The organism is Streptomyces sp. NPDC024632, assembly GCF_055559175.1.
On record NZ_JBVHLD010000004.1, the window covers coordinates 281160 to 322051 of the forward strand.

Annotated in this window: 29 protein-coding genes and 2 pseudogenes; 18 read left to right on the forward strand and 13 right to left on the reverse strand. The window is 72.4% G+C overall.

The annotated features are described in order from the left end of the window. Positions 1–148: 148 nt before the first annotated feature. From ACZ37P_RS10805 to ACZ37P_RS10815, 3 genes are all read left to right on the forward strand, one after another. The gene (locus ACZ37P_RS10805; protein WP_355341581.1) at positions 149–1363 is read left to right on the forward strand and encodes an MFS transporter; all 1215 of its coding nucleotides are present in this window, start codon (positions 149–151) and stop codon (positions 1361–1363) included. Between the two features lie 265 nt (positions 1364–1628). Beyond that, positions 1629–3098 (forward strand): aldehyde dehydrogenase family protein, encoded by a 1470-nt coding sequence (locus ACZ37P_RS10810; RefSeq protein ID WP_467346059.1) that lies wholly within the window; start codon positions 1629–1631, stop codon positions 3096–3098. A gap of 54 nt (positions 3099–3152) precedes the next feature. Beyond that, positions 3153–3740 (forward strand): short chain dehydrogenase, encoded by a 588-nt coding sequence (locus ACZ37P_RS10815; RefSeq protein WP_355341587.1) that lies wholly within the window; start codon positions 3153–3155, stop codon positions 3738–3740. A gap of 96 nt (positions 3741–3836) precedes the next feature. Here the strand turns inward: ACZ37P_RS10815 and ACZ37P_RS10820 are convergent, their stop codons facing one another. Beyond that, complete coding sequence (locus ACZ37P_RS10820) at positions 3837–4424, reverse strand: TetR/AcrR family transcriptional regulator (protein ID WP_467346061.1); 588 nt, start codon at positions 4422–4424, stop codon at positions 3837–3839. 70 nt (positions 4425–4494) lie between these two features. On the opposite strand from ACZ37P_RS10820, the gene ACZ37P_RS10825 reads away from it, so the two are divergent. Then, positions 4495–5388, forward strand: coding sequence for an NADP-dependent oxidoreductase (locus ACZ37P_RS10825; RefSeq protein ID WP_355341593.1), 894 nt, complete (start codon positions 4495–4497; stop codon positions 5386–5388). Between the two features lie 115 nt (positions 5389–5503). Here the strand turns inward: ACZ37P_RS10825 and ACZ37P_RS10830 are convergent, their stop codons facing one another. Beyond that, a complete protein-coding gene (locus tag ACZ37P_RS10830; RefSeq protein WP_467346063.1) occupies positions 5504–6676 on the reverse strand; it encodes an ROK family protein in 1173 nt (390 codons plus the stop codon). A gap of 491 nt (positions 6677–7167) precedes the next feature. Here ACZ37P_RS10830 and ACZ37P_RS10835 point away from each other — a divergent pair, with 491 nt between their 5' ends. The 3 genes from ACZ37P_RS10835 (at position 7168) to ACZ37P_RS10845 (ending at position 12758) form a co-directional block, all read left to right on the forward strand. Beyond that, positions 7168–10485 (forward strand): GH92 family glycosyl hydrolase, encoded by a 3318-nt coding sequence (locus ACZ37P_RS10835; protein ID WP_467346065.1) that lies wholly within the window; start codon positions 7168–7170, stop codon positions 10483–10485. A 224-nt stretch (positions 10486–10709) separates the two neighbouring features. After that, positions 10710–11555 (forward strand): hypothetical protein, encoded by an 846-nt coding sequence (locus tag ACZ37P_RS10840; RefSeq protein ID WP_467346066.1) that lies wholly within the window; start codon positions 10710–10712, stop codon positions 11553–11555. A gap of 135 nt (positions 11556–11690) precedes the next feature. Then, positions 11691–12758, forward strand: a complete 1068-nt coding sequence (locus ACZ37P_RS10845; RefSeq protein WP_467346068.1) for a chitinase — start codon at positions 11691–11693, stop codon at positions 12756–12758. A 73-nt stretch (positions 12759–12831) separates the two neighbouring features. Here ACZ37P_RS10845 and ACZ37P_RS10850 read toward each other — a convergent pair whose 3' ends face one another. Both ACZ37P_RS10850 and ACZ37P_RS10855 read right to left on the reverse strand, forming a co-directional pair. Beyond that, complete coding sequence (locus ACZ37P_RS10850; protein ID WP_355341608.1) at positions 12832–13716, reverse strand: LLM class F420-dependent oxidoreductase; 885 nt, start codon at positions 13714–13716, stop codon at positions 12832–12834. Positions 13717–13876: 160 nt separating this feature from the next. Then, positions 13877–17887 (reverse strand): family 78 glycoside hydrolase catalytic domain, encoded by a 4011-nt coding sequence (locus tag ACZ37P_RS10855; protein ID WP_467346070.1) that lies wholly within the window; start codon positions 17885–17887, stop codon positions 13877–13879. A 267-nt stretch (positions 17888–18154) separates the two neighbouring features. On the opposite strand from ACZ37P_RS10855, the gene ACZ37P_RS10860 reads away from it, so the two are divergent. Continuing rightward, entirely contained in the window at positions 18155–21301 is a 3147-nt protein-coding gene (locus tag ACZ37P_RS10860) for a glycoside hydrolase family 2 TIM barrel-domain containing protein (RefSeq protein WP_467346072.1), read from the forward strand. A gap of 24 nt (positions 21302–21325) precedes the next feature. After that, positions 21326–22072, forward strand: coding sequence for an ABC transporter permease family protein (locus ACZ37P_RS10865; protein WP_467346074.1), 747 nt, complete (start codon positions 21326–21328; stop codon positions 22070–22072). Between the two features lie 74 nt (positions 22073–22146). Here ACZ37P_RS10865 and ACZ37P_RS10870 read toward each other — a convergent pair whose 3' ends face one another. Beyond that, the gene (locus ACZ37P_RS10870; RefSeq protein WP_391045879.1) at positions 22147–22290 is read right to left on the reverse strand and encodes a hypothetical protein; all 144 of its coding nucleotides are present in this window, start codon (positions 22288–22290) and stop codon (positions 22147–22149) included. A gap of 318 nt (positions 22291–22608) precedes the next feature. Further along, positions 22609–23277 (reverse strand): TetR/AcrR family transcriptional regulator, encoded by a 669-nt coding sequence (locus ACZ37P_RS10875; protein WP_391045877.1) that lies wholly within the window; start codon positions 23275–23277, stop codon positions 22609–22611. Between the two features lie 130 nt (positions 23278–23407). Between ACZ37P_RS10875 and ACZ37P_RS10880 the strand changes: the two are divergent. Then, positions 23408–24146, forward strand: a pseudogene (locus ACZ37P_RS10880) (SDR family oxidoreductase). Between the two features lie 121 nt (positions 24147–24267). On the opposite strand, the gene ACZ37P_RS10885 reads toward ACZ37P_RS10880, so the two are convergent. Next, positions 24268–25257, reverse strand: coding sequence for a L,D-transpeptidase (locus ACZ37P_RS10885; protein WP_355341629.1), 990 nt, complete (start codon positions 25255–25257; stop codon positions 24268–24270). A gap of 338 nt (positions 25258–25595) precedes the next feature. Then, positions 25596–25973 carry a VOC family protein gene (locus ACZ37P_RS10890; RefSeq protein WP_188284292.1) on the reverse strand — a complete coding sequence of 126 codons (378 nt, stop codon included), beginning with the start codon at positions 25971–25973 and terminating at the stop codon, positions 25596–25598. Positions 25974–26096: 123 nt separating this feature from the next. Between ACZ37P_RS10890 and ACZ37P_RS10895 the strand changes: the two genes are divergently transcribed. The 6 genes from ACZ37P_RS10895 (at position 26097) to acs (ending at position 33220) form a co-directional block, all read left to right on the forward strand. Beyond that, complete coding sequence (locus ACZ37P_RS10895; RefSeq protein ID WP_223187657.1) at positions 26097–27287, forward strand: sensor histidine kinase; 1191 nt, start codon at positions 26097–26099, stop codon at positions 27285–27287. Beyond that, the gene (locus tag ACZ37P_RS10900; protein WP_355341632.1) at positions 27284–28039 is read left to right on the forward strand and encodes a LytR/AlgR family response regulator transcription factor; all 756 of its coding nucleotides are present in this window, start codon (positions 27284–27286) and stop codon (positions 28037–28039) included. Before ACZ37P_RS10895 ends, ACZ37P_RS10900 begins: the two co-directional genes overlap by 4 nt. Continuing rightward, positions 28036–28557, forward strand: coding sequence for a DUF485 domain-containing protein (locus ACZ37P_RS10905; RefSeq protein ID WP_467346079.1), 522 nt, complete (start codon positions 28036–28038; stop codon positions 28555–28557). Before ACZ37P_RS10900 ends, ACZ37P_RS10905 begins: the two co-directional genes overlap by 4 nt. Then, on the forward strand, positions 28554–30401 hold the full coding sequence (locus ACZ37P_RS10910; RefSeq protein WP_355341638.1) for a sodium/solute symporter: 1848 nt from the start codon (positions 28554–28556) through the stop codon (positions 30399–30401). Before ACZ37P_RS10905 ends, ACZ37P_RS10910 begins: the two co-directional genes overlap by 4 nt. Positions 30402–30584: 183 nt before the next feature. Then, the gene (locus tag ACZ37P_RS10915; RefSeq protein WP_188284288.1) at positions 30585–31232 is read left to right on the forward strand and encodes an acetate uptake transporter; all 648 of its coding nucleotides are present in this window, start codon (positions 30585–30587) and stop codon (positions 31230–31232) included. Next, entirely contained in the window at positions 31229–33220 is a 1992-nt protein-coding gene (gene acs / locus ACZ37P_RS10920) for an acetate--CoA ligase (protein WP_467346082.1), read from the forward strand. Before ACZ37P_RS10915 ends, acs begins: the two co-directional genes overlap by 4 nt. Before the next feature lie 108 nt (positions 33221–33328). Here the strand turns inward: acs and ACZ37P_RS10925 are convergent, their stop codons facing one another. Both ACZ37P_RS10925 and ACZ37P_RS10930 read right to left on the reverse strand, forming a co-directional pair. Then, positions 33329–35584 carry an alpha-L-rhamnosidase C-terminal domain-containing protein gene (locus tag ACZ37P_RS10925; protein WP_467346084.1) on the reverse strand — a complete coding sequence of 752 codons (2256 nt, stop codon included), beginning with the start codon at positions 35582–35584 and terminating at the stop codon, positions 33329–33331. A gap of 84 nt (positions 35585–35668) precedes the next feature. Beyond that, positions 35669–37876 (reverse strand): alpha-L-rhamnosidase-related protein, encoded by a 2208-nt coding sequence (locus ACZ37P_RS10930; protein ID WP_467346086.1) that lies wholly within the window; start codon positions 37874–37876, stop codon positions 35669–35671. Positions 37877–38153: 277 nt separating this feature from the next. Here ACZ37P_RS10930 and ACZ37P_RS10935 point away from each other — a divergent pair. Continuing rightward, positions 38154–38297 (forward strand): annotated as a pseudogene (locus ACZ37P_RS10935) (transcriptional regulator); the annotation flags it as partial. A 9-nt stretch (positions 38298–38306) separates the two neighbouring features. Here the strand turns inward: ACZ37P_RS10935 and ACZ37P_RS10940 are convergent. The 3 genes from ACZ37P_RS10940 to ACZ37P_RS10950 form a co-directional block, all read right to left on the reverse strand. After that, positions 38307–39209: a class I SAM-dependent methyltransferase gene (locus tag ACZ37P_RS10940; protein ID WP_467346087.1), complete on the reverse strand. Its 903-nt coding sequence runs from the start codon at positions 39207–39209 to the stop codon at positions 38307–38309. 62 nt (positions 39210–39271) lie between these two features. Continuing rightward, positions 39272–39619: a VOC family protein gene (locus ACZ37P_RS10945; RefSeq protein ID WP_355341654.1), complete on the reverse strand. Its 348-nt coding sequence runs from the start codon at positions 39617–39619 to the stop codon at positions 39272–39274. A gap of 1 nt (position 39620) precedes the next feature. Next, on the reverse strand, positions 39621–39809 hold the full coding sequence (locus ACZ37P_RS10950) for a ribbon-helix-helix protein, CopG family (protein ID WP_355341781.1): 189 nt from the start codon (positions 39807–39809) through the stop codon (positions 39621–39623). Between the two features lie 97 nt (positions 39810–39906). On the opposite strand from ACZ37P_RS10950, the gene ACZ37P_RS10955 reads away from it, so the two are divergent. Beyond that, positions 39907–40892, forward strand: a 986-nt coding sequence (locus tag ACZ37P_RS10955) for an EamA family transporter (protein WP_467346216.1), incomplete at its 3' end; no start/stop codon positions are given.

Here is a 40892-nt window from a genome sequence, read left to right on the forward strand (position 1 = left end):
ACCCCTCTCTTCTTTTTTCCCGCCTCGTTCTTCCCCCCCCCCCCCCCCCCCCCCCCCACCCCTACTCCCCCCCCTCCTTCTTCTCTTCCCCCCCCCCCCCCCCCCCCCCCCCCCGGCGGGCGCGGCGGCCGAACGCACCGTTGTCGCCATGGCAACCACCACCCAGATCCGGCCCCGCGCCCTCGTCCGCGCCTTCGGAGGCCCCCGCTACGCCGTCGCCATGACCGTGGACGCGCTCGGCACCGGCCTGCTCCGGCCGTTCCTGCTGCTCTACGGGGTGACGGTGCTGAGCCTGTCCGCGCCCGCCACCGGCATCGCCATGACGGCCGGTGTCGTCGTGGGGCTGGTGTGCGTGCCCGCCGTGGGGCTGTGGCTGGACCGGGGCGCGCGCAGTACGGCCGTGGCGGCGTCGATGCTGGTGCGCGTGCTGGGCGTGGCGCTGCTGCTGGCCACTCCGGCGGGCAACGGCTGGATGTTCGCGGCGGCGGCGCTCTTCCTCGGCATCGGCAACCAGGCGTGGCCCGCCGCCCACGCCGCCGTGGTGGCCACCGTCGCCCACGGCAGGGACCGCGACACCGCGCTCGCGGCGGGCCGCGCCCTGCGCAACGCCGGTATGGGCGCGGGCGCGCTGCTCGCCACCGCGTGCCTGGCGGGCGGCGCCGCCGCGTTGCAGGTCCTGGCGGGCGTCACCGGGCTCGCGTATGTCACCGCCGCCGTCCTGGCGTGGTCGGTCCGGCTGCGCACGGACCCGGTCGCCGCCCCCGCCGAGGGCGGCGACAGCGGTCCCGCGCCCCGGATGCGCGCGCTGCTGGCCGCCAATGTGGTCTACGTCTTCTGCCTCAACGTCCCCGAGATCGCGCTCCCGTTGGTCCTGGTGACCCAACTGCACGCGTCCCCGGTGTGGTCGGCGGCCGTCTTCGTGGCCAACACCGTGCTGGTGGTCACCCTCCAGGTCCCGGTCACCGTCCTGATGTCCCGCTTCTCCCGGCGGTCCGTGCTCGCCCTCGCTGGTGTCGTCCTCACCGCGTCCTACCTCGGCTTCCTCGCGGCCACCGAACTGCGGCACGGCTGGGGCGCCCCGGCCGTGGCCACCGTGTCCGTGGTCTGCACGCTCGGCGAGATCATCTACGCCGGAAGCGCCACCGCGCTGGTCACCGCCCTCGCGCCGGCCCACGTCCTGGGGCGCACCCTCGCCCGCTTCCAACTCTCCACCGGCTTCGGCCTCGCCGTCTCTCCCGCGGCCATCACCGCCCTCGCCCCGTACGGCTCGACCGCTCTGTGGGGCAGCCTCGCCGCCGCGACGCTCCTGTCCTCCGCCGCGGTCGCCACGGAGAAGGACCAGGGGGCACGGCTCAGCGGTTGACGCGGACGGAACGCCTCCTGCCGGACGGCCCTCCTGCCGGACGGCCCTCCTCAAAGCCGGTCTTCGCTGCTACGGTGAGAGTTCGGAAGGTTAACAAACTCAGACGGCCGGACCGGCTGTCGTGCTGCCCGGGCGCGCGCGGACCGCGAGGACACCGCCGCGCGGGCCGCCGTACCGCCGCGCGCCCGTACCCGACCCGCGGCGCCACCGGGACCCGCACCGCAACACCCGTACTTCGACCAGTGCTTCGACACGGAGGCCCGTTATGCCGACCCCATCCACGCCGCGCGCCCGGGACGGCGCTCTCTTCGTCGGCGGGGCCTTCGTCCCGGCCGAGAACGGGCGTACGTCGACGGTCCTCGACAAGGCGCGCCAGGAACCGCTCGGCCGGGCGGGCTGGGCCTCGCCCGCCGACCTGGACCGCGCCGCGCGGGAGGCCGCCGTCGCCGGACGGGCCTGGGCCGCCGCGGACTTCGGCGTCCGCGCCGACGTGCTGCGCGAGGCCGCCGCCCGACTGCGCGCCCGCGCGGGGGAGTTCGCCGACCTCCTCGTCCGCGAGACCGGCTCGATCCGCGGCAAGGCCGAGTACGAGATCGCCGGAGCGGTCGAAGAACTCCACCTGGCCGCCGCGCTCGCCGGTCACATACGGGCCGAGACGCTGCCCACGCGCGCGCCCGGCCGGGAAAGCGTCGCGCAGCGCGTCCCGTTGGGCGTCGTCGGTGTGATCACCCCGTGGAACTTCCCGCTGGTGCTGGCCATGCGCGTCCTCGCGCCCGCCCTCGCCGTCGGCAACGCCGTCGTCCTCAAGCCCTCACCGCACACCCCGCTCAGCGGCGGACTGCTGATCGCCGATGTCTTCGCCGAGGCCGGACTGCCCGCGGGCGTACTCCAGGTCGTGCCCGGCGGGCAGGACACCGGCGAGGCGCTGACCGCGCACCCCGACATCGCCATGGTCCACTTCACCGGATCCAGCGCCGTCGGCCGCACCATCGCGCGGGAGGCGGGCGAGCGCCTGAAGAAGGTCTCCCTCGAACTCGGCGGCAACAACGCCCTGATCGTCCTGGACGACGCCGACCTCGACCAGGCCGGACAGATCGGCGCCTGGTCCGCCTTCCACTACCAGGGCCAGACCTGCATCACCGCGGGCCGGCACATCGTCCAGCGGCCCGTCTTCGACGCCTACGTCGCCGATCTCGCCGCGCGTGCCGCCAGGATCACCGTCGGCGACCCGACCACGGACGGCGTCGGCCTCGGCCCGATGATCAGCGCGGAACAGCGCGAACGGGCCCGCGAACTCCTCGCCGAGGCCGTCGCCGCGGGTGCCACCGTCGTCGAGGGCGGCGACGGCGACGGCCTCTTCCACCGGCCCACCGTCGTCACCGATGTCACCCGCGACATGGCCCTGTGGACCGAGGAGATCTTCGCCCCCATCGCCCCCGTGCTGGCCGTCGACACCGACGCCGAGGCTCTCGCCGTCGCCAACGACACCCCGTACGGCCTGGTCGACGCCGTCCTCACCTCCGACCTCGCGCGCGGTCGCCGCCTCGCCGCGGGGCTCGGCTCCGCCATGGTCCACGTCAACGACTCGACCTGCCTCGACGAGCCCCAGGCGCCCTTCGGCGGACTCGCCGCGTCCGGCCTCGGCGGCCGTTCCGGCGGTGAGTCCAACCTCCACGAATTCACCCAACTGCGGTGGCTCACCGTGCAGTCCACACCGGTCCACTACCCGTACTGACCGGGTCGGGTGGGGCCGTTGAGGGGGAGGGGCCGGTGGGGGATGATCGGGGGCATGAGGGCACTGGTGATCGGAGCTTCCGGAACCGTCGGGAGCGCGGTGGCCGCCGCGCTGACAGCGGCACGGCACGAGGTGGTCGCGGCCTCGCGCCGGGGTCCGCTGAAGGTGGACCTCGAAGTCCCGTCCACGATGGACACGCTCTTCGGTGAGGTCGACGGTCTGGACGCGGTCGTGTGCTGCGCCGCCAACGGCCCGCTGCTGGAGCTGGCGTCGGCCACGGACGAGGACTTCGCGACCGGGGTGCGGGCCAAACTCTGGGGCCAGGTCGCCCTGGTCCAGCGCGCGGCCCGCCATGTGCGCGACGGCGGCTCCATCACCCTGACCGGCGGCACCTTCGCCGCGCCCATGGCGGGCGGCTCGCTGGGCGCGCTCATCAACAGCGGCCTCGAGGGTTTCGTCCGCAACGCCGCGAGCGAACTCCCGCGCGGGCTGCGCCTCAACCTCGTCAGCCCCGGCTGGATCAGTGAGACCCTCCGGGCCATGTCCGCCGATCCCGCCGCGGGCACCCCCGTCCGCGAGGTCGCGGAGGTCTACGTCGGGATCGCGGAGGGGACGGTGCGGGGCCGCACCTTCCGCCCGTGAGCTGCGGGCGGGCTTTCTCTGCCTGAGCCGCGGGTCGCTGCGTCCCGTTCCCGGCGTTCCCGGCGGTCGTCGCGTTCCCCGCGTCCTTCGCGTTCCTCACGCCTGCCGTGAGGGGCGGGCGGCCTCCCAGGCCGCCTCGATCATCGCGAAGACCTCGTCCACCGCGGCCTGCGGATCGGCCGACTCGCGGGCCAGCGAGAAGGCGTCGATCACGAACCTCGCGAGCGTCCGGCAGGCCGTCGCGCTCTGCGGCAGTCCGGGATCGGCGACGAGGGCCGCGGCCACCGACTCCGCGTGCCGCAGCCGCATCGACTCCTCGTACTTCCGCAGCGCGGGCGACCCGTCGATCATCCGCCAGACCGGCGCGGCGCCGTCCGCGGTGCAGTGCCGTACCAGGGCGTGTGTCTCGCGGCGCAGCGCGGGCACGACCGGCTCGTCCGGCGCCCGGTCGGTGACCGCCCGCGTGAGGCGTTCCTCGAAGTCCTCGTCCTGCTCGAACACCAGCGCCTCTTTGGCGGCGAAGTGCGAGAAGAGCGTGGTGACGGCCACGTCGGCCTCGGCCGCCACGTCACGGATTCCCACCGCGTCGTAGCCGCGCTCCAGGAAGAGCCGCAGGGCGGTGTCGGCGATCTTCCGGCGGGTCGCGGCCTTCTTGCGCTCACGGCGCCCGGTCGGCACGGTCATGACCGCACACTATCAGCTACGAAACAGGAACGGTTTCAAAACGCTAACCGTTAGTGTTACGGTCCGTCGCATGAAGAAAGTGAGCTTCGCCGAGTTTGGCGGCCCCGATGTCCTGCGCCTCATCGACGCCGAGGAGCCCCACGCGGGCCCCGGCCTGATACGCGTCGCCGTACGGGCGGCCGGTGTGAACCCCGCCGACTGGCGGGTTCGCGAAGGCCAGATCCTCAAGGCCCATCCGGTCCAACTGCCCGCGGGCGTCGGGTTGGACGCCGCCGGGGTGGTGGACGAGATCGGCGAGGGCGTCGACGGTGTCGAGATCGGCGACCACGTATTCGGTGAAGGGACCAGCACCTACGCCGAGTTCGCGGTCCTCTCGGCCTGGGCCCGGATGCCCGAAGGGCTGACCTTCGAAGAGGCGGCCGGATACCCCTCCGTGGTCGAGACCGCGCTGCGGATCCTCCGCGAGGTCGGCGTCGAGCCGGGACAGACCCTGCTGGTCAGCGGCGCCTCCGGGGGCGTCGGATCAGCGGTCCTCCAGATCGCCCGCGACCGCGGCGTCACCGTCATCGGCACCGCGGGGCCCGCCAACCAGGACTACCTCCGCGAACTCGGCGCCCTCGCCACGACCTACGGCGACGGCTGGACCGACCGGGTCCGCGCCCTCGGCCCCGTCCACGCCGCGCTCGACCTCGCGGGCTCCGGGGTCGTCCCCGAACTCGTCGCCCTCACCGGCGACCCCCGCAAGGTCGTCTCCATCGCCGACCTCACCGCCCCCGACCACGGCGTCCGCTTCTCCGGCACCGCCGGCAGCGTCCCCGCCGCCCTCGCCGAGGCCGCCGCCCTCATCACCCGCCGCGCGCTCCGCATCCCCGTCGACACCTCCTACCCCCTCGCCGAGGCCGCCGCGGCCCACGCCGACAGCCAGGCCGGCCACACCCGCGGCCGCAGAGTCCTGATCGTCTGACCCACCAGCCGGACGAGACCTTGCGGACACGCCTGGGCCTATTCGGATGAGCCCGACAACGCAGCGAGCGTGCGTGCCAGGCGCCGCCAGCCGGACGAGACCTTGCGGACAGGCCCTAGGTCATCGAGTCCAGGGCGCGGGTCAGGGCGACGTGGACGGCGCCGAGGAGGGTGGCGCGGTCGGCGAGGCCGCCGATGGTGATGTCGGTGGGCCAGGCCAGTTCGTGGACGGTGCGGCGGACTTCCAGGAGGACCAGCTGGTTCTGGCCCACGCCGCCGCCGAGGACGACGAGGCCGGGGTCGAGCAGGGCGACGACGGCGGCGACGAGGCGGCCGATGGCGGCGGCGTGTTCGTCGACGACGCGGCGGGCGGCGGCGTGGCCGGAGGCGGCGGACGCGAAGAGGGCCTTGGCGTCCAGCGGCACGGGTCCGCCGCCGGAGGCGGGCCAGGCGGCGCGGCAGCGTTCCATCAGGGCGTCGGAGCCGAGGAACTGCTCGAGCCCGGCGCGCCGGGGCTGTTGGGACTCCGACCAGGGGAAGGGCAGCATGGCGGCCTCACCGGCGGCGCCGTTCGCACCCTGCATCAGGCGTCCGTCGAGCACGATGCCGACGCCGATCTTCACGCCGACCTGGATGTAGGCGAACATCTGCTGGTGGCGGGCGACACCGAAGCGGTGCTCGGCGACGGCGGCGCAGTTGACGTTGTTCTCGACGGTGACCGGCACGCCGTCGGGCACGGCGAGCGCGTCGGTGATCCGTACCGTGCCGTCCGGCTGAAGGCCACCGCCTCCGCGTCCCGCACCGGAAGCCCCCACATTCGGCAGCGTCGGCGCCGCGACCACCACCTCGCGCAGCGGCCCGTACCGCGCCCCGACCTCCTCGCGCACCGTACGCACCACCCCCGCCGCCGCGTCCGCCGCCTCCGGTGTGACCGTCGGTTGGTCGGAGGGCAGCCGCACCTCGGCGGTGCAGATCTCCTGCCCGTCGAGGGTGTACGCCGCCGCCCGGACCACGGTGGCGCCGATCTCGACGCCGAGGACGTGCCCGGCGGTCGGCGCGAGCGAGTAGAGGACGGCGCTGCGCCCGGTGGCGCCGCGTGAACTGCCCTGCCCCTCGACCAGCCCGAGCCGTGACAGCTCCGCCATGGCCACCGACATCGTGGGCCGGGACAGCGCGAGCGCGGTGCTGAGCTGCGGCCGGGTCGCCGGGCCGTCGGCGGCCAGCGCGCGCAGCACGGCGCGGGCGCTGGCGGGCATTTCGAAGCGGTCGACGGCGGCGGTGGTGTCCATCAAGTCCCTTCTCGGACGGTGCCGGAGCGTGCCGACCAGGCCCCGGCGAAAGCCGCCCGGCCTGTGGGAGGGCGGCTCACGATCCCGCCCCGCGGCCCACGCGGCAGGCGCGCAGGGAAAAGTTACCCGATCGACGTCACGGCACCCCGCTGTGTTCACCCGCTTGCCCGAACACCGGCGCCCCCGCGCCCGCCGCGAGCCGTACGTGACACCGCCCCGACGCCGCGACTCCGCCTCCCGCCGAGCCGGCGCTCCACCCCCCGCCGGGCCGCCGCCCCACCCCGCTCCGGGCCGCCGCCCCACCCCGCTCCGGGCCGCCACCCCACCCCGCCCGCGGGTACCTGACAACTCTTGACACCCTCCAACCCCGGGAGGAACATCTACAGTTGATCGTTTGACAACGTTGTCGTAAGCGAGACACACGAAGGGCGGGAACCGTGTCGGACAGATCAGTGCGACCCGTGGACAGCAGGCGGTGGAAGGGTCGCGGCGTGCGCGCCGTGGCCGCGGTGGCGACGGCGGTCCTCGGCATCGGCCTGGGCCTCGGCGCCGGACCCGCCACCGCGAGTCCGGGCGCCTCCGGGGGGCATGACGCCGACCCGGCCTCGTACGTCAACCCCCTGATCGGCTCCTCGAACGCCGGCAACACCTACCCCGGCGCCGTGCTGCCGTTCGGCATGCTGGCGTGGAGCCCGCAGAATTCGACGGGCAACCAGTTCTCGACACCCGCCCCCGGCGGATACCGGTACGACGCGACGAAGATCCGCGGCTTCAGCCTGACCCACCTCAACGGCGTGGGCTGTTCCGGCGCCAACGGCGACATACCGATCATGCCGTACGTGGGCGACGTCGACTCCTCGCCGAGCGCCGACACCAAGGACGCGAAGTACGCCTCGACCTTCTCGCACGCCAACGAGACGGCGCAGGCGGGCTATTACCAGGTCGGCCTGGACAGCGGGGCCAGCGCGCGGCTGACCACCACCGAGCGCACCGGCACCGGCCAGTTCGGCTTCCCGGCCGACAAGCCCGCCAGTGTGCTGTTCCGTACATCCAACTCCGAGAGCGGCAGCGCCGCGGCGGACGTCACCGTGAACGCGGCGGCCCGTACCGTGACCGGCTCGGTCAGCGCGGGCAACTTCTGCGGACCGCAGAGCGCGAACAACCGGCACGACGTCTACACCCTCTACTTCACGGCCCACTTCGACCAGCCCTTCGCCAAGGTCGGCACCTGGACCGACGGCACCCTGACGCCCGGCTCCACATCGGCCAGCGGCGGCACCGGCTACAACTCCAGCGGCAACGCGACCGCGGGCAAGGGCTCGGGCGCGTATGTGACCTTCGCGTCCGGCACCAAGCAGGTGCAGGCCAAGGTCGCGATCTCGTACGTGAGCGCGCGCAACGCCGAGGCCAACCTGACGGCGGAGAACCCGCAGCGCGCCGGCTTCGACGAGATCAGGTCGAAGGCCGCCGCCGCGTGGAACACCGCGCTGCGCAAGATCCAGGTGTCCGGCGGCTCCGCCGACCAGAACACCACCTTCTACACCGCGCTCTACCACTCGATGCTGGAGCCGACCCTCACCAGCGACGTCAACGGCCAGTATCTGGGCGGCGACCGCAAGACCCACTCGCTGGCCAGGGGACAGCACGAGCAGTACGGCACCTTCTCCGGCTGGGACCAGTACCGGGCGCAGGTGCAGTTGCTGACGCTGCTTCAGCCGAGAGTCGGCAGTGACTACGCGCAGTCGCTGTTCAACTACGCCCAGCAGCGCGACGGCGAATGGGACCGCTGGCTGCTGGAGAACGGCAAGACCAGCATCATGTCCGGCGACCCGTCCGACGCGGCGCTCGCGGGCATCTACGCCTTCGGCGGCCGGGACTTCGACGTCAGGGGCGCCCTCGCCTCGCTGGTGAAGGCGGCCACCGTGCCGACCGCCAACGACTCCGACAGCTCCGGCTGCAACGTCGAATGCGTCGGCCAACGACCGGCGTTGGACAAGTACCTGACGCTCGGTTACGTGCCGTCCGACAACTGCCACTGCTGGGGAGGCGCCGCCGAGACCCTGGAGGACGCCGCCGCGGACTTCGGTCTCGCGGAGCTGGCGGGACAGGTCGGCGACCGTAAGAACCAGCGGAAGTTCCTCGACCGCAGCGGCAACTGGACCAACGTCTTCGATCCGAACGCGACCGCGCAGGGCGGCTACATGCGCGACCGCAAGTCCGACGGGTCGTGGGTGGGAGCCACCTTCAACCCCGCCACCGGCAGCGGCTTCGTCGAGGGCAGCAGCGCCCGCTACACGTGGATGGTCTACTCCGACATCGCCGGACTGGCCAAGGCCATGGGCGGCAACGCCACCGCGATCTCCCGCCTCGACGCCTTCTTCCGCAACCCGGACGGCACCTTCGACTTCTCCGCGAAGGACGACACGCGCTACGACGCCACCAACGAGCCCGACATCAACGCGCCGTACGTGTACGACTACCTGGGCGCCCCGTACAAGACCCAGGAGACCGTGCGCGCCGAGACCGACGGCCTGTGGACCAACGCGCCCGGCGGCATCCCCGGCAACGACGACGCGGGCACGATGTCGTCCTGGTACGTCTTCTCCGCGCTCGGCATGTACCCGCAGGTGCCCAGCCGCGCCGACCTGGTGCTCTCCAGCCCGGTCTTCCCGCGCGCGGTGATCCACACCGGGCTCGGGAAGACGATCACGGTCAACGCCCCGCGGGCGTCGGCCGAGAACATCTACATCCAGGGCCTGCGCGTCAACGGCAAGAAGTCCGACCAGCCGTGGGTCCCCGCCTCGTTCGTCACCCGCGGCGGCACCCTGGACTACACCCTGGGCGGCACCGCGAACACCACGTGGGGGAGCGCGGCCAAGAACGCGCCGCCGTCCTTCCGCGACGGTGAGGCCCCGTTCTTCGCCTCGACCGACCCCGGCCAGGTGAAGATCGAGCCCGGCGGCTCCGCGGACGCCGCCGTCAAGCTGTCCACGATCCAGGACAAGAAGGTCGACGTCCGCTGGACCGCGAAGCCGCCCGCGGGGATCACGCTCAAGCCCGCGTCCGGCACGGTGACCGTCCCGAAGGGCGGCGCCACCAGCGCGAAGTTCTCCGTGTCGGTGGCCGCCGACACCAAGGCCGGGGTCTACACGGTCCCGATCACGCTCGGCTCCGCGCACGGCGGCACCGCCCCGGCGGCCTCGCTGTCGGTGACGGTCGGCGTACGCGGCACCCTCACCTGGTACGTCAACAACAACGGCATCTCCGCCGACGACACGAATCCGTCCGCCAACTTCGACGGCGAGGGCTGGAGTTACTCGGCGGCGGCGCTCGCCGCGGCCGGTGCCGCGCCCGGCGGCACGGTGTCCTCCGGGGGCTTCGACTTCACCTGGCCCCAGGTGGCGCCCGGCGCGCCCGACAACATCGTGGTGGGCGGCGGCGACCAGGTGCTCGACGTCTCCAAGTCCGCTGCCGGTGCTACCAAGTTGAGCCTGCTCGGCAGCGCCAGCGAGGGCCAGACCACCGGCACGGTGACGCTGACGTACACCGACGGCACGACTCAGAAGGCCGACATCGGCTTCAGCGACTGGACGCTCGGCGGCGGCTCCCAGCAGCCCTCGTACGGCAACGTCGTGGCGGTGCACACCGCGTACCGCGACGTCCAGGGCGGCGGAAAGGACCCGGTGGGCACCGAGATCTTCTCCACCGCGCCGATCGCGCTCCAGGCGGGCAAGCAACTGGCCAGTGTGACGCTGCCGTCCAGCACGAACGGCGGTGACATGCACATCTTCTCCGTGGCGACCGCCTGACCCCGGCAGCCCACCGCGGAGAGCGCGGGGCGGGCGAGGACCGGCACGACCGGCCCCGCCCGCCCCGCACCCATGTCCGGCGCGAACGAACCGATCGCCGCCCGTTCAGGCCGAGTTGGCCCACGCGCTGTGGTGGCGTCGGCCCGTCAGGCCCTAGGGTCACTGCTGTCACAGGGCTGCCCCGTGCCGCGGGCGGCCCCCCACCGTCCACACCGGGGATTCCGTTGACCGCACGCGCACTCCGTAGCCGCGCCGCCGCCCTGCTGCTCGCCACCGCGGCCCTGACCGCCGTGGGCACCTCCACCGCGCACGCCGACTCGCCCGGCGGGTGGGTGGCCGCCGGCAACACGGTGTACAGCACGCTCACCGCGGGCGAGGGCATCGCCACCCGCGCCGACGGCTCGGTCCTCACCCGCGGCCTCGGCTCGATCCCGCTGCGGCTGCGCATCGCGGGCTGGAACCACGTCGGAGACCCGGACATCGTCAACGGCTACGTCTTCGACGCCTACCAGGGCGGCGACAGCGCCACCTCTAAGATGTTCGAGGTCACCACGCCCGACGGGCACAGCTACGACTACGTGCACCCGCTGGACCAGGGCGAGTTGCTCAACAACTCCTTCGCGACCGTCTCGCCGGACGCGCGGTGGCTGGTCGAGGGGGAGTGGGGCACGGTCAACCGGCTCCAGGTCTTCCCCGCCCCGCTGACCAACCCGGCCACCCCGGCCACCGGCGGCACCCTCGCGCAGGCCGGACAGATCAGCCTCGACAATGCCGTCACGGACGTGCAGGGCTGCGATTTCGTCTCCGCGACCCGGCTGGTCTGCGTCTCCGACAACGACGCCAAGGACGTCTTCCAGGTCGACCTGCCGCACGCGCTCGACGGCACGCCCGTCACCGGCCGGGTCGCCACCCTCTTCCAGGTGCCGCGCGTCAGCGTCTGCTCGGGCGGCTTCGAGACCGAGGGCGTCGACTACGACGCGAACGCGAAGGTGCTGCGGGTCGAGATCATTTCGCCGAGCGTGTGCGCGGTCTCCACCACCGCCTACGCCTACCGTCCGACCACCGGCTGACCCTTCCGTATCCCCCGTCACTGTCGTCGCCGCACCACGGGCTTGGTCCAGACCTATTGACGAGTGGTTCAGACCACTTTACGATCCGGTCCACTACGGCCTGTGAGTGCGCGACGACACCACGAGGAGTACGACATGATCGGTCGGAGGGTGCGTCTGCTGGGAGTCGGCCTCGCCATGGCCTTCCTGGCGCAGATTCCGGTCGCCGCGGCGACCCACGCGGCACAACCGGCGTCGGCCGCGGCCGACACCTGCGCGACCAAGGCACGGCCCTCGGGCAAGGTGCTCCAGGGGTACTGGGAGAACTGGGACGGCGCCGCCAACGGCGTGCACCCCGGCCTCGGTTGGATCCCCATCACCGACAGCCGGATCGCCTCCCACGGCTACAACGTGATCAACGCGGCCTTCCCCGTCATCCAGTCCGACGGCACCGTGCTGTGGCAGGACGGCATGGACACCGGCGTCAAGGTCGCCACCCCGGCCGAGATGTGCCAGGCCAAGGCGGCGGGCGCCACGATCCTGATGTCCATCGGCGGGGCCGCGGCCGGCATCGACCTCAGCTCGAGCGCGGTCGCCGACCGCTTCGTCGCCACCGTCGTGCCGATCCTCCAGAAGTACAACTTCGACGGCATCGACATCGACATCGAGACCGGCCTGGTCGGCAGCGGCAACATCAACACCCTCTCCGCCTCGCAGGCCAACCTGGAGCGGATCATCGACGGCGTCCTGTCCCGGATGCCCGCGGGCTTCGGCCTGACGATGGCCCCCGAGACGGCGTACGTCACCGGCGGCAGCATCACCTACGGCTCGATCTGGGGCGCCTACCTGCCGATCGTGAAGAAGTACGCCGACAACGGCAAGCTCTGGTGGCTCAACATGCAGTACTACAACGGCAGCATGTACGGCTGCTCCGGCGACTCCTACCAGGCCGGTACGGTGGCCGGCTTCACCGCGCAGACCACCTGCCTCAACAAGGGGCTCGTCGTCCAGGGCGCCACCATCCGCGTCCCGTACGACAAGCAGGTTCCCGGCCTTCCCGCCCAACCCGGCGCGGGCGGCGGCTACATGACGACCGGTCTGGTCTCGCAGGCGTGGAACAGCTACAGCGGCGCGCTCAAGGGCCTGATGACCTGGTCGCTCAACTGGGACGGCTCGAAGAACTGGACCTTCGGCAACAACGTCAAGGCGCTGCAAGGCCGTTGATCCCGCGGGAATCCGGGGCGCCCGTCCGCGGCGGGCGGGCGTCCCGGTCAACTCCGTGCGAAGAAGCGGAGACTCAGCCCTCGATCAGCACCGGAGCGAGCCTGCGCCACTCCGCCAGCGGCAACGGCCGCGCCGGATCGCCGGTGACCACCTGGACCGCGAGGTGGTCGGCGCCCGCGGCGAGGAATTCCGCCGCCCGCGCCGCGATGACGCTCTCGTCGCCCACGGCGAAGACCGCGTCCACGAGCCGGTCGCTGCCACCGCCCGCCAGGTCCTCCTCGGTGAAGCCCGAACGCAGCAGATTGCTCGTGTAGTTGGGCAGCGCCAGGTACAGCTTCAGATGGTCCCTGGCCTTGGCACGCCCCGACTCCAGATCCGTGTCCAGCACGACCTTGACCTCGGGCGCGAGCAGCGGCTCCGCACCGAGGACCGCGCGCGCCTTCGCGGTGTGCTCGGGGGTGACCAGATACGGGTGCGCGCCGCCCGCACGGTCACGGGACAGCTCCAGCATCTTCGGGCCGAGCGCCGCCAGCACCCGCCGCCCGGCGGGCACCGGCTCCGGCGCCGCGTCCAGCGCCGCCAGGTAGTCGACCATGGCGGAGTACGGCCGCGCGTAGCGCTTGACCAGCGGGCCGTGGCTGACGCCGAGCCCGAGCAGGAACCGGCCCGGATGCGTACGCTCCACCGCCGCCCACTGCGAGGCGACGTCCGCGGCCTCGTCGTTCCAGATGTTGAGGATGCCGGTCGCCACGGTCAGCCGGGTGGTGGCCTTCAGCAGCGGTTCCGCGACGGCGACGCCGGGACTCCCGCCGAGCCAGACGGCGCCGTACCCCAGCGCCTCGACCTCGGCGGCGGCCTCGTCGTACGCGCCGGTGTACGTCACTCCGGCGCCGTTCACCGCCGCCGTCCAGGCGCCGCTCCAGATCCCGATCCTGCCCAGCCGGTCGTGCTGTCCCATGTGAGCCCTTCCTCGATGCGCGCCGCGCGCCCGCCCGGTCGGCCGGGCGCGGTCCGTCACCCATGCAAGCGGAACGGGCGGCCCGTCTGTTCCGCACCCGGTGAGCCGAATGGGTACGAACAGCCGGGCCGCCCGTGTGAGGCGCCCTGGGACGGCGGCCCTAGGGGGTCAGCTCCACGATCCGGGTGAAGCTGTTCTGCGCCGCTGTCACCACGACGCGGACCCGCGTGGTGGTGACGGAGCCCGCGAAGGGGATCCAGCGGTACTGGTCGGTGTTGCCGGTGAGGTCGGCCTGTGTCACCCACGCCGCGCCGTCCCAGGTCTGGACGGTGAAGGCGGTCGGGACGCCGTCGCTGTGCGAGGCGAAGCCCACGCCGTTCAGCGTGGTCGGGGCGGGCGCGGTGACGGTCAGGGTGTCGGGGTACCGGGAGTCGGTGTCGTCGTTCCAGAAGGTGCTCAGATCACCGTCGACGGCATTGCCCGCGGTGTACGTACGGGTCGCGCCGTCCACGACGTTGGGCGCGTGTTCGCTGGAGGCGGCGGCCGTGGTGCCCTGCGGCCAACTGCCGAGGACCAGCACCTCGAGGGCGGCCTTGGCCGTCGTACCGTCGGACGACCGTACGGTCACGGTGACCGGATACGTACCGCTCCTCGTCCCGCTCGGCGGTGTGACCTCGACGTTCGCCAAGGTCGCGGTGGACGCCGGGGTCAGCGGGACGCGGGCGGGCGTGGACGTCACGGTCCAGCCCGCGGGGACGTCGGCGCCGACCGTGGCCGTGGCGCCGGGCGCGGTCGAGTGGCCCTCGACCACCGCGCCGATCGTCGTACCGCCGTCCCCCTTGACCAGTGCGGGCGCGGGCGCGCCCGCGGAGACCGACACCTGGGTGTACGGGGTCCGCGGCGGGCGGACGGTGAAGGTGTAGTCACCGGACCCGGCGGTCACGGTGAGCGTCGTGCCGTCCGCCGTGCCCACGCTCAGGCCGGGGTCGCCCCGGCCGCGGCGGCCGTCCGCGAAGATCGTCCGGCCGCTCTCGGTCACCGTCGACCGGGCGCCGCCGAGCAGCGGCACCTTGATGGTCGCGGTCGAGCCGACCGGCACCACCGCGTGGTAGGCCAGCGTGGACCCGTCGCGCTGCCAGGCGCTGACGACCGTGCCGCGCGCGGTCCGCTGCCGCGCGGAGACCCGGGTGAGGTCGCCGACCACGCTGGGCGCGAGGGTGAAGGCGCGGTACGCGGCGCCCGCCGGTCCCGTGTCCGGCTGGATGCCGCCGAGCTGCTGGTAGTACCACTGGCCGATCGAACCGGCGAGACCGATGTGGTCCTTGGACGAGGTGCCGTCCGCCGCCGAGGAGTTCGGCCACTTCTCCCAGATCGTGCCGGGGCCGTTGGCCACCATGTAGCCGAAGCTCGGGAAGTCGGTGCGCTCCGCGACGGCCAGCGCCACGTCGTTGCGGCCGGACATGCCGAGCGCCTGGTAGACGAAGGACGTGCCGACGAAGCCGGTCGTCACGTGATTGCCGTGCTTGGCGATGTCCTGGACGAGCCGGTCGACGGTCGCCTTCTGCTGAGCGGCCGGGACCAGACCCAGCACCAGGGGCATGGCGTAGGCCAGTTGGGTGCCGGTGCTCCACACACCGGTGTCGGCGTCGAGGAACCGCTTGGTGAAGCCCGCCCCGATCTGCCGCGCCAGGTCGGTGTAGCGCCTGGCGTCCGCGGTGTCGCCGACGACCGCGGCCATCTTCGCCAGCAGTGTGGCGTCCAGGTAGTAGTAGCCGGTCTGGAAGAAGACGTGCGGGGTGCTGACCGTCGCCACCCAGTCGTCGCCCCAGGAGCCGGGCGCGGCGGTGACGACGTGGTCGCTGTCGCTGATCGTGCCGAGGTAGTCGACCCAGCTCTTGACCTGCGCGTAGTTGGCGCGCACCAGGCCCGCGTCGCCGTACTGCGTGTAGGAGTCCCAGATGATCTGCGGGTAGGCCGAGCCCCACGCGGGGTCGGTGAACCAGTCGGTGGCGCCCTGGGTGGGCGCGACCGAGGGCAGGCTGCCGTCGGGGTGGGCGCTGGTGACGACGGTCTGCGCCCACTGGTCGTAGAACGCCCGCATGTCGAAGTTGCTCATCGCCTCGACGTCGGTGTCGCCCGCGTCGCCGAGCCAGCCGTGCTTCTCACGCGTCGGGCAGTCCAGCGGAATCGACTGGAGGTTGTTCAACTGGGTCTGCACGAGGGCGGTCTGAATGCTGTTCAGCACCTTGTTCGACGTGTCGAACTGTCCGGTCGTGGCGACGTCGGAGTGCACTTCTTGCGCGGTGACGGTGACGGCGGTGCCCGCGGGCACGCCGGTGAGCTGGGCGTACCGGAAGCCGGAGTAGTTGAAGTGCGGGGCGTAGGTCTCGGCGCCCTTGCCCGCGAAGGTGTAATGCTCGGTCTGCCGGACCGGATCGCCGTCGCCGAAGCTGATGTTGGACGTGGTGACCTGGCCGTCCGAGGCGAGGATCTCGCCCTTCTTGATGTCAACGGTGGTGCCGGACGGGGCGCTTGCCCTGATCGTCACCCAGCCGACGATGTTCTGCCCGAAGTCGTACACCTGCGACCCGGCCACCGGGTGCGTGACGGCCACCGGCTTGAGGGTTTTGACGATACGTGTCGGAGGCGTCGTGTCGGCCTGGAGCCGGGTCAGCGCGCTGAACACGGTGGCCGGGTGGGCGCCGTACACGCCGAGTTCGGCGAGCCGGAGATTGCACCCGGAGCCGTTGCAGTACAGCTTGGTGGCCGTGACGCGCACATAACGGGCCGTCACCTCGGCCGGTATCGAAACCGACGCCGTACCGGGGTTGGGCTGGTCGGCGCCGGTACGGTCCACGAGGGTCGTCGCGGTGGCGAAGGTCGGGTCGTCACCGGCCTCGACGCGGTAGCGGACCGGGAATCCGGCGCCGGGCAGGTCGCCCGCCGGGTCGTTGGTCGGCCGGGCGGGGAAGAGTCTGACGCCCGAGAGCGGCTGCGCGGAACCGAGGTCGACCTGCACCCACTTGGCGTCGTCCGCGGTCGTCGCCACGGCCGAGTGGTAGCCCTGGGAGGCGTCCGTCGAGCCGTCGACGCCGTCGCTGAGGGCGGCGGGCGACCAGCCGCAGCAGGAGGTCGTGTCCCGCGAGGTCACCGGCCTGCCCTGCGCGAGGCTCTGCGGGTGCGTCGCGGCGGCGACCGCCACGCCGGGCTTCCACGCGCTGTCGTCGAAGCCCGCGGTGTCCCAGCCGGTCACGGCCCGACGGGCGTCGTACGTCTCGCCGAGGTAGAAGTCGTCGCCGGTCACCGGCCCCGCGGTGGTGCGCCAGGCCGGTCCGGAGCCGAAGGCCGCCGAGGTGCCGTCGGTGTAGGTGACGTTGAGCTGCGCGACGAAGGTCGGCTGCCCGGAGAACTGTCCCTTGCCCGCCATGAAGGCCAACGCGTTGTGTCCGCGCACCAGTTGCCGGGTGACGTCGAAGTCGCGGTAGAGCACGCGCTTGGTGTAGTCGGTCACCGTCGAGTTGAGCACCTGGTCGGGTTCGGCCACGGCGCCGTTGACGTGCGGTTCCACGATGCCCTGCGCGCCGAAGTACAGCCGGGCGCGGGCGACGGACTTGGGGAGGTCGACGCCGCCGCGCACCAGCGCGCCGTCGGCGACCCGCAGCCAGGACGCGGACCAGTCGGACGCGGAGAACAGCGCGGTGTCGAAGTGCGCGGGGGCCGACCAGGGGGAGCGGTCGCCCGCCCGGTCCCAGGTGCGCACCGACCAGGTGTAGGTGGTGTTGCTCGCCAGCGCGGGACCACCATAAGAACGATTCACCGAATCGGCCGAACGAACGCGGCCCGAATCCCACACCTGATGCGCGTGGCCGCCCTTCCCGACGGCCGCCGCCTCGACCACGACCTGATACGCCGTCTGCGCCTCGGCACGCCGCGAGTCGTTCACCACCCACGACAACGTGGGGCGCTGACCGCCGACGACCGCGTCCGAGGACTCCCCGTCCACCTGCAAGGACGTCGGCGCGAGTGCGCCGAGGTGCCCGGACGACGCCTGGGCGGGCGTCACCGAGCCGACGGCGGGAAGCAGGGCCGCGACGGCCGCGGTCACCGCGAGGAGCGCCGAGCGGCGCCGGGGGGCGACGCGAGCGGCGGTCGTCCGGACCGGCCGCTTCACGGTGTTCTCCTGGCATGCGATCGAAACGTTTCAAGATGCATGGATAGATTCATACGGCGTGTGGCGGTGCCACGACAAGGTGTGCGACAGCGATTTCTGGGCCGGCCGAACCGGCGGTGACGCGACCCTTGACCCCCGGCGGTGCGGCCCTGCAAGAATCCGTGTGCGATTGGTTGATTCTGTTCAATGCCGGTTGTTCGCGCGTGAGTTGCCGACGCTCGGTCGAGGGCGCCGGAATGCGCGTACCTCAATGAGGAGGGATCCACCATGCCGGTCGATCGCAGGTCGTTCCTGATCGCGGGGGCGGCGGGGGCCGTCGCCGTACCCTCGCTCCCCGGTCTCACCGCAGTCGCGAGCGCCCGTTCCGGATCAACAGGAACCACCATTCCGCGGACGGTCGACCTCGCCGACGGGTGGCGTTTCGCCCTCGTCAACCCGGGCGGCATCACCGACCCGACCGGCGCCTACGCCGACGCCGCACAGCCCGGCTACGACGACTACCGCTGGCGCACCGTCCGCGTCCCGCACGACTGGAGCATCGAGCAGACCCCGACCACCGCCAACGGCACCTCGGGCGGCACCGGCTATCTGCCCGGCGGACTCGGCTGGTACCGCAAGGCGTTCACCCTGCCGCCCTCGGTCGCGGGACGCCGTGTCTCCGTCGAGTTCGACGGCGTCTACATGGACAGCAACGTCTACTGCAACGGCACACTCGTCGGCAACCACCCCTACGGCTACACGGGGTTCGCCCTCGACCTCACCGACCTGCTGCACACCGACGGCCGCACCCCCAACGTCATCGCCGTCGAGGTCCGCAACCAACTCCCCAGCAGCCGCTGGTACTCCGGCAGCGGCATCTACCGCAACGCCCGCCTGGTCGTCACCGACCCCGTGCATGTCGCGCGCTGGGGCATCCATGTGACGACGCCGGGACTCGCCGACACCCTCGCCGCCTCGCACGGCAAGGGCTACGCCACCGTCCGCGCGCAGGTCTCGGTCGTCAACGAGTCGGGCGCGGCGGCCTCCGCCACCGTCGTCAACACCGTCCTCGACCGGCGTGGCCGCCAGGTGGCGAAGGCCAGTTCACCGCTGACGCTGCCCGGCGCGGGCGGAGCGCCGGACGTCACCGCCGAACTGCGCGTGGACCGCCCCGACCTCTGGTCGTTCGACACCCCGGAACACCGGTACTCCCTGCTGACCGAAGTCCGCGTCAACGGACGGACAGTGGACACGTACACCACCGGCTTCGGCATCCGCCATGTCACGATCGACCCCGACCGCGGGCTGTTCGTTAACGGGCGGTACGCCAAGCTCAAGGGCGTCGACCTGCACCACGACCAGGGCGCGCTCGGCGCCGCCGTCCACATCGACGCGGTGCGCCGCCAGATGACGATCATGCGGTCGATGGGCGCCAACGCCTTCAGGACCTCGCACAATCCGCCGTCGCCGGAGATCGTCCAGGTCTGCGAGGAACTGGGCATCGTCATGATGGTCGAGGCGTTCGACTGCTGGCGCAGCGGCAAGAACACCTACGACTACGGCCGGTTCTTCGACGCCCACAGCGCCGCCGACATCACCGAGATGGTCGACGCGGCCCGCAACTCGCCCGCCGTCATCCTGTGGTCGATCGGCAACGAGATCCCCGACTCCACCAGCACCGCGGGCCTCGGCATGGCCGACGGACTGATCACCGCGGTCCGCGCGCGCGACACCAGCCGTCCGGTCGTCATCGGCTCCGACAAATACCGCGGCCTGCCCGCGGTCGGCTCCGCCGCCGACCTCATGCTCGCCAAACTCGACGGCCTCGGCCTCAACTACAACACCGCGGCCTCCGTGGACGCCCTGCACGCCCGCTACCCGCACCTGTTCCTCTTCGAGTCCGAGTCGTCGTCCGAGACCTCGACCCGCGGCGCCTACCAGGAGCCGGAACACCTCAACACCGGCGAGAACCACACCCCGGGCAAGCGCGCCACCTCCAGTTACGACAACAACCTCGCGTCCTGGACGATGAGCGGCGAGTACGGCCTGAAGAAGGACCGCGACCGCGCCTTCTTCGCCGGCGAATTCCTCTGGTCGGGCACCGACTACATCGGCGAACCCACGCCCTACGGCGTCTTCCCGGTGAAGGCGTCCTTCTTCGGCGCCGTCGACACCGCGGGCTTCCCCAAGGACATGTACCACCTCTTCCGCAGCCAGTGGACGAGCGAGCCGATGGTCCACCTGGTGCCCATGGACTGGACCGACCACACGCCGGGCGAGACCGTCGAGGTCTGGGCGTACGCCAACGTGGACACCGTCGAGCTGTATCTCAACGGCCGCTCGCTCGGGGTGCGGCGCTTCGACACCAAGAAGACCGTCGACGGGCGGACGTATCTGGAGACCACCGAGGCGACCGGCGACGACAAGACGGTCACCGGCGGCCCGTACCCCGGCAGCTACACCAGCCCCAACGGCAGCGCGGGCAAACTCCACCTGACCTGGAAAGTCCCCTTCGCACCCGGTGAGTTGAAGGCCGTCGCCCGGAAGAACGGCAGAACGGTCGCGACCGACGTGCTGCGCACCGCGGGCGAGCCGCGCGGCCTGCGCCTGACGCCGGACCGCGACTCCCTGACCGCCGACGGCGATCGCCTGGCCTTCGTCACCGCCGAGGTGATCGACGCGCACGGCACCGTCGTCCCCGGCGCCGGCCATCTGATCACCTTCAAGGCCACCGGCGGCTCCCTGGCCGGAGTCGACAACGGACAGCAGGAGAGCGCCGAGCGCTACCAGGCCACCACCAGAACCGCCTTCCACGGCAAGGCACTCGCCATCGTCCGCTCGGGCACCGAGGCGGGCCGCCTCACCCTGACCGCGAGCGCGCCGGGGCTGCACCCCGCGTCCACCTCGATACGGACCGGCCGCGCGTCGGGACCCGTCGCCACCACGTCCCCGGTCCGCTTCTCACCCGACCCGGGCCCAGGGCCCGTCAGCTACCCGCTGGCGGACGCCAGTTACTCCGGCGCGGGCAACGCGCTGCCCGCGGCGATGCTCGACGGCAACCCCGCGACCGGCTGGTCCAACGCCTTCAACAAGAGCGCCACCGCCCTGCTGCCCGCCTTCCGCGGCGCCCGCCCCGCCGACTGGGTCTCGGTCGCCTGGGCCGCGCCGCAGCGGATCGACACCCTCTCGGTCACCTTCACCGTCGACGCCACCCACTCGCTGCCCGGCGCCGTCACGCTCTCCTACTGGGACGGCGACCGCTACGTGCCCGTCAAGAACCCGGCGATCACCTGGGCGACGGCGAGCGGCGCGCCGACGGTCATCACCTTCCCCGCCGTCCGCACCCCGCGGCTGCGCCTCGACCTGACCAGCGCCGCCCCCGGCACACCCGACGGCGCCCAGCGCATCACCGACTTCACCGTCAGCGGGAGCTGACCGCGCCGCCGTCACCGTTCGGTCGTGGTCCGTACCCAGTCGCCCCCGCCTCCGGGCGCGGTCGGGGCGCCGGGCCCGGGGCAGACCGGGCAGACCGGGCAGACCGGGAAGGCCGATCCCGCCGCGGTCGGCCGGATTCTGGCCGCCCAGCCGGGCACCCGCTCCTACCTCGGCACCGGGTCGGGCGAGGCGGTGGTCGCCGACCGGTTCCTGAAGGCGGCCGGGGTCCGGGTCGGCGACACCGTCACCCTGGAGCACGACGGCCGCGGCACGCCGGTCCGCATCGTCGGCGAAGCGCTCTCCACGGGCGACTCGGGCATGCGGGTCCTGATGGACGAACGGACGCTCACCCGCGTCGGACTGGCCTTCCGGCCGGACACGTTCTCCGTGCGCCTGACGGCGGGCACCGACCGCGACCGCTACCTCGCGGCCCTCGACACCGCGCTCGGCCCGCTCGGCCTCGCCGTGTTCGAAGCGCTCGGCATGGCGCCGCGGCAGACCGTCGCCATGGTGCTCACCTCGGCGGGCTCGGTCGGCGCGGTCGCGGGACTCGCGGGTGTGCCGCTCGGTATCGCCCTGCACGGCCATGTGCCGCCGATCATGGGCGAAGCGGCCGGTACGGGTATCCCGCACGCCGACCTCGCGGTCTACCACGCCCCGCAGATCGCCCTGCTCGCGGTGGCGGGCCTGGCCATCGCCGCGGGCGGGGCGCTGCTCCCGGCGAGCTGGGCGGCCAGGACGCGGACGGCGGTGGCACTGCGGACCGAATGACGGGGTGACCGAACGACGTGGTGACCGGGTGACCAGGTGACGGGGTGACCGGGTCGGGACGGGGGCGCCGGTCGTTACGAGGCGTCCTCGTCCTCTTCCTCGTGCGGGGCCTCCGGCGGCGCGAGGAACGGGTCGTTGACCGGCGCCGGGTTGGGCACGGTGGCCGGGCGCGGGGCGGTCTGCTCCGGATTGGAGAAGAGCGAAGGCGAAGAGTCCATGAAGATCCCCCAGTGAGTGGTGATGACGGCGGTCGCCGCTGCCTCGGTCCGCCCGCGGCGGTCGTCGCCGTCATTGGTGACGGCTCCGCCCTGGTGCGTGGGAAAACGGCAGGTCGTCCTGGGACGACGGTACGCGCCGCCTATGACGGTACGCCCTGCGGGCCGCAGGACCGAACGTGGCGTTGGCCCTGGCGGGTCGGCGGGGTCCGGAGCGGGGTCGAAGCGGGCCCGGCGCCGGCCCCGGTGCGGCCCGGCTCGGGCCTGTCGTGGCGCTGCGGCGGTCCCGTCGCGGCCCGGTCGCGGCCCGGTCCCGCGCGGTCAGTCGTGCGGGCGGCCGGGGGAGGGCGGGCCGGGGGCGGCGGCTTCGGGCGCGCCCCGCACCAGGGCGCGGCTCGTGGCCACCGCGAGGTCCGCGGTGCCGTCGACCCCCTCCCGCGGGCTCACGCGGCTGAAGAGGCCGCCGGGGTGCAGTGTCGCGTAGCCGTGGGCGGCCGTCACGTGCTGCTCCAGGAGCGTCAGCGCGGCGGCGGGACCCTGACCGAGGGCGTCCTGGGCCAGTTCGAAGAGCAGGTCCACCAGCCGGCGGCCCGCGTCGGCGAGGTCGCGGTCCTGGAGCGCCACCAGGGGCCTGGCGAAGATCACGTCGAAACCGGCGCCGCGCGCGCCGACGTAGCGGACGTACGCCCCCGCGGTCGCCGCGAAGCGCTCGGCCGGGTCCTGGCCCGCGCCGTCGGCCGCCTGCCGGAACCGCTCGGCCAGTTCCTCGGCGGCGCGGGTCGCGACCGCGGCCAGGAGGTGGTCGCGGTCGGCGAAGTGCCGGTAGGGCGCTGCCGTGCTCACCCCGAGCCTGCGGGCGACCCGCGCGACCGAGAAGGCCGCGGGCCCCGCCTCCGCCAGCAGATCGAAGCTCGCCTCGATCAGCGCGGGGCGCAGCTCGCCGTGGTGGTAGCGGCCCCGCTGGGGGCCGCCCTGCGCGTTCCCCGACACGGGCCGCCTCCTCGCGCGCTGGACGTGATAGCCCTCTTACCGTACCGTAGTGATAGACCTCTTACATTCCTCGTGCGCGGAACTCCCCCCGCACACTCGAACCCCTCAATCCCGCAGGGACGGAAAAGTCATGACCGAAATCAAGGACAAGGTCGTCGCGATCACAGGAGCCAGCAGCGGAATCGGCGAGGCGACCGCGCTGCTGCTCGCCGAACGCGGCGCGAAAGTGGTGCTCGGCGCCCGTGGGACGGACCGGCTCGCCGCGGTCGCCGCACGGATCGGGAAAGCGGGCGGCGAGGTCGCCCACCTGCGCACCGACGTGCGCAGCCGCGCCGACGTCGCCGGGCTCGTGGGCCTGGCGACCGAGCGCTACGGGCGGCTCGACGTGCTGGTCAGCAACGCGGGGGCGATGCCGATCTCCCCGCTCGACGAACTGCGCGTCGAGGACTGGGAGGAGATGGTCGACGTCAATCTCAAAGGCGTGCTGTACGGCATCGCCGCCGCGCTTCCGGTATTCCGCGCGCAGGGCTTCGGCCATTTCGTGAACACCGCGTCCACGGCGGCCCACCGAATTGTGCCCAGCCAGTCGGTCTATTCCGGTACGAAAATGGCCGTGCGCGCCGTCTCCGAGGGCCTGCGGCAGGAAGCGGGGGGGCAAACTGCGGGTGACGATCGTCTCGCCCGGCATGACGATGACCGCATTCGCGGGCGGCATGCGGCGCCCCGAAGCGCGCGCCAAGCTGACCGAGATGGTGGAAGGGATCGCGATGCCGCCGGACGCCGTCGCCCGCGCCATCGCCTTCGCGATCGAGCAGCCCGCCGACATCGACGTCGGCGAGATCGTCGTCCGCCCGACCGCGCAGAGCTGACGGCGCGGGACCGGGTCGGCCGGTCCCGCGCCGCCGGTACGCGAACGCCGCGCGTCGGACGGTCAGCGGTCAGGGGTCAGGGGTCAGCGGTCAGGAGGCAGGAGGCAGGAGGCGGCGGGTCTCAGGCGGTCGTGGTCGTCATCTGCCCGGTGCCGCTGTCCTGGAGCCACTGCGACCAGGACAGGTTGAAGTCGGCGTAGCCGTTGTTACCCGGGGCCTTGCCGCGCGGGGAGCCGGTGATGGTGACCGGGTCGCCCTGCTTGACGTAGTTGTAGAACCACTTGGCGTCGGTGAGCGACAGGTGGACGCAGCCGTGCGAACCGAAGCTGTGCCCCGGCTGCGGGTCCCCGGTCGAGTAGTGGATGTACGTGCCCGAATTCGTCAGGTGCACGTCCCACGGCAGGGTCAGGTCGTAGTAGTCCGGATTGCTCTTGTCGCAGGTTATGTGGACGCTACAGGACGTCATGTGGACCTTCTCCGCCTTGTCGATGACGGCCATCGTCCCGTCCCAGGACGGCCACGTGGGGCTGCCCGCGTCGATCGGCAGGGTCTTCACGACCTGTCCGTTGTGCGTGACCTTCATCGTGTGACCCGGCACCGACACGGTCGCCTCGTTGTCGTCGCCGACGGTGAACGCGTGGTGGTAGCCGTGCACCCCGTACCGCCCGTTGCCGTTGGGCACATCGGTCAGATTCGCGTCGACCGTGACCTTCGTGCCCGGCTTCCAGTACGACTGGGGCCGGAAGTCGACCCGGGTGGTGCTGAACCAGTGCCAGGCGCCGGTGGTCGGCACGGACGTGGTGATCTTGAGGTGCTTCTCTATGTTCGCGCGGGCCGAGGCCGCCACCGGGTTGGTGAAGAGCACCGAGACCGGCATCGCGACGCCGACCGTGGTCCCGGTCTGCGGGGTGATCGTGTCGAGCAGCATCGGCGGCCCCTTCGGGGTCGGCTTCGTCGGCGAGGGCGTGGCGCTCGGCTTCGCCGACGCCGACGCCTTCCCGTCGGCAGCGGACGAGGCGGCGTCGTGCCCGCTCCCGCCGCACGCGCTCGTGCCCGCGAGCACCGCTCCGGCCACCAGCGCGATACCCAAGCTGCCCCTGAACCGACTCATGCCCGTGCTCCACTCGTATCACTGCGTCACTTACGTCCGGTACGTACGGTCGTGTCCCGGCGCGTCCGCTACGCCTGATCACCACGGTACGTCTACTACAGACCCCTACCCGATCACGGCGGTTGCAGGGCTCACGTAAAGCGACGGCCAAGCCTGCCGGATCGCCGCGTGGCGTCTGTCACACAGGGTGATGCGGTGTCACCGGGCGTGTGCCCGGCGCCCGGCCGCGCGGAATCGGCGCCCGGACATGCGGAATCCGCCCGGAGACGCGGAATCAGCGGCCGGACACGCGGAATCCGTACTCGGACCCGCGGACGCGGTGTCCGATCAGCCGGGACTCAGTGCTTGATCAGGCAGAAGGGGTGCCCCGCGGGGTCCGCGTAGACGCGCCAGCTCCGGGTCCCGGCGCCGTCGTCGAGCAGGATCGCACCCCTGGCCAGCACTTTCTCCTCGGCCTCGGCCAGATCGGGCACGCCGAAGTCGAGGTGGAACTGCTGCGGGGAGGCGGGCTCCGGCCAGCGCGGCCTGCGGTATTCGGTGACCCGCTGGAAGGCCAGCACCAGCCCGGCCGCGGTGTGCAGTGTCGCCCAGCCGTCGCTCAACGACCAGCGCGGATCGGGCCGGTCGACCGTACCGCCGAGCAACGACTTGTAGAACCTGGCGAGTTCCGCCGGATCGGAACAGTCGAGCACCACGCACTGCAATTCGGCAATCATGAACAGAGCGTAGGGGGCACGGCGGCTCCGGCGCGCGACGGCGGGGCCGAAACCAGCGGTACGGCCCCCGCACGACGGAATCTTGCGAACGGAACCTGTCTCACGCCGTCACACCTGGCGATAATGCGGGGCATGGGGTCAGTGATCACCGTGGTGTCGGTCGCGCTGGTGGTCGCGGGCGCCGCGGCGGCCCTGTTCTGGCTGGTTCGCGGGCGCAGGGGATTCGGTACGCCCGCCGACCGGGCCGCCTTCGCCACCCTGCACTCGGCGTCACTGGCCGCGCCCCCGCTGCGCAACGGCCTCGACCCCGAGTCGGCCCGCAGCGCCGCCCGCCATCTGCGGGCGCTGCTCGGCACACCCGCGCTGGCCGTCATCGGCGACGGCGAACTGCTGGCCTGGGAAGGTCCGGGCCGCAGACACGCGGCGCAGGCCGTGGAACACGCGCGGGAGGCGATGGACGCCGGGCGGCCGTGGGTGGTCCCGGCCGAGGAGATCCACTGCGGCGACGACCGGTGCCCGATCCGCAGCGCCGTCGTCGTACCGCTGGTGGTGGACGGCCTGGTCGTCGGCGCGCTGTCGGTGTACGCGCGCCAGGTGTCGGCGGGCCTGGTCAGAGCCGCGGGCGAGGTCGCGCACTGGGTCATCTCGCAGTTGGAACTCGCCGAGCTGGACCGCTCGCGCACCCGGATGATCGAAGCCGAACTGCGCGCGCTGCGGGCGCAGATCTCCCCGCACTTCGTCTACAACTCGCTGACCGCCATAGCCTCCTTCGTCCGCACCGACCCCGACCAGGCCCGTGAACTGCTCCTCGAATTCGCCGAGCTGACGCGCTACAGCCTGCGCAGGCACGGCCAGTTCTCCACCCTCGCCGAGGAGTTGCGGTCCGTCGACCGCTATCTGCGCCTGGAACGCGCCCGGTTCGGCTCCCGGCTCCGCGTCGATCTGCTCATCGCGCCCGAAGTGCTGCCGGTGGCCGTACCGTTCCTCTGCCTCCAGCCGATCGTTGAGAACGCCGTACGCCACGGACTCGGACCCAAGTCGACGCCGGGGCGCATCACCATCAGGGCCGAGGACGCGGGCGCGGAGTGCCGCATCAGTGTGGAGGACGACGGCGTGGGCATGGACCCCGAGGAGGTCAGGATGCGGCTCGCCGGGGAGGACGACGGCGACTCGCTCGGCCTGGGCAATGTCGACGAGCGGCTGCGTACGGTCTTCGGCGACGAGTACGGCCTGGTGGTGGAGACCGCCCCCGGCGCCGGGACGAAGGTCAACGTCCGGGTGCCCAAGTACCGGAACGGAGTACGCGCATCGTGAAACCGTTGCAGGTCCTGGCCGTCGACGACGAACCGCCCGCCCTGGAGGACCTGACGTATCTGCTGCGCGGCGACCGGCGGGTCGGCCGGGTGCTCAGCGCGGGCAGCAGCGACGAGGCCCTGCGGCTGCTGGAGGACGAGTCGGTCGAGGCCGTCTTCCTCGACATCCGGATGCCGGGCCTCGACGGCCTCGACCTGGTCCGCGTCCTCGGCCGCTTCGCCCGGCCGCCCGCGGTCGTCTTCGTCACCGCCTACGAGGACTTCGCCGTCGACGCCTTCGCCCTCAAGGCCTGCGACTACCTGCTCAAACCGGTCGGCAGGGAACGGCTGGCCGAGGCGGTCCGCCGCGTCGCCGCCGTCATCGAGGGCAACACACCGGGAGCCGCCCCGGCGGGCCGTTCCGACGAGCGCATCCCGGTCGACCTCGGCGGAGTCACCCGCTTCATCCGCCGCGAGGACGTCGCGTACGTCGAGGCGCAGGGGGACTACGTACGCCTGCACGCGGGCGGCCACGCGCCACTGGTCCGGATAGCGCTCGCCGTCCTGGAGGAGCGCTGGGCGCAGCACGGCTTCGTCCGCATCCACCGCGGCTACCTGGTCTCGCTCCGCCACGTGGAGGAGCTGCGCTCGGACGCCGGGCACTGGACGGTACGCGTGGCGGGCGGTGAACTCCCGGTCAGCCGACGCCACTCCAGGGAACTGCGGGACCTGCTGATGCAGTGGTCGCCCGCGCCCGGCGAGGGGCCGTCATGAGCGGTACACAACCGCCACCGCCGCGCCGGGTCGCGGTGACCGCGCCGCGCCGCGACCGTACCGGCGGCTGGTCCGCGCGAGCCGTCGCCGAGGACCTGCACGCGCAGCCGCGCCTCGGCCAGGTCTATGTCCGCTCCCTGGTCAGGGACCAACTGCGGCTCTCGCTCGGCGTGCTGGCCGTCCTCGCGGTCGTCATCGGCGGTCTGCCCGCCGCCTTCGCGCTCGCGCCGGGGCTGCGCACCGTGGACATCCTCGGGGTCCGGCTCGCCTGGCTGCTGCTCGGCGTCGTCGCCTACCCGCTGCTGGTGGGCGCGGCCTGGTTCCACGTACGGCACGCGGAGCGCGTCGAGCGGGACTTCACGGATCTGCTCAACGCCCCGGACGCGCCGCCGGGTTCGGGCCCGGCACCCGCGGCCCCGGCGCCCGGCGCCCCTGACTCGGCGGCGCAGGCCGCGCTCACCGCCCCTGACCCGGTGACGGGACCCGCGCCCAGCGCCCCCGGCCCGGAGGCCGGATGAATCCGGCGCTCGGCTTCACCGCCCTCGTCGTCGTCCTCGTGGCGACCGTCGTGGTCGGCTTCTACGGCCTGCGACTGTCCCGCGCCACCTCGGACTTCTACGTCGCCTCCCGCGAGATCTCACCGCTGTGGAACGCCTCGGCGATCGGCGGCGAGTATCTGTCGGCCGCCTCCTTCCTGGGCGTCGCGGGCCTGTTGATGGCCTACGGCGTCGACATGCTGGCCTACCCGGTGGGTTACACGGCCGGATATCTGGTGCTGTTGCTGCTGGTCGCGGCGCCCCTGCGCCGCTCGGGCGCGTACACGCTGCCGGACTTCGCCGAGGAACGCCTCGGGTCCACCGCCGTGCGCCGGGTGGCGAGCGTCTTCGTCGCCGTCATCGCCTGGCTCTACCTCGTACCGCAGTTGCAGGGCGCGGGCCTGACCCTCCAGACGGTGACGGGCGCGCCGCGCTGGGTCGGCGCGGTGGTCGTGGCGGTGGCCGTCGTCGGCGTCTCGGCGGCGGGCGGCATGCGCAGCGTCACCCTCGTGCAGGGCTTCCACTTCTGGCTGAAGCTCACCGCCATCGCGGTGCCCGCCGTCTTCCTCGTCCTGGCCTGGCGGTCGGCGGGCACCCCCTCGCTGACCGCGCCCGACGTGCCGCGCTTCCCGCACACCACGGTCGTACGGCTCGACAGCCAGGTCCGCTTCGACGTGGCGACACCCGTGACGGTGACGGTCAGCGGCACCCTCGACGGCACGGCCTACGGCGCCAAGGGGGCCTCGCGCGCGGAGCGACACGGCGTGCCCGTACGGCTGGTGCGCGGCGAGCACACGGCGGAAGGCGGCACCGGCCTGACCTTCCCCGAAGGCGTCCCCGTACCGCACAAGGTCGGCCTCGCACCGGCGACCGGCGCCAGGTGGGCGAGCCCGCTGTCCGGCGCGGGCGGCAGATCGCACCCGCTGTACGCCGTCTACTCGATCCTGCTGGCCACCTTCCTCGGCACGATGGGCCTGCCGCATGTCCTCGTCCGCTTCTACACCAACCCCGACGGCCGGGCCGCCCGCCGGACGACGCTGCTCGTCCTGATCCTGCTGAGCGGCTTCTACCTGCTGCCGCCGGTCTACGGGGCGCTCGGCCGGATCTTCGCACCGCAACTGCTGCTCACCGGGCAGACCGACACCGCGGTACTGGTGCTGCCGCAGATCACCCAGGCCGGTGAGGCGGGGCGGCTGCTGGCGGCGCTGGCGACCGCGGGAGCCTTCGCCGCCTTCGTGTCGACCGCGTCGGGACTCACGGTGTCGGTGGCGGGCGTGGTCTCGCAGGATCTGCTGCGCGGCTCGACCCACGGCTTCCGCTGGGCCTCGCTCGCGGCGGCCGTACCGCCGTTGGCGATGACGGTCGCGACCCCCGGCCTGCCGGTGGCCGACGCGATCGGCCTGGCCTTCGCCGTCGCCGCCTCGTCCTTCTGCCCGTTGCTGGTGCTGGGCATCTGGTGGCGCGGACTGACCGACCTGGGCGCGCTGTTCGGCCTGGTGGCCGGGGGCGGACTCGCCGCCGTCGCGGTCGTGCTGACCAGCGTGCGCGGACCCGGCGGCGGCTGGAGCGCCGCGCTGCTCGAAGAACCCGCGGCCTGGACCGTCCCCGTGGCCTTCGCCGTCATGGTCGTCGGGTCGCTGCTGACCCGCGGCCGGATCTCGCGCGCGGACGTCGACCGGGTGATGCTGCGCATGCACCTGCCGGAGGAGGTCGGCGCGCAGCCGGAACCCGGTCAGCCCGGTCGACTCGGCGTCCCCGCGCCGCGGGAGACGCCCGGCGCGCCGGGACCCGCCGGTGAGCGGTCACCGACCGTTCGCCGTATCTGACCGACCGCTCACCGTATCTGACGGACCGTCCGTCGCCCGGACCCGACCGCTGGGCGACGCCCGCTGTGGGGCTGTGGCCCCCCGACGTCGGCGTTCCTAGCGTGGGAGCGGGCCCAGCACGGCCCGCGGCGGCGTACGTACCGCGCTTCGCGCCGCCATTCCTCACCGAGGAGGGAACCGCAGATGAGCACCCCCGTCACGACCGAACGGCCGCCCGTGGACGGCATCGCCGACCCCGGACCGCTCGGCCTCGCCGCGTTCGCCGCCACCACCTTCGTCCTGAGTTCCTTCAACGCCCACCTCATCGACCAGAATCTGCTCACGGTGGTCCTGCCGCTCGCGCTGTTCTACGGCGGACTCATGCAACTGCTCGCCGGAATGTGGGAGTTCAAGAAGGGCAACACCTTCGGCGCCACCGCCTTCGGTTCCTACGGCGCCTTCTGGCTCTCCTACGCGGCCTATGTGAAGTTCGTCGTCGGCGATCTGCCCCCGGACACGGCCAACCAGGCCACCGGCCTCTATCTGCTGATCTGGGCGATCTTCACCGTCTACATGACGGTCGCGGCACTGCGGACCAACGCCGCGCTGTTCGCGGTCTTCGTGGCCCTGTCGGCGACCTTCATCGTGCTGACCGTCGCGGAATTCGACAAGTCCGTCACCATCACCAAGGTCGGCGGCTGGATCGGGCTGGTCACCGCCGTGTTCGCCTGGTACGCCTCCTTCGCCGTCGTCACCAACAGCACCTGGAAGCGCGCCGTCGTCCCCGTGCTCCCGCTGTCAGGACTCCCCGTCGGCCGCCGCGGCGGACCGGTGGAGGAGCCCCACTCATGACCGAGGAGACCCTCTCCAACCTGCTCAGAGAAGACCGGCGCTTCCCCCCGCCGCCCGAACTGGCCGCGCGGGCCAATGTCACCGCGGCCGCGTACGAGGAAGCCGCGGCCGACGTCGAGGCGTTCTGGGCCGCCGCCGCGGCCCGGCTGGACTGGGCCGAGCCCTGGACCCGGGTACGCGACTGGAGCCGGGCGCCCTTCGCCCGCTGGTTCGTCGGCGGGAAGCTCAACGTCGCCGACAACTGCGTCGACCGGCACGTGCGCGCCGGGCTCGGCGACCGGGTCGCCTTCCACTGGGAGGGCGAGCCCGGCGACACCCGCACGCTCACCTACTCCGACCTCCAGGAACAGGTCTGCCGCGCCGCCAACGCCCTGCTCTCGCTGGGCGTGCGGGCCGGCGACCGGGTCGCGCTCTACATGCCGATGATCCCCGAGACGGTCGTGGCGATGCTGGCCTGCGCCCGTATCGGCGCACCGCACACCGTCGTCTTCGGCGGCTTCTCCGCCGACGCGCTGCGCGGCCGGATCCTCGACTGCGACGCGCGGGTGGTGATCACCGCGGACGGCGGCTACCGCAAGGGCGCCGCCTCGGCCCTGAAGCCCGCCGTGGACGAGGCCGTGGAAGGCTGCCCCGACGTCCGCAGCGTCCTGGTCGTGCGCCGTACGGGCCAGGACGTGGCGTGGACCTCGGGCCGGGACGTGTGGTGGCACGACCTGGTGGACGCGCAGTCGGCCGAGCACGAGGCCGAGGCGTTCGACAGCGAGCACCCGCTCTACATCATGTACACCTCGGGCACGACGGCCCGCCCCAAGGGCATCCTGCACACCACCGGCGGCTACCTCACCCAGGCCGCCTGGACGCACTGGGCGGTCTTCGACGTCAAGCCGGAGCGGGACGTGTACTGGACGGCCGCCGACATCGGCTGGGTCACCGGCCACTCCTACATCGTCTACGGCCCCCTCGCCAACGGCGTGACCTCGGTGCTCTACGAGGGCACGCCCGACTCCCCGCACCAGGGCCGGTGGTGGGAGATCGTCGAGAAGTACAAGGTGACGATCCTGTACTGCGCGCCCACCGCGATCCGCACCTTCATGAAGTGGGGCGACACGATCCCGGGCCAGTACGACCTGACGTCGCTGCGACTGCTCGGCTCGGTCGGCGAACCGATCAACCCCGAGGCGTGGATGTGGTACCGGCGCGCCATCGGCGGCGACCGCTGCCCGGTGGTCGACACCTGGTGGCAGACCGAGACCGGCGCGCAGATGATCAGCCCGCTGCCGGGCGTCAGCGTCTGCAAACCCGGCTCGGCGCTGCGGCCGCTGCCCGGCATCTCGGCGGAGGTCGTGGACGACACGGGCCGTCCGGTGCCGAACGGCTCCGGCGGCTACCTCGTGCTGACCGAGCCGTGGCCCGGCATGCTGCGCACCATCTGGGGCGACGAGCAGCGGTACATCGACACGTACTGGTCGCGCTTCCCCGGCTGGTACTTCGCGGGCGACGGCGCGAAGAAGGACGAGGACGGCGACATCTGGCTGCTCGGCCGGGTCGACGACGTGATGAACGTGTCGGGGCACCGGATCTCCACCACCGAGGTGGAGTCCGCGCTGGTGTCCCATCCGCTGGTCGCCGAGGCGGCCGTCGTCGGCGCCACCGACGCCACGACCGGGCAGGGCATCGTCGCCTTCGTGATCCTGCGCGCCGACGGCGAGAAGGCCGCGCGGGAGGCGGGCGGCGACGACGTGGCCAGGCGATTGCGGGCGCACGTCAGCAAGGAGATCGGGCCGATCGCCCGGCCCCGGCAGATCCTCGTCGTCGCCGAACTGCCCAAGACCCGCTCGGGCAAGATCATGCGCCGACTGCTGCGCGACATCGCCGAACACCGCGACCTCGGCGACGTGACGACGCTGACCGACTCCACGGTGATGGACACCATCCGTGAACGGCTGCCCGGCGGCTCGTCCTCCGGCGCCCCGGCGGACGAGGAGTAGCGGGGAGCGGCGTACCGCCCCGGATCCGGTCCCGGCCGGTACGCGACGACGGCCCGCGAGGCGGTCTCCCCACCGCCTGCGGGCCGTCGTCACTCAACTCCCGTGCCGCTAGAGCGCCTTGTGCGAGACCAGCGTGTGGTGCCCGGCGCCGACCGCGTCCACGTACACGTTCACGCCGTCACCGCTCACGCGCGCGCCGCCGACCGCCCGCGTGCCGTCCCAGACGGTCCGCCCGTCCAGGGTGACCCGCACCCTCGCGCCGCCGGTCGGCACCGCGAGCCTGCCGGTGGTGCCGCGCGGCGCGTCGGTGGCCAGCGTGAAGCCGCCGCCGTTCGCGCGCCAGGACGCGCTGATCGCGCCGTGCGGGGTGGGCACCTTGCCCTGCGCCCACGTGAGGTCGCCGGGCGTGGGCACGACCGCGTACGAGGCGAAGCCCGCGCCGGTCGGCCGGATGCCCAGCACCTGGTTGGTGAGGCTGACCGTCGGCCCCGAAGCCCAGCCGTGCGCGAGGCTGGTGAACTGCGAAAGGGCGGGCTGTCCCGCCAGGTCGGCCTTCTCCCAGAAGGTGCCGCCCGGGTCCTGCGAGAGCTGGTAGCCCCAGAAGGTACGGATCAGATCCAGGCCGCCGGTCTGCTGCGCGCCGCTCGCGTCGGCCAGACCCAGCCGCGCGCTCGCCTCGAAACCGCTGGGCAGCGGCTCGTAGATCGGCCCGATCGACGCGTTGGGCGTGCTCGGCGCCATCGTCAGCGCGCCGTAGGGACCCCAACTCGTCCGCCGCAGATAGTCCATCGCGCTGCTCGCCTGCCGCTGGCCGGCGACCCCGGTGAGCGCCGCCGCCGCGTTGGCGTCCTGCGGATAGGCGCCGGGGATCTCCCGCGAGAGCCGGTACGCACCGACGGCCGGGTCCCAGAGCTGGTCGTTGACCGCCTTCTTCACCACGGTCGCGCGGTCCGCGTACACCCCGGACGCGGCCTTGTCGTGCCGGGCGGTGGCCAGCTCCGCCATCTCCTGGAGATTGCGCACATACAGCGCGTTCACATAGGTCTCGTGCCCGCAGTCGCTGTAGCCGTAGTGGCCGCAGGAGTTGACCGCGCCGAAGGCGATCAGCCCCTGCGGGTCCTGGGCGCGCACCGACTCCAGCCACGCGGTGGCCTTCGTCAGCGCGGGCCACCACCTGTCGAGATAGCCGCGGTCACCGGTGTAGAGCCAGTGCTGGTACTGGTTGTAGACGAACCACGTCACGTACTCGCCGTACGTGCGGATCTCGTCCTGATTGTGCGGCCCCACCAGGCTCTCGCCGGGCATGTACCCGTCCGGCAACTGCTGCGCGGCCAGCGAGGACAGCGAATTGTCCACCGCGTCCGTGTCGTTGGTGCTCAGATACGTGACCGGGACCTGCACCGCCAGGTCGCCCTGCCACACGATGCGGTCCCGCTTGGCGCCGTCGAAGATGACCTCCTTGGCGGGATCGGCGTTCGGCACCTGACTGTCCGCGTGATCGCCCTCACCCGTCGCGTACGGCCAGCTCTTGGCCGTGTCCGACATCCAGGTGTCGAGCTGCACGGTGTACGCGCCCGCGTACCAGATCTTGTTCAACTCGTCGTCGCTGGACAGGAACCAGCCCTGGTACGCGGCGGGCGACTTCTGCCGCGGCGCCGCGTCGAACTTCACGGACACCGCGCCGAGGTCCACCCAGCCGGGCCCGTCGAGGAACAGCGTCGCGTAGCGGAAACCGCCGCGCAGCTGAGTGTCCGTCAAGGTCGCGGGCAGCTTCGCCGTGTCCAGGGTGATGGTGTGGCTGTCGGCGTCGTAGGTGTACGGCTGGCCGGGATAGCCGTTCCAGATGTTCGCGGTGTCGCAGCCCGGCGCATGGGCCGCCTCGCCGTTGTTGTCGCCCGGAGCGGTGGCCGCGTACTGCACCGACTCGCTGAAGCACACGTGCAGTCGAGGCGGTGTCTTGGACGCGCCCGCCACCTTGACGCTGATCCGGCCGCCGACGTCCTTGCCGAAGTCCAGTGCCAGCAGCGGGGATTGGGTGCGGTCCCCGGTGCTGACCAGCCGAACGGCCCTGCGGCCGTCGCCCAGCACCGCCTTCGGGTCGCCCTGGATCGCGCCGCCTCTCGCGGTCGCCGACAGCACGCGGACCGGGGCGACCGTGTGGCCGGCCGGCGCCAGGACGTACGGCCGCCAGTCGCCGGGGCGCGGGGTGTAGCCGTCCTGCGTCCAGGGGTCGTGCGCCTTCGCCGCCGCGGTCGTCGTCGGCGCGTCGGCGCCGAAAGCCGAGCCGGGCAGCAGGCCCAGCATGACGGTCCCGGCCGCGACGGCCGCGGCAGCCGCGCGGCTCCTGCGGACATGAATGGGCATACGTCGTTCCCTCTCTGTGTCCCTCTGCGGAAGCGGGTGCGTTCCCGCGCGATCCCTGTGGGGCGCGGGCGGGCGGGCGGCCGGTCAGCGGCGGCGCACGGTCACCTTGCGGGTGCCCGCCGCCACGCCCGCGATCCGCACATAGCCGCCGGAGAAGGTCACCCCGGTGCGCCGCGCCGACCCCTGCCAGACCGTGCGGCCGTCGAGGCGTACGACGCAGGTGCGCGCGTCGGTCACCGGGACCGCGATCTCGTCCACGGCGCCGCCCGGCGCGTTCACCGTCAGGTCGAACTCACCGCCGCCGCGCTGCTGCCACGACGCGCCGATCACCCCCTTCGCGGTGGTCAACTGGCCCTGTGCGAAACGCTGTTCGCCGGGGTGCGGCTCCACGCGGTGCCCCGCGCCCGCGTCGCCGGTGGGGGAGATGCCCAGGAAGCGGTAGGTCAGCGCCGAGGTCGGACCCGTCGACCAGCCGTGCGCTGCGCTCATGTACGAACCGGAGTAGTCCGACGTGCCGTCGGTGCGGTAGCCCTCCCAGAACGTACTGGCCGTCCCCGTGGGGCTGTCGAGCATGAAGCCCCACTCGCGGCGGATCAGGTCGAGCGCGGTCGCGTCCTGCCCCGCGGCGAAGTGCGCGTGCACCTCCATGCCGCCGGGGAACGGGTGCACGGAGGAACCGCTCTTCTCCGGCGACAGCGCGCCGACCGCCGTCCAGCGCCACGCCAGCGAGGCGCTGATGGTCCGCGCGCGGTCCGCGGAGTCCACCAGGCCGAACCACACGGCCAGCGCGTTGCCGTCCTGCGGATACAGCGAGGCGCCGCCGCCGGTCGGCTTGTCGCGGTACAGGCCCACGGCCTCGTCCCAGTAACCGCCGCTCTCCACCGCCGACTTGAGCGCGGCGGCCTTCGCCTTCCACGCGCCCGCCGAGGCCGGGTCGCCGAGCGTCGTGGCGAGCGCGCTCGCGGTCACCAGCGCCCGGTACATGATGGCGTTGGCTTCGAGGTTCTTGCCGTCGGCGTCCGAACGCGCCCAGTCCGCCGCGCTGGTGACGTTCAGCAGCCCGTCACCGTCGATCTTCGCGACGATGTACGTCACGGCCTTCTTGTACGCGTCGTACGCCGTACGCGCCCACGCGGTGTCGCCGCTGAGCTGGACGTAACTCGCCGTGCCGATGAGCGTCCACAGGTGGTAGGCGTCGGAGTTGCCGATGAAGTTCACGGCCGGCCCCGCGTACGGGAGCGCGCCGCCGGCGTCCTGGTGGTTGTAGAGCGTCTGGAGCGAGTCGCGCACGGTCACCAGGTCGCCCAGCGACACATAGTCGGTCAGGACGGAGATGCCGAGGTCGCCCGGCCACACCGTGCGGTCGCGCTTGGCGCCGTCGACCAGCACCGTGCCGCCCGCCTCGCCGACCTTCGCGCTGTTGTCCCAGCCGAGGTCCGGCGGGCCCCAGACCCGGCCCTGGTCGGCGGCGATGATGTTGGTCTGCACGGTGTAGGCGCCCGCGTACCAGACCCGGTTGAGCATGTCGTCGTCGCAGTAGAAGTAGTTGGGGTACGCCGACAGGTCGGCGGCGTTCGGCGCGAAGGTGATCCGTACCGAGACATCGGTCAGGTCCACGGAGCCCGAGGTCTCGTTGACCACCGTCAAGTAGCGGAAGCCGCCGCGCAGTTGGGACGCCGGGTGCGCGGTCGCGGCGGGACCCGCGCCCGCGACCGGGGTGTCCTTGTCGGTGCTGATCCGCCCGCCGGGCGTCACCGCGTAACGCACGGCGGGCTCGTTGTTGCTGCCGCCGTTGGACCCGTCGCTGGACGACGTGCTGACGAAGTTGGACAGCTCGGAGTACGTCAGCCCGACCGTCTGATTCGTTTCACCGCCCGGCCCGAAGCTGAGAGTGACGAATCCGCCGACCTCCTTGCCGAAGTCGAAGGTCACGGAGGAGCCCTTGCCGGTGATCCGGGTGACGGCCTTGGCACCGCGCCCCTTGGTCACCAGCGCCTCGGGCCGCCGCACGACACCGGTGAGCGTGTAGACGGCGACCGGGCGCACCGTACGGCCGGCGGGGGAGAGGTTGAAGGCGTCCCACTTGCCCGAGGGCGCCTTGCCGCCGGGCCGCGAGGCGGGGACCGAGGCGCCCGCGGGCACCGCCGACGCGCCCTGCGGCGCGGCTCCCGCGGCCGGTTCCGCGGCGACGGCCCGGCCCCCGCCCGCCTCCGTCGCCGCGACGAACGCGGCGGCCAGCCCCGTCGTGACGAGTACGCGCCGTGTCGGTCCCTGCACTTCACTGTGCGGCATGTCTCTCCCGGATGAATCGTTTCAAGATCGCGGACGCGGAAACCCTCACTGATCTTCCTGGGCCGCCGAGCACACTACGTCGGTGTTTCGCGGCCCGTCCATACCCGTGCGGGGAGTTGTTGCCCCGGCCGATCGCGGCGGATCCGGGCCGCGGAGCGGCCATGGGGGCTGTGACCAGGGAGGCAGTGGGGGCGGGGGAGGCGTCCCGCCCGGGAGGGAGAAGTGCCCTCTCAGCGGATCAGGCGGATCGAGTGCCGTGGCTCGTCCAGCCGGACCCTGGCACGCGGAGCTGTGGATCGACGACGCGGTGAGCGTAGAGACGTACCCGCGCACCTGGCGCATCCTGCGGGAATCCGCCGTGTACGGCGCCGACGCCCTTCGCGTCATCGGCGCGGCCTGGCGGGACCTGCGGGGGATCTGAGGGAGCCGGTCAGACCGTCGCGACCAGCAGCTCCTCGCCGTTGGAGGTGCGCAGGCCGTCCGGGCGGCCGGCGAAGTAGCGCTCGTTGAGGGCGGCGGCCGAGACGTGGCGGGCGTCGGTGAATCCGGCGGCGCGGGCCAGGGCCAGGATCTCAGCGGGGGCGTAGAAGCTGATGAACGGGGTGCCGGAGCCGCGGGCGCCGTTCTCCGCGGCCTGGCGGACGGCGCGCTCGTCGGGTTCCATCAGATCCAGCGGCGGCATGAACGTCATGACGACGGTGGAGCCGGGCGCGAGCGAGGCGAGGGTGCGCAGGGTGGCGGCGTTGGCCTCCTTCGTGAGGTACATGCTGACCCCGGCGGAGGCCACCACCGCGGGCCGTCCGGCGTCGAATCCGGCCGTCCTCAGCCGATCCCACCAGGAACCGGCGGTCTCGAAGTCGACCGGCACCAGGCGCAGCCCGTCGCCGACGCCGTAGCCGAGTTCGGTCAGCCGCCGCCGCTTCCACTCCTGCGGCTCCGGCCGGTCGACCTCGAAGATCCGCAGCCGGTCGGCGAGATCCGGCCTGCGCTGCGCGAAGGTGTCGAGCCCCGCGCCCAGCAGCACGTACTGCCCGACGCCCTCGTCCAGCCGCTCGACGACCAGGTCCTCCACGAAGCGCGCGCGGGCCACGACACCCGCCCGGAAACGGCTGGTGCCCTCCGGGTGCATGTCCCCGCGCTCCCGCCAGCCCCCCTCGGGGTCGGCCAGCCGCAATCCGATCTCGTCCGCCAGCACATGCGGCGGCGGGTCGTGCAGCACATGGACCGCCCGCCACAGCGCCACCCGTACGGCGGTGCTGTCGGGCTCGGCCGCCGCGCCGTCGGCCTCCGGGACGGCTCGGCCCGCCCTCGATCGCTCGTGCCGCTCGCTCATGTCGCGCTCCCTGTCGGTGCTGCCTGTCGCCTGGTGTGGTGCACGGCCCGCCGCGCGGACGGTCAGCTCTTCGCCGGGGCCTGGAGGCTCCACAGCCGGCCGTCCGGGTCCCGTACGGTCATCTCCCGCGTCCCGAAGTGGGTCTCCTCGAACGGCGTGACGACCTCGACGCCCGGCGCGGCCTCGAAGGCGTCCGCGTCGGCCACGGTCAGCACCATCCGCGGCGCCCGCGGCTCCTGGCTCTCCGGGATCTCGGCGATGAAGAGATACGGTCCTTCGCCGTTGCGCAACTGCCCCGAATTGTGATCGGTCGAGAACTCCAGCTCGTAGCCGAGCCCTTGGAAGAACTTGGCCGCCTTGCCCCAATTGTGCGTTTCCAGGAACACGGCCTCGATGCCCCGCGTCGTCATCTCAACTCTCCTTGTCACTCGCTCGCCGCCGCTGGTCGCGGGGCTCCGCCGCCTCGTCGAGATACGCGCGCAGCGCCTCGGCGACCAGCGCCGACAGCGACTTCTCCGACTCGATGGCGTGGTGCTTGACCTGCTTGATCAGCCCTATCGGCAGATACACGTTGAACTGCTTGACGTCGTCGTCGCCCACATCGCCCATGCTAGCAATCTAGTTCCCTAGGTCAAGCTTCCGGGAAAAACCACGCGACGCGCGGCGCCCGATCGTCGATACTCCGCGCGTGGCCACCATGAACATCGGCAGGACCGAACGCGCCCCGTACCTCCGCTTCTCGCCGGCCGCGCGGGCCCGACGCGGCTTCGGCGCGATCCCGCCGACGGCGCTGGTGCTGCTCGGCACCCTCAGCGTCCAACTGGGCTCGGCGGTGGCCACGCACCTGTTCAGCGCGGTGGGCAGCCTTGGTACGGTCGCGCTCCGGCTGTTCTTCGCCGCGGTCGTGCTGACGGCGCTGTGGCGGCCGTCGCTGCGGATGGACCGCCGGGCGTGGGCCGTGGTGATCGGCTACGGCGTCACGATCGGCGTGATGAACCTCTGCTTCTACCAGGCGCTGACCCGGCTCCCGCTCGGGATCGCGGTGACCACCGAATTCCTCGGACCGCTGACGGTGGCCCTGGCCGGGTCGCGGCGGTGGCTGGACGCCTTCTGGGCGCTGCTCGCGGCGGCCGGTGTGCTCCTGCTGGTCGGAGGACGCGGCGACATCGACCTCGTCGGTTTCCTGTTCGCGCTCGCCGCCGCCGCGTGCTGGGCCGCGTACATCCCGGTCGGCGCGGCGCTGGGCCGGCACACCGCCCACGGCAACGGTCTCGCGCTGGGCATGGTCGTCGCGGCCCTGGTGGCCGTCCCGTTCGGTGTGGCCGGCGGCAGTACGGCGCTGGTCCACCCGTGGGTGCTGGCCGCCGGATTCGGCGTCGCGCTGCTGTCGTCGGTGGTCCCGTTCTCGCTGGAACTGGAGGCGCTGCGCAGGATCCCGCCGCGGGTCTTCGGCATCCTCATGAGCCTCGAACCTGCGATGGCCGCCCTCATCGGCCTGATCGTGCTCCAGGAGGCGCTGCGCTGGACGCAGTGGATCGCGGTGCTGTGCGTGGTGGCGGCCTCGGGGGGGGGGGGGGGGGGGGGGGGGCGGGGGGGGGGGGGAGACCCAGCGGGGATGCCTGGGGGGGGGGTGTGGGGTTGGTCGTGTGGCCCGTGTTTCGCTGGGGGGTTGTTATCTAGGCG

What these genes read in the sequence shown, in the direction of transcription:
- ACZ37P_RS10930 (WP_467346086.1), bottom strand. Translation starts at nt 37,876, where the DNA reads ATGCCGCACAGTGAAGTGCAGGGACCGACACGGCGCGTACTCGTCACG.
- ACZ37P_RS10915 (WP_188284288.1), top strand. Translation starts at nt 30,585, where the DNA reads ATGAGCACCCCCGTCACGACCGAACGGCCGCCCGTGGACGGCATCGCC.
- ACZ37P_RS10850 (WP_355341608.1), bottom strand. Translation starts at nt 13,716, where the DNA reads ATGGGACAGCACGACCGGCTGGGCAGGATCGGGATCTGGAGCGGCGCC.
- ACZ37P_RS10895 (WP_223187657.1), top strand. Translation starts at nt 26,097, where the DNA reads ATGCGGGGCATGGGGTCAGTGATCACCGTGGTGTCGGTCGCGCTGGTG.
- ACZ37P_RS10810 (WP_467346059.1), top strand. Translation starts at nt 1,629, where the DNA reads ATGCCGACCCCATCCACGCCGCGCGCCCGGGACGGCGCTCTCTTCGTC.
- ACZ37P_RS10925 (WP_467346084.1), bottom strand. Translation starts at nt 35,584, where the DNA reads ATGCCCATTCATGTCCGCAGGAGCCGCGCGGCTGCCGCGGCCGTCGCG.
- ACZ37P_RS10845 (WP_467346068.1), top strand. Translation starts at nt 11,691, where the DNA reads ATGATCGGTCGGAGGGTGCGTCTGCTGGGAGTCGGCCTCGCCATGGCC.
- ACZ37P_RS10910 (WP_355341638.1), top strand. Translation starts at nt 28,554, where the DNA reads ATGAATCCGGCGCTCGGCTTCACCGCCCTCGTCGTCGTCCTCGTGGCG.
- ACZ37P_RS10905 (WP_467346079.1), top strand. Translation starts at nt 28,036, where the DNA reads ATGAGCGGTACACAACCGCCACCGCCGCGCCGGGTCGCGGTGACCGCG.
- ACZ37P_RS10885 (WP_355341629.1), bottom strand. Translation starts at nt 25,257, where the DNA reads ATGAGTCGGTTCAGGGGCAGCTTGGGTATCGCGCTGGTGGCCGGAGCG.
- ACZ37P_RS10860 (WP_467346072.1), top strand. Translation starts at nt 18,155, where the DNA reads ATGCCGGTCGATCGCAGGTCGTTCCTGATCGCGGGGGCGGCGGGGGCC.
- ACZ37P_RS10825 (WP_355341593.1), top strand. Translation starts at nt 4,495, where the DNA reads ATGAAGAAAGTGAGCTTCGCCGAGTTTGGCGGCCCCGATGTCCTGCGC.
- ACZ37P_RS10870 (WP_391045879.1), bottom strand. Translation starts at nt 22,290, where the DNA reads ATGGACTCTTCGCCTTCGCTCTTCTCCAATCCGGAGCAGACCGCCCCG.
- ACZ37P_RS10815 (WP_355341587.1), top strand. Translation starts at nt 3,153, where the DNA reads ATGAGGGCACTGGTGATCGGAGCTTCCGGAACCGTCGGGAGCGCGGTG.
- ACZ37P_RS10945 (WP_355341654.1), bottom strand. Translation starts at nt 39,619, where the DNA reads ATGACGACGCGGGGCATCGAGGCCGTGTTCCTGGAAACGCACAATTGG.
- ACZ37P_RS10805 (WP_355341581.1), top strand. Translation starts at nt 149, where the DNA reads ATGGCAACCACCACCCAGATCCGGCCCCGCGCCCTCGTCCGCGCCTTC.
- ACZ37P_RS10830 (WP_467346063.1), bottom strand. Translation starts at nt 6,676, where the DNA reads ATGGACACCACCGCCGCCGTCGACCGCTTCGAAATGCCCGCCAGCGCC.
- acs (WP_467346082.1), top strand. Translation starts at nt 31,229, where the DNA reads ATGACCGAGGAGACCCTCTCCAACCTGCTCAGAGAAGACCGGCGCTTC.
- ACZ37P_RS10890 (WP_188284292.1), bottom strand. Translation starts at nt 25,973, where the DNA reads ATGATTGCCGAATTGCAGTGCGTGGTGCTCGACTGTTCCGATCCGGCG.
- ACZ37P_RS10940 (WP_467346087.1), bottom strand. Translation starts at nt 39,209, where the DNA reads ATGAGCGAGCGGCACGAGCGATCGAGGGCGGGCCGAGCCGTCCCGGAG.
- ACZ37P_RS10820 (WP_467346061.1), bottom strand. Translation starts at nt 4,424, where the DNA reads ATGACCGTGCCGACCGGGCGCCGTGAGCGCAAGAAGGCCGCGACCCGC.